The organism is Bdellovibrio sp. HCB2-146 (genome assembly GCF_047345725.1).
Lineage (GTDB): Bacteria > Bdellovibrionota > Bdellovibrionia > Bdellovibrionales > Bdellovibrionaceae > Bdellovibrio.
This window is the reverse complement of record NZ_JBLEQP010000002.1, coordinates 917,419-974,329: the sequence shown is the minus strand read 5'-3', so window position 1 is coordinate 974,329 and position 56,911 is coordinate 917,419. Positions and strand designations below refer to the sequence as shown.

Genomic DNA, 56,911 nt, shown 5'->3' with positions numbered 1-56,911 from the left:
ATTCAGTGCTTTTTCAGCGAAACCTTTTTCGTTTACGGAAATCAACCACTCTAACATCAAGCGGTTTTGTTGGGCCATGCCGCTGACTTGGAAAAGGTCTAAATTTAAAGCTTCAGTTGGGTGCGTTTGAATCGCGGGAAACGTCGTCCCCATTTCGCGAGTCGCAAGCATTCCGTAATACCCGAGAGGATCTTCTTGGATCAGGGCTTTTAGTTCTGTATCGCGAGACGTTTTATCGCCGAGTTTGTCGTAACTGCGAGCAAGCCAGAAGCGAGCGCGCGCTTTATCAGAAGGCTCTTTGTTCAGCTCACGCATTTGCTCAAAGCTTTGTTTCGCTTCAGGCCATTTTTCAAGCTTGTAGTAGTTCCAAGATTTAAGCCATGTGACTTTATCTTTCAGGCCCGCTTGGCTAATGGGTTGTGTGTAGCTTGCTTCAAAGTACTCAAGAGCCTTCGCGAAATTTCCTTTTTCTTCGTCAATACGACCGAGGATGAAATACACCTCATCCATAGGGTAAAGACCGCGAAGTAGACGGTGAGTTTCATTTAAAACTTGAACCGCGCGACTTGTTTGATCTTCTGTCCAAAGTGTACGGGCAAAAAGAATCTGTGCATCGTGATAGCGAGCAATGGCTTTGCGATCTTTTTTGTTTTTTTGGAAGTCAGCTTTTGCTTTATTTACAAGATCAGCAGTGGAGTTGATGTAATCCGTGCGACGTTGGGCAACTTTGTTGGTTTGGCGAATATTTTTGAGAGCGTTAAAGCTTTCTTCAGGCGTCACATTTTTTTCAGCCAGGATTTTTTTGTAAGTCTCCAGAGCCTTGTCAAACTCACGGTGATAGCGATAGTCCATTGCAATCGCACTCCAGTCTTTTGGAGTTGGCTCCGGATTCAAGCGAGGAGAGTTTTTGTAGAGTGCTGTTTTGACGCGAGTGATGTCTTCAGGTTTTGCAGATTTTTCTGCCAACGCCAAAGCTTGAAGATAAAGTTCTTCTTTTTCTTTTTTGTTGTCGTTCAATTGAGCTTTGTCGATCAAAGCTTCAAGTTTTGCCGCATCGTCTTTATTTTCAATGGCTTCTTTGAGCTTGATATTGACGAACAGTTCTTTGTACCACGGTGCTACAGTTGGTGGAAGGGCCGGTAGTTTTTCGCTCGCAGGGCAGACTTCATAGGCGCGTAGCAATGCTAAATCGTTGAGCGGAAATTCCGTTGCTAAGGCAAGCGGTTTAAACTGCGCACAAGCTTCTGCGGGGCTTTTTTCTTTCAGTGCTTGGCCTAAAAGATAACTTTTCCACCAGAAGATATTTTCTTCGCGTGAACCAGGAGTCAGAGTTTGCAGTTCCGCTACAGATGCATTTTTCCATTTTGCTTGAAAAGAAGCTAATGGTGGAGTCAGGCGAGAGTCAAATCGCGTGTCCTTATGTGAGGTTGTCGTGCAGCCCATGACGGTCGAGAAAAATGAGAAAGAAATCAGCAGTCGTCGCATGGGGAAGAGTTTAAAACTTATAGTGTGTATGAGCAACCCTGAAAAAGAAAGACGGGCCTTGTGGCCCGTCCGCAGCGAAATATTTCGGTAATTTGATTCTTAGCGTCCGCGCTGAAGAGCTTCGATACGCTCTGTGAGTGGCGGATGCGTTCTGAACAATGAAGCGAGTAAACCTTCTTTGTCGCGATTTGAAATCATCAAAGTCGCAGTCGCCCCTTGCTCAGCAGGGATTGGAAGGTCATACACAGCACGAAGTTTTTGCAATGCTGCCACCATGCTCTCGCGAGACGCGTATTTCGCACCACCAGCGTCAGCGCGGAACTCACGACGGCGAGAGAAGTAGTTCACGACAATTGAACCGAGCAATGTGAAAGCGATATCGCCTAGGATCGTTACAGCGAATCTGACGATTTCGCGATAACGCTCTTCGACGTTGGAAGCCACAAGGCCCGCCAAGATGCGTGAGAAGAACATCGCAAAAGCATTCACGATACCTTGGATCAAAGTCATAGTAACCATGTCGCCGTTCGCGATATGCGCAACCTCATGGGCAAGTACACCGTCGATCTCTTTTTCATTCATTCTCTGCAAAAGACCTGTCGATACCGCTACGAGTGAACGGGATTTTGAAGGTCCAGTAGCAAAGGCGTTAATGTCTTGAGATTCGTAGATACCCACTTCCGGCATTTTTGGAAGTTGAGCACGACGAGCAAAATCATGAACTTTGTTAACCAAGGCACGAAGCTCTGGATTTTGGTTATTTGGTTCGATGATCTGAACGCCATGGAACATTTTCGCCATCCATTTTGACATGAATAGAGAAATGAAAGCACCACCCATACCCCAAACAAGACAGAACGCCATCAAGAATGGGATGTAGGAATTAAGTCCACCCAATTTGAGGAAGTGGCTGACGAGAGACCACACGATACCGATTGTCACCATGACAAGAACGTTGGTCAGAACGAAAAGCCCGATGCGTTTTAAAAAGGCCATATTTTTATCTCCTAACAATGTGCAAACTCATAAGTTTGCTCCTTCGTCTATTTGTACTCCCAACTCGGGTATTTCGCAAGTTTCTCCGACTTCATTGAAAAAAGCGAAGAAGTTATTATCGCGAGAAATGCCCTCTGTAAAAGAGCCCTAAAAACACAAAAGGAGCTGGCATTTGCTGCTCAACTCCTATTGTGTGTTCGATTTAATAAATGTCAATTCTATCAGGTCGTGACGGGTTGCTTCTGATTCTTTTGCCCAGTGCCACTATTAGGAGTGGTGCTAAATTGGAACTTCAAGATGTCTTTTTCGAGTTCCACATTGACACGTCCTCCGTCTATAAGGCGGCCGAACAACAATTCATCAACCAGAGCTTTTTTCAGATGTTCATCTACGCAGCGAGCAAGAGGGCGAGCTCCGTAGACTTTGTCATAACCCTTTTTCATCAACCAACGGATCACATCTTGCGAGACATTCAATTCAACTTTTTTCGTGAGTAGAGTCATTTTCAACTCGTCCACGAATTTTTGCGTGATCTTGACGACCATGTCATCTGAAAGATCTTTGAATGACACAACTGCATCCAAACGGTTGATAAACTCTGGAGCAAACGCTTTCTTAATCGCTTCCATCGAAAGTCCGCTGCGAGTTTCCTCGATTAAACCAATTGTACCGCGCGAGGTTTCAAGGGCTCCGGCATTTGATGTAAGTACCAAGACCACGTTTTTAAAGTCAGCCACGCGCCCATTACTGTCGGTGAGGCGGCCCGCATCCATCACTTGCAACAAGATGTTGGTGATGTCTGGATGGGCTTTTTCAATCTCGTCAAGTAACAGCACACAATAAGGATGTTTTGTCACAGCTTCTGTGAGCAAACCACCTTCTTCGTAGCCGACGTATCCCGGAGGGGCCCCGACCATACGAGCAACTGCGTGTTTTTCCATGTACTCACTCATATCAAAGCGTTCAAAGTGAACACCCATGATGTTTGCGAGTTGACGACAGACTTCAGTTTTACCGACACCTGTCGGGCCGGTGAAAAGGAAGCTACCGATTGGTTTGTTCGGACGACCTAACCCTGAGCGAGCAAACTTGATGCTTGCCACGAGACGATCGATAGCATCGTCTTGACCAAAGATTAAAGCTTTTAGTTTTTTATCTAAATCGCGAAGCTGAGTTTTTTCGCTTGAAGAAATACTTGCGACAGGAAGCCCTGTCATTTTCGCAATTGTTTCTTCAACTTCTGGCAGATCAATTTTTATTGTGTCTGCTGAATCTGTTTTCAAACGGAAGTGGGCCCCAGCTTCATCAAGAACGTCGATAGCTTTATCTGGAAGCAGTTTTCCGTGAATATGTTTTTGCGACAACTCAACAGCACCACGGAGGGCTTCATCTGTGTACGACACGCGATGGAAGTCTTCGTAGTTTTTGCGAAGTCCTTTAAGGATATTAATGCAATCTTCATTTGATGGCTCATTCACATCGATTTTTTGAAAACGACGGTTGAGGGCCCGATCTTTTTCAAAGTATTGGCGGTATTCGTTGTGAGTAGTAGAGCCGATACAGCTGATATCACCATTCGCCAATGCAGGTTTAAGGAGATTTGATGCATCCATCGAACCGCCACTTGTCGCTCCCGCGCCCACAATGGTGTGAATTTCGTCGATAAATAAAATCGCATTCGGTCGTTTGCCGATTTCTTTGACGACAGCTTTTAGTCGGCCTTCAAAATCACCACGGAATTTTGTTCCGGCAAGCAAACCACCAAGATCTAGGGAATAGATCACAGCTGATTTAAGTCTTTCCGGGACTTTGCCAGAGACGATTCTTTGAGCAAGGCCCTCAGCGATCGCTGTTTTACCAACACCCGGTTCACCAATCAAAAGTGGATTGTTTTTCGTACGACGGCAAAGGACTTGAACTGTTCGTTCGATTACATCTTCGCGACCGATGAGTGGATCCAGTTTCCCTTGTTTGGCTTTTTCATTCAGATTGACGCAGAAACTTTCAAGAGGGGAGCCGCGATTTTCTTCGAAAGCCTCCGTGCCTTGAAATTCCGTACTGCGTGATCCCGCAGATGGGATGTCGTGCTCTTTCCCATCTTTGGTAATGCCGTGAGAGATATAGTTAATGATATCAAACTGCGTGAGTCCTTGCTTCGACAGAGCAAAGGCCGCGTGAGAGTCTTGTTCATAGAACAAAGACACCAGCAAGCTTCCTTCACTGATTTGATTGCGGCCGGCACTTTTCATTTGAATAGCGGCTCGTTGAATCAAACGATGGCAGGCGAGGGTGAACTCAGGAGTCCACGATTCGAATCCGCCATAGGAAGTCAGTTGTTCATCTGTGATCGCAGGAATCCCGGCTTTCAGGTGATCTTTCAAATCTTGACGAAGGCGTTGCACGTTGACCGCACACGCTTCAAGTATTTCCACCATCACGGGAGATTCTGTGAGGACAAGAAGGATATGTTCCAAAGTCACGAACTCATGACGATGGCGTTTTGCTACTTCAGTAGCTTCTGCGAGCTTACGCTCAAGTTCTCGGCTCATCATGTGTCCTCCTCCAGAGTGCTTTTTAGGGGGAATTGATTGAGTTGCGCGAATTGATTAACCTGCATCACCTTCATCTCGGCAATCTCAAGACTGAAGACCCCGGCGACACCTGCACCCTTCTTATGTACATCTAACATGATTTCAGTCGCCTGTTCTTCTGTTTTTGCGAAAAAACGACGCAATACAAGAACTACGAAGTCCATCGGGGTGTAGTCATCGTTGAGAAGAATAACTTTGTACATCTTTGGAGTATCTATTTTCGGAACCAGCTGGACCGAAGCATCGCCTTCGCCCTCTGGAGTAGAAAATGGATAATTATTATTGTTATCGTTGTTGTTACCCATGCTTTTATTCTACCTCACGATTTAATTTGATCACTCTTTCGTCGATGGCAAGTCTAGCGCGGGAAGAAAAGCTAGTTGAATGTCGCGGTCTAATTGTCCAGAGCGCGCGCTGTAAATAGATTATTATTTGTTTGTGATCTATCGCATGGGGGGCATAATTTACTTGCAGGACAGAGCATAGGGTTGTTCGAGTTTTGTTTCGCTGGGATGAGGTTGGCTCGTGACGACTTGGATGAAATGCAGGCACATCGAGATGGCGATGGGCATTAAGCAGTAAGAGCAAGCGGTCAGAATTTAAGTGGAATTGAACCGAAAGAATTACGTCTAACAAATGTGGTAATGAGGTCAAAAAAACTCGACCTCTCGCCGCTTTTTTGCGGCAATTTTTTACTTTTGATTTTTTATTACAAAATTAAAAAAAATCGGCATAAAGAGCGAGCGGTCATTCGAGACATGTCGGTCAAAATTTTTTGATCGACCTCGGTTTCAATATTTTCGCCTAGTTGAATCAGCGAATTATGTTTAGTAAAAAGGAATCGTCTCACCTTATACACATTCATTATTGGACTCAATGGTCTGCAGTTTGTAGTCTCGATCCGAGACGGGCTATTGCAAATAGAATTTACTTTTGACACACTAATGTGGAACGGCATGTTTCTATTTTTAAAAGACATATGGAGGTCTTCAAATGAATCACAAATCACGCACGTCTCAGAGTGGTTTCTCGCTCGTTGAATTGATGGTTGTTGTTGCGATCATCGGGGTATTGGCGTCTATCGCCGTACCATCTATTAACAAATATCTAGCAAAAGCTCGTCAATCTGAAGCGAAGACAAATCTATCTTCGATTTATACTTCAGAAAAAGCATTTTATGCGGAGTACACTGCTTATCACGGGATGTTTGGTGCTATCGGTTATTCGCCGGAAGGTAAACTTCGCTATAACGTAGGCTTCACTACTATTACATCAGAAGCAGGGGTTGCGAATGGTTACAATACAACTCCAGTAGCTCCTGGTAACGTTAGAACGACTGGTGCATATTGCGGTACTACTGGGGTTATTGCTCCAGCGGTAGGTTGTACAGTGCTGAACGGTGCGACAAATGCTGTTGTTCCTGCGGTGCCTGCAGCCGGAACTGTATCAATCACTGCCTTTACTGCTGCTGCGATTGCTCGTATCAGCAACTCATCTGGCGCGGACGATATCTGGACAATGGATAACAATAAAGAGCTAAGAAATACTCAGGATGGTATCAGATAGTTCGATCGTGAGAGATCAATTATATAGTTCTAGTTTTAAACAAATCCCAAGCATCTTGCTTGGGATTTGTGCTTTGATGTTGCTGACTTTTACGCAGCTTGCAAAGCCAGACCCGAGCACAGTGGTGCGAGATCTCATCGCCCCGCCACCTCAATTGAGTCGTTTCGCTTTCGGGTATCAAGAAGTTATTGCTGACTCTTTGTGGATTCGAGCAGTTCAAGATTTCGATTACTGCGATCAAGCAATTGGAAAAAATATCTGCATTAATAATTCCTGGCTCTTTAAAATGCTTGATACAATCACCGACTTATCTCCGAATTTCCGCATTCCTTACGCTGCAGGCGGGTTGGCATTGACGGTTATTATCACTGATATTGACGGTGCGACGAAGATTTTTGATAAGGGAGTTCGTGCATTTCCGAATGATTGGACAATTTCCTATAGGGCCGCCTATCACTATTTATATGAGCTTAACGATAAAAAACGAGCCGCGGAGCTTCTTATTCAGACGGGGCAGAATGGTGGGCCGCCATTTGTTTATGCCCTGGCCGGGCGCCTATATTCCGATTCTGGAAATGTCGAGTTAGCTGAAGCTCTCCTGAGAGAAATGACTGAATCTAAGCAAGACCCACTTATAATCGAGAGATTGCGTAAAAAAATCGAATCAATGAGAAAGTAATCGTCTAGAAGCATTGACGCCAGCCAAAGAGTCACCATATTGTGGGACAAATACTCAAAACTGGTTTTATATGGCGCAAAGAGATTACTACGAAATTTTAGGTGTTGCTCGTGACGCGGAACAGGATGCTATTAAAAAGGCCTACCGCAAGCTCGCAATGCAATACCATCCTGATAAAAATCCCGGAAATAAAGAAGCTGAGGAAAAATTCAAAGAAGCCGCTGGCGCTTATGAAATTTTGAGTGATCCACAAAAACGAGCGCAGTACGACCGCTTCGGTCACGATGCCTTCCGCGGTGGCGGGGGAGGCGGTGGTTATCAAGACGTCGAAGATATTTTCGCAAACTTTGGCGATATCTTCGGTGATTTCTTTGGTGGCGGAATGGGCGGTGGCGCACGTCAACGTCGCAGCCGCAATGAATCTCGTCGTGGCTCGGATCTACGCTACATCACCGAAGTGACACTCAAAGAAGTCATCTCTGGGGTTGAACGCGATATCGAATTTGATACTGAAAAATCCTGTGACGATTGCAAAGGCACGGGTGCAGAAAAAGGTTCTCAACCAGTGACTTGTACGATGTGTAATGGCTCAGGCCAAGTCGTGCGCTCGCAAGGTTTTTTTGCGATGGCTTCAACGTGCCCACAATGTCAGGGACAAGGCACGATGATTAAAAACCCATGCAAATCCTGCAAAGGAAAAGGTCGCGTGGGCGAACACCGTAAAATCCGTTTGAACATTCCTCCGGGAGTCGATACGGGAACACGTCTGCGCGTAGCAGGTGAGGGTGAAGGTGGATACAACAACGGTCCAACAGGCGACCTCTATGTTGAAATTCGCGTCAAGCAGCACCCTCATTTTGAACGTCGGGGAGAAGACCTCTTTGCCGAACTTTCAGTACCCTATGTGCAAATGCTTTTAGGTGCGGAAATTGAAGTTCCAACTGTCACTGGGAAAGCAGAACTCGAAGTCACTCGTGGAACTCACTCAGGTGACAACGTAAAACTTCCAGGTGAAGGTTTGCCGTCACTTCGTGGTAATCGTCGCGGTGATATTTACTTCCGCGTGAATGTGCAGTTCCCAGAAAAGATTAGCAAAGAAGAAGAAAAACTTCTTAAAGAAATCGCCAAGCTTCGCAATCTTAAAGTGAGCGACGAAGGCGGTGGCTTTTTCGGACGGAAAAAATAGATCATGATATTATTCGCACTGATCTCGGGACTTATTAATTTATCTTCCCAGGTCGTGTATCAAAAAGTCGTGTCGATGGTCGTTGGCGACCTCTACACGACTTTTATTTCGGTGATGCTGACGTTTATCTTAGGCTCAGCACTCGGCAGTTATTTCGGAAATCACTTTCGTCGTTATCTGTATCTCATAGAATTAGGCGCAGGCCTTTTCTCACTCGGAGTCTATGCACTTTTGCACGGACCATTTTACGAACAGGCTATTCCGCTACCGCTTGTGATCGCGGCTCTGTTCCTCCCAGCATTAGCGCTGGGTACGCATATTCCACTTTATAGTTACTATCTGCGAAAAGCGAAATTTGGCTTTGTATATTGCCTCTATCACTTCGGTGCACTTTTTGGCCTCTTGGGTTTTGAGTGGTACTTCGTCAATGCAGGTTCTGTCCAGAGTTCAGTTTTATTTATCGCCATCACTCAAATTATTTTAGGAAGTGTTATTGCCATTCTGACGAAGAAAGAAATTTTCAAAGTCGAGCGAGGCCCCTCACATCCACCAGCGCTTTCAAAGTTCGTACAAGATCGCTTTGTCACAATCGCAAGTATCTTGACAGCATCGCTGCTCAGTTTTTACTTAGTCTTGTGGGCACTAAAAACTCAGGTCCTCGTAAATGAAGCTTATCGCTTGCACGCAACCTCCGTGTCTCTGGCCGTGTTTCTCTGGATGGCGGCAGCGGGGATTGTCGGCTCAAAACTTAAATCACTTCCGACATGGATTTGCTTTGCTGGAATGAGTGCTGCCGCACTTTTTATCCAAGGGACTTTTCCGAAATTTATTATCGGAATCACGACACTTAATAATGGCCAAATAACCAGCTATTTCTTCGTCTCACTGCTTCTTTCGCTCTACCTGACGATTCCAGTTTTTTTCTCAAGCTTATTATTTGTCACCCGTACTCAAGATATCCAAAAACATTATGAAGTCGACGTCGCAAGTGGGACTTTAAATCTCTTTGCGAGCTTTGGAAATATCGCCGGTTTTGCAGTCGCAGGCCTCATGGCATCCTACTTCTGGACGCGAGAATATTTTATCGTCCTTATCGGTCTTGCCCTCATCTGTGCACTTGTTTGGGCTTGGCTTGAAAAACAATCGAAGTTCGCAACAATTACTTCGGTCGCGATTCTGGTGCTCGCAATCCCGGCATTTCAAACAAACCAAAAAGAAGGTCTTTTCCTCAATCGCATTCAGCCTGAATTCCGTAGCTGTGAAAAGATCACGGATGTGCAGGTTTTCTCGAGTCCTCTTTCATCTGTTGCGCTTTATAGTCGAAGCGTTCGAGAAGAGCTTGCAGATTGCAAAACAATGGGACTTCCCGTGCGACGAATTTATCTGATTGATGGACATCTCTCTCACGATATTTGGATGGGAGATGAATTTCTAGTCGGACTTTCCACTGCAAAATATTTCGATCGTCCTCTAGAAAAATCACTCGTTATCGGAGTGGGGAGTGGACAAGCGGCATGGGGAGTGGCGGCGATTTCTAAAGAAACTGACATGGTTGAAATCGCGCCGGTGGCGATTGATAACTTGGCAATTCTAAAAGATCTCAATGGTGATCTGCAAAACAAACCAGGTGTAAACTTCATTCTTCAGGATGGTTTTGGTTTTGCGCGTGCCTGCCCTAAAAACAGTTACGATCTAATTTTTAACACGGCCACATACCCTTCAAGCTTTAATGCCAGCAAGCTCTACAGCGATGAGTTCGTAGGTTTCGCCAAATCTTGCCTCACTGCAGACGGAGTTTATCAAACTTACTTTGATCAAAACACCGTCAAAGACATGGCGACACTTCAAGAGTTTTTAGCGCCTATTCAAAAACATTTCCGCTACGTTGATATTATGCTGGAGCCCTATCCGCAGGTGTATGCTTATGATAATCCGCGCGCTATCACGCCATTAGCAAAAGAAGATTTCGTCAATCCAGCTGACTATGATTATTTCTATAAGTTGCATGCAAAAGATTTTGATCTGAAATGCCGTCCATTCTTAAGAAATCTCCCGCGCCCACAAAAAGTCCCGCGCCTCAATACTCTTGATCGTGCGATTCTTGAGCAAAACGGCATCCGCCGCGCAGTTGAGCTTCGCTACGGCCATGAAGTTTACCCGCAGATGGTTAATGAGTTCTATCGTTCGCCAGAAGGCGCGGCCGTCGAGCCCGAGTGTCTTTGATTTTCGTGGAATAAAACAACATCGCCGTTGTAATAGCGTGGCCACTGTTCAAATGCGACAGTTCGACCACCAGCAAGAGTGCGATCGATTTGTTCAACCAATCCCGTCAGCATACGCGAATCATATCCAGAAGGTGTCGACGCTGTATAAAGCACATCGCGCTCAAAAGCTTTTCCAGATGGCATTGGAAAGCCTTTTAGTGGGAAGTAGTGCAGGGAGTAGCAGGTCATCAAGACCACTAACTGATGAGACGGAACTTGCTCCGCTGGTAAAGTACTATAGAGACTTACCACTTTGTCTTGAATACGATTTTCCGATAAGTTTTTACCAACGCCGGAGTGTCCACTAAAATAAACAATATCACTTGCAGCAATGCCATCATTTAAAGCCGCATAAAACTTTTCATAAGAAGGCATTTCCGACATCGCTGAGCCAATCGTCACAAAGACCTCATAGTCTTTCTGGCTTGCACGCAGACGACCTAAAATTTTCCACTGCACCAGCATGTTTTCAAGTGCGACTTGTTTAAGCTCGAAACGATCCGACATGCTTTTTAGAGCCCACGCAAACACCAAGCCCGAGCGCAAGGCAATGTCATAAGGCTTAAATGCATCTAAGGCGTCTCGACCTTTTTCGAATTCAGTGACCTGCAAAAATTGATCAATCTGCGGAGCTAGCGCCGATGAAATAGGCTCGGGCACAAAAGCCGAGTCATCATCGATCATTGTAAAGTTCACCGTCAAACGCAGCGGGCGAGATCCCACTTTGCGTAAAAACGAAAGATCAAAAGGCTCTTTTGTTTCTAATGAAACAGGCTTTTTGTTTTCAACTGGGAACTCCAAAAACGATCCCGCAGTTAAATTTTCGCGGCATTGTTTGTGATCTAAAGCCCAATAGTACCAATAAAAATAAGGATCATGATCGTAAATAAAGTCACTTGTCGCGCAAGGAGTGATCTGTTGATTTTCCTTAATCGCCTCATTAAATTGAGTGACGCGTTTTTCTTCAGGTACAAACCACAATCCTAAAAATGGATCGGCTGGCAAGTGGACAACGTCGGAAAAGCGACGCTCTTTATCTTCGCACAAAATCAAGTTGATCTGTGCTTCGTAGGTCACCTTTATGGCCTCATCAGAAGAAGTTGTGGTGCCAGCGGCAATGGCTTTTAAAATATAGTCCGCTTCAAAGTCCTTGGTCTTTTCCAGCTTTTGAATGAAATAACGACTGATACCATTGGCATTAATTTGAAGCGTCAGCGGGTACTTCACATCACTTTGTTGAATGCCCGAAACCGTATAAGCATCAAACGGAATAGTCGAAAATTTTGGCATCTCGGACGTCGTATAAGACGGCAAGGTCGTTTGAATAAAGCGCAGGTGTGTGTCGACATAGGCGCGCAATTCCTCATTCGAGAGGCTCTGTTTTGGAAGAAATTTTTTATTAAGATAAAACGTCGGCCGCAGAGTAAAAGAATAACTCGTTGGAGTTCCCTGGCAGGCGGCTTGTGAGTGCTTTGAAAAAGGCGGGTGGAGGTATAAATAGGCTAGAAGCCCTCCACCCATCACTATGGCAATGGCTATTATGAAAAATCGCAGCCATGTCCTAAGAAACATTTAAAGGAATTACTTTCCGCGAGCGTGAGCAACATCAAGACCCGCACCCCAGTGCAAGCCAGCTACTGAGCTGTCACCTTGAATGTACTTAACAGTTACACAGAATGCCGCCACAAATAGTGCGCAAAGAATAGTTTTCTTAAGCATTGAACCCTCCAATAGCTACAGCTTTTATTTTAACATCCATCGGTCAGCCAGGACAACTTCTTAAGGAAGCGTCTCAAAACAAGACGTCACGCGCTGGGACGTAATTTCCCTAAGGTCCAGCGTGTGCTCTTATAAATCTGACGACTCAAATAAAAATGTAAGAAAGATCGCGGGACAGCAATGAATGAAATAAGTGTCGGAATTGTCCACTGCACGTAAAGACTTTCCCTCGTGATTTCATTCCAAGCCAAGTTGTCCCACCAAGTGAAAACCACCGCATCCGAGTCGTAAGGCGTTTCGACATAGTAAACTAATAACAACGCAACCAAAACGAATCCGGTGACTTTGAGGGCTGGCATCAGGAATGGGGACTTTTTCGTGTCACCACGCTGAATAGTTCCCGTAATACCAATTTCAACCATCCAGTGTGGAATCGAGTACGCCAAAAAGTGGAACGGATAGTAAGCCCAAATTCCCGCAAGTGGTTGCAGGCCGATACTCCAAGCGTAGGCAATTTTTTGATAAGAGCGATTTTTCTTTCGCAGTTCCCACACCGTGTATGCGACAGTCATGACCAGGGAAATGATCAAAACCGTGTAGCTCATAAATTCAGCCGGAATCCATTTCGGAATCCAACGCACAAACGGGCCCCAACGGGCTTCCACACAGAGCCAAACGATAGGCTGGATCACACAACCCATGGTTAAGCAAAAGTACTTATCGATGTTGCGATCTTCCGCCTGATTTTGATCTTGAGCTGTGCGATACAGACTCAAAACTCCAAAGTTCTGTGCAGCAAAATGCCATGTGTTCCAGAGTAAATAACCGTAACCCACGAGCAACCAAAACTCCGGGCGCCCGAACATCGCACCAAAAACACTCAGACCCATGGAAATGCCGACGACCAGCAAGGACATCCAAATGACTCGGCCGCGATTTGGTTTTAATTTTTCTATAAAAGCACCCGTCGCAAAAACAGCCAGCAACGGAAGGAAAGAGTGAAGACCCCCAATCACGGGGCCTGCAAATAAAAGATAGTTCAAGAAGGGCTTAGACCAAGGGCTGTAATAAAAAATCGCACCAAGTGGCAAGAGCCAAAGACCACTCATCATCCATAAACTGTCCCATGCCGGAGATCTGAGCCAATGCGATTTGTTCATAGGCTTTATGATAACAAGCAAAGTAAAAAAGGCTCAATCCAGAAAACATGAAATCCCTCTCAGAAAATGAAAAGTCGACCTTCGGCAGAGTGAGTTTCTCATTGTGATGCGCTTTTACACTCGGTCCTTTCATTTGTACTCATCCCATTTTCTCCTCTGTAAACTCGCCATTGAACAGGAGGACTTATGAAAAGAACAGCATCTGCAATTTGGAAGGGTTCACTCAAAACAGGTAAAGGCGAACTCACAACAGCGAGTGGCGTTTTAAAAGCGACCCCTTATTCTTTTTCCACACGTTTTGAAGGCACTCCGGGAACAAATCCAGAAGAGCTCATCGCCGCCGCTCACTCGGGATGTTTTGCTATGGCTTTATCGGGGGCTCTTGGAAAATGGAAGTATGAGCCCAAAAAACTCGAGGTCACTGCTGAAGTCAGTTTAGATCAAGATGGTGAGGGGTGGTCGGTGACTCACTCGCGACTGACGTTGAAAGCGGATATTCCGGGAATTAATAAAGAGACATTTTTAGAAATTGCAGAAGACGCAAAAAACAACTGTCCTGTTTCAAAACTTTTGACGGCTGAAATTTCGTTGGATGCAGAGTTAGTCAGTGCGCCTGACTTGGATGCGACCATCTAACGCGCCTGATTATTGGGCAAAAAATAAGGCCTCGGGAATGAAGGGTTTCGCCGAGGCCTAGAGGGGCTGACTCTTTTGTTTTCAAGAGTGAGGTCCCATCATGGTCTATGTTGCGTGATAACACGAGTTAAGACTTTGTAAGATATTGATTTTATTAATTAAAATTCTGTCATCTAAAAAGTCAAAAAAAATGCGAAGCGCTCCTTGACGAAGCCCTATAACGACCCACATTTTAGCTGTGATTAATTGATTTAAATTCACGGAAGTTAAGGAGAATCTTGGTATGGGTAAAATTATTGGTATCGACTTAGGAACGACGAACTCGTGCGTTGCTATCATGGAAGGCGGCGAGCCTAAAGTTCTCGTGAACGAAGAAGGTGCTCGTACAACTCCATCCGTTGTTGCTTACACGAAAGATGGCGATCGCCTTGTTGGTCAAATCGCAAAACGTCAGGCTGTTACAAATCCTGAAAACACAATCTACTCTGCAAAACGTTTCGTTGGTCGTCGTTTTGAAGAAGTTCAAGAAGAGATCAAACTTGTTCCGTACAACGTAGTTGCTAAAGGCAACGACTGTGCGTTCAAAGTTCAAGGTGGCAAATTGGTTTCTCCAGAAGAAATCGGTGCTGCGGTTCTTGCGAAACTTAAAAAAGTCGCTGAAGACTATTTGGGCGAGCCTGTAACAGAAGCTGTTGTGACAGTTCCTGCTTACTTCAACGATGCTCAAAGACAAGCAACAAAAGATGCGGGTCGTATCGCAGGTCTTGATGTAAAACGTATCATCAATGAGCCAACTGCTGCGGCACTTGCTTACGGTCTTGATAAAAAGAAAGACGAAAAAATCGCAATCTACGACTTCGGTGGTGGTACATTCGATATCTCCATCCTTGAAGTTGGTGATGGTGTTGTTGAAGTTCGCGCGACGAACGGTGATACGCACTTAGGTGGTGACAACTTTGACGTTGTGATCCTTGAGTGGTTGATTACTGAGTTCAAAAAAGATCAAGGTATTGATCTTAAAAATGACAAAATGGCTTTGCAACGTCTGAAAGAAGCTGCAGAGAAAGCAAAAATCGAATTGTCGACAGCTCAAGAAACGGAAATCAATCTTCCGTTCATCACAGCTGACCAATCTGGTCCGAAACATTTGACGATCAAATTGTCTCGTTCGAAATTCGAGCAAATGACAGAAGAACTTGTTAAACGTTCTATGGAACCTTGCCGTAAAGCTTTGGCTGACGCGGGTTTGAAAGCTTCTGAAATTGATGAAGTTGTCCTTGTGGGTGGTTCAACTCGTATTCCTGCGATCCAAAAAGCAGTGAAGGACTTCTTCGGTAAAGAACCAAACCGCACAGTAAACCCAGACGAAGTTGTTGCTATCGGTGCAGCAGTTCAAGGTGGTGTTCTTGCGGGTGAAGTAAAAGACGTATTGTTGCTAGACGTAACTCCACTTAGCCTTGGTATCGAGACTTTGGGTGGCGTGATGACGACTCTTATCGAGAGAAACACAGCGATTCCTTCTAAGAAATCACAAGTGTTCTCGACAGCAGCTGATAACCAACCAGCGGTTGATATCCACGTTCTTCAAGGTGAACGTAAAATGGCTGGCGACAATAAAACTCTAGGACGCTTTGAACTTGTTGGTATTCCACCAGCTCCACGTGGCGTTCCACAAGTTGAAGTGACTTTCGATATCGACGCCAACGGTATCTTGCATGTATCTGCGAAAGATATGTCTTCTGGTAAAACTCAACAGATCAAAATCACGGCACAAAGTGGTTTGTCTGAAGAAGAAATCAAAAAGGCAGTTCGCGATGCTGAAGGCCATGCTGACGAAGATAAAAAGAAAGCAGAAGCTGCGACTCACAGAAACAACCTCGATAACTTGATCTACCAAACTGAAAAGTTGATCAAGGACTCTGGTTCTAAATTGCCAGAGAACGAAGTGAAATCTGCGAACGAAGCAATTGCTGAAGCTAGAAAAGTTCTTGAGAACAAATCTGCTTCTGGCGATGAATTGAAAGCAGCTTTCGAGCGCTTGCAAAACTTGACTCACAAAATGTCGTCTGAACTTTACAAAAAAGAAGGCGGCGGTGAGGCTCAACCAGGTGCTCAAGAAGCGCAAGGTGACAACGGAGCAGCTGGCGGCAACAAAGGCGGCGACGACGTGATCGATGCTGACTACAAAGATGTGAACTAAGCCGTAGTTCCAATTCAAGAATCTAAAAATAAAAGGGATCTCACTACGAGATCCCTTTTATTTTTTTGTCCCACAGTGGCCTATGTGTTCTCAATAGGGAACGATATTCATAGTGAAATTGCGAGCACCCCTTGTATATTGTGTGCTTTGCCAAAGATAATATTTCTATGGATAGCAATTCGAGCCGACGCACGTTTCTCAAAAAGGGCTTGGCGACTTCAATGCTTTTGTTGATTCCAATAAAAGCATTGGGCTTTGTCGGAAATGCTATTCGCCGTGCGCGCAGGGCGGGGTTACCAGTTGGGATTTGGACTTGGGGTACGAATGCCTGGGGACAGCTTGGTAACAATAATGTCACAACTTACTCTTCACCCATTCAAGTCATAGCGACAGAGGACTGGGCGCAAATCTCTGCGGGACCTTTTTCGACGGTCTTTGTTATCAAAAACAACGGAACACTTTGGGGTTGGGGGAGAAACAACTCTGGACTTCTTTGTAACGGGCAGGCGAATAATCCAAACTTACCCAAACAACTTGGCAGTGATACGACGTGGAACAAAGTTTTCATTGGCACGAACAATTATTTCACGATCAAGTCAGATAATACTCTCTGGGCATGGGGAGTGAATTCGTTCGGGACTCTCGGCACGAGTAACGGCAATGTCTATCGGTCACCTACGAAGATAGGTTCGATATCAATTTGGGCAGACGTTTCTTATTACAATGCTCAAACTGTCGGACTCCGTACTGATGGAAGTCTCTGGGCCTGGGGGCAAGGCTACAATGGCGGGCGTGGTGATGGCACGATAAGCAATGTGTCAGCTCCAGTGCGCATTGGAACTTTGAACACATGGCAATCAATGTCGGCGGGATCCTATTATGCGATGGCCATAAAAACGGATGGCACATTGTGGGCATGGGGTGACAACACCGAGGGAAAGTTGGGACTTGGACACGAAGTTCACTGCTCTACTCCCGTGCAAGTCGGTGCAGACACAACATGGAGTAAAGTTTTTGCGGGATATCAGTCGACTTTTGCAATTAAGGCGGATGGGAGCTTATGGGCATGGGGTTACAACGGTTCATGTCAGTTAGGATTGGGTGATTTCACGAATAGATCTTCACCGGTTCAAGTAGGCTTAGGTTCTTGGCTGACTATTCAGACAGTATACAATGTGGCTCATGGGATTAGATCGGACGGCACTTTATGGACATGGGGAGATGGACTGATTTCAACTCCTGTTCAGATTGGTTCTGACTCTAATTGGGTTGATGTGCAGGGATCGTTCGGTTCAAATATAGCTCTAAAATCAAATGGCACCATCTGGGGCTGGGGGCTTAATGAATACGGGCAACTGGGATTAGGTATTACGCAAAAAATTATTTCAACCCCGGTTCAGATCGGAACTGCTACGAACTGGGTGGCCATCTCTTCTCGTTCGAATGCAGTTACTGGTGCCAAAAAAAGTGATGGAACATTTTGGTTATGGGGTTACATGAACACCACCAATGCGATTCTTGGGCATCCCGCAGACGTAAGTTCACCTATTCAGATTGGATCAGCATCTGATTGGGCGAAAGTTTACTCCGGGTCTGATCGTGTTGCTGCAATTAAGACGAATGGAACACTTTGGGCATGGGGAGCTTATAGGTATGATTCGCAATATTTGAGTTACTCCTCTCCTGTTCAACTGGATTCAGGAACAACCTGGACTCATGTTTCCTTAAACCTTGATGTTGTTCTTGCTCGGAAATCCGATGGCACAATTTGGGTTCAAGGTTGTGATTCGAGTTCCGGTGCTTTGGGATTAGGTACAAATTATTTTGCTTCTACGCTGACTCAAGTGGGATCAGACACGGACTGGGCGAGTGTTTATGAATCTGTCGCTATTAAGACGAATGGCACAGCTTGGGGGTGGGGAAACAACAACAATGGGCTCTTGGGGCTAGGTCATTCATCGACTCCTGTTTTGACTCCAGTACAAATTGGAACAAGTTCAAATTGGGTGAAGCTTTCAAGATCTGGTATGATAACAATGGGTTTGAAGTCGGATGGCACTCTTTGGGGGGCCGGTTACAACGCACAAGGTGCGCTCGGAACAGGGGATCGGACGACTTATTCGACATTGACTCAAGCTTTAGGCAGCAATTGGTCTAATATTGCGGCAGGGTTGCGCCATTGCATTGCGATTAAGTCAGATAAAACTCTTTGGGCTTGGGGTGCAAATACGTTGCGACAACTTGGTACTAACAATTCCACGAATTATTCATCCCCTGTTCAAATCGGCAGCCATACCAATTGGGCTTTGGTTTCTGCAAGCGAAGACTTCAGTGTGGGAGTGAAGAAAAACAGCTAATTTGTCTTCTCCTTAAATTAGTTTTCGTTCTTTCGTCTTTTCATGAAGTAATATCCCGTCCACCAAAAGGAAATGAGGAGAAACCCAAGTACCGCAAATGCCAAGGCCGCGGTCCATATGGTTTCATTGATTTGCTTTTTTAATTCTCGCAGGACCGTTTTCCCTTGTTCGTCAGTAAGCCCGCTTACATCGGCCAAGAGTTTTCGCATCTCAACGATTGTGGTATTGGTGTTCTTGATATTTTCCGCAAGAGTCGAGTTTGGATTGTAGGGAAAATTGGTGCGAAACTCACGCATCAAGGGACCTGCTTGTTTCATCATTTCGTTCATCTGTGACATGACCTGAACTAAATCCCCTGTCAGGGATTTGGTGTCGTCAAAAAACTGTTCTGGTACATTCAATTGGCTGAGGGTATCAGATGTGATTTCTTGCGCGCCAATGCGTGCATGCAATCGAAGAAGAGCAGGCATTCGTTGTCCTAAAAAAATCGCGCGATTTGCCAGCATGAGAACATCGTCAGCCTTCGTGACCGCTTTTTGCATACCCGAGATAAGACCACTGACTTCCTGGGAGTCCTTGCTTTCAAGTTGGCCTCTGTGTTTTGCAAAGGCGGTGAGGCGAACACCTTCAACAAGAACCTGGTTCGGATTTTTTTTCTTCCACTCAGCTAAGACGTTTTCAAATGCTTCCATTTGCTTATTGGTCATGCGAGGTGCGGCGATCTCAAAGATCTCTTTTTCGGACTGAACAAAGACATCGAGTAAGTCATTTCCAGTTTTTCCATAGACTCGAGGAATCCAGTATTTTTCGAGAGCTTCGCGATTCAGTCGCATAAAGGTCATCATGTCGAGGAGGTTGAGTTCAGGACGCGGTCCAGTTGCAATATCGAGGGCCGAGGTCCCATAGCGCAGGCCTTGGCGCTCAGTAATTGCTTGGAATTTTTTGTCGGAATTATGAATAACGGCCAAGCTCTGACTAAGTCGATCCATAAACTGCGTGGTAAAACGTTGAATTTCATCTTGAAGCTCAACTTCAGAAACCCGGGCTTCGTCAACTTTAGAGGCTTTGGATGAGGCGCATCCCGAGACTGCGATCAGTATATGGAGTAGTAAAATGATCCATTGTTTACGCGTACCCAAGAGCTACCGCCTCTCCGGCTATACATAAAATTATTGGAGGAGTCAGAGATTTGCACCTTGGATTTTAACAGTCCTTTTTTCTTGGTTTCTTAACCGTCTGTGACTTAGCATGGGGAGGTGAAGTCATTAGTTTTATCGAAAATCTATTTTTGGACGGTAGTCGCGATTTTCGTGGGGGGGCTTCTTTGGTCGGGGTATAAGCTTGAGATTCTCTTTCCGTTTTACCCTTGGACGATGTACGCCTCGGCAATCTCGGGGGATGACTTTAGGACTTTCAAAACCTATTGCGTGGGAAAAGATGGAAAAGAGTTTGCTGTTACTGAACTAGATCTCTGGTATCAAGAAAGCAATTACTACGGTGGCATTGATAGTTTGATGTCAGCTTCGTTGCCACTAACTGAAGAAAAAATAGAATTGTGTCGCAACGGCATGAAATCTTTCGCGCGAGACTTGCAAGGATACTGCGCTGAAATTTCTGTTTATCGTCTGTACTGGAAGAAGTTCGTCGGTCCTCGAGTGAATAATCCAGACGAGAAATCTTTGCTGTGCGAGCTTGAGGTGCCAAATGCAAGCTCGCTTTAATATAGCAGTCGCAAGATTTTTTATTTGTATTTACTTGCTGATTTTTCACTCGGACTTTCCCGATATTTCCTACAACGTAGCCAACTTTGTCCCACAAGGGTTGTTTCATCTTTTGCCAGGGCCGATCGGGGAGTTCTGGTTTTTACCTTTGCGCATTCTGTGGATGGTGAGTTTGTTTCTCGCCGCCTTCGGACGCCTGATGCCCGTCAGTATGGGGGCCGCACTCTTAAGTGGCACCTATGTGATGGCCTATTGTAATAACTTTGGACTGCCGATCGTAGGAACGGCTTTAGCTTATTTATGTTTGTGGATTCTATTTCTTTCCGAATTCGGTCGCGATCAGAAAAAGAATTTCCTCAAGCTCGCGCAAGTCATTATCGTGATGTTCTATTGTGTCTCGGGTTTGCAAAAGCTTCGTTTTGGCGGACTTGAATGGGTGACGTCAGAGAATTTAGCGATTCAAATGTTTTACAATCGTATGACACCGACAGCGCAGTGGTTGTTATCTCTTGATCCAATCTGGATTCGAATGCTCGCGGGTAGTATTGTCACAATTGAGATCTTGTCGCCATTGGCTTTGATCAATAAACGAATCGCATTGGTATTTGTATTCTTGTGGGCCTCAATGCACATCGGAATTCAGGTGGTCTTTGATTACCACCGTACATTCTTGTCGTGCATCCCATGTCTGGCATTCTTTATCGACTGGGATCGAGTCGTTCCTCAAAGACTCAAAGGAATCTTCAAGTAACTAGTCCCGTTGGCTTCCGCCTTCGGCAGGCGACCTGCATTGATGTTAACCTGCAATGAAGGCAACAAAAGTTTCGGAGCTGCCAAGGTCGCATCGCGCTTCATGCGGAATTCAACGAAGTCCTTTAATGAGGTTCCATTCTTCAAATGAATATTCTTGTCTTTTTGTTCAGCCACAGTCGTCTCAAACATCAAAGCACGGCCTTGTGGTTGATAGTCGTGACCAACAAAAATACGCGTTGAATCTGGCAGAGAGAAAATTTTCTCCATCACCGAGTGATACAAAGAATCCGCACTTCCCCCTGGGAAATCACAACGGCCACTTCCAGAATCAGGCATGAACAACGAATCACCGCTAAATAATGCATCACCAATTAACAGCGACATACAAGCAGGCGTGTGGCCCGGAGTCGCAAAAGGTTTAATACGAAGACTGCCAGCAGAAAACTCCTGACCGTCTTTCATCAACACATCAAAGGATTTTCCAGCAAGATCTTGTTCCGGAAAGTTATAAAGCGGTTGGAAAACCTTTTGTACTTCGGTGATGCGCTCACTGATCGCAACTTTGATTTGCGGATAGTGCTTCTTAAACAATTGAGAGCTTGAAATATGATCGGCGTGCGCATGTGTTTCTAAAATGAAATGTGGCTTGAGTTCATTTTGTTTTAGAAAAGAAACAACGGCGTCCATAGACTGAGTGCTCATTTTCCCCGAAGCTGAATCAAAATCCCACACTGGATCAATTACCACAGCATCTTGCGTATCAGAGTCAAAAGCCACGTAGGTCAAAGTAGATGTAGCGGCATCGAAAAAATGCTGGATTTTAAGATTCATAGAGCCCTCTTTATTGGGGGAAATGAAACCATGCTGCGCACGTAAAGTGAAGCGGAAAACGTTGACCAACAGTCTCAGAGGAATAGGATATAGAGTGCTCTTTGAGAGTTAGAATGAGGTCATTATGCAGTACGACAAATATCCCGTTTCACCTGAGTTTGCAAAAAACGCCTTCATCGATGAAGCAAAATACAAATCCATGTACCAAAAATCTGTGCAAGATCCGGAAGGTTTTTGGGCAGAGCAGGCTGAGCGTCTGACATGGTTTAAAAAATGGACAAAAGTAAAAGACACAAGTTTCAAAAAACCTGTGAGCATCAAATGGTTTCAAGGCGCAAAGCTCAACGTTTCATACAACTGTATCGACCGTCATCTTGCAACCAAAGGCGATAAGGTCGCTCTGATCTGGGAAGCGGACAATCCAGCAACGCCATCGCAAAAAATCACTTACAAACAACTCCACACGCACGTCTGTCGTTTTGCGAATATTCTGAAAAAAATGGGAGTCAAAAAAGGCGACGTCGTAACAATCTACATGCCGATGATTCCAGAAGCTGTCTACGCCATGCTTGCATGTACACGTATCGGCGCTGTTCATTCGGTGATCTTTGGCGGTTTTGCACCAGAATCTATTTCTGATCGTATGATTGACGGTCAGTCTGAATTCGTGATCACAGCAGACGCAGGATTCCGTGGTTCTAAAACAATCCCACTTAAAGAAAATATCGATAAGGCTCTGGTTAAAGTTCTCAATATTAAAAAAACTCTCGTCGTGAAATACGCAGGCACAATGGTCGATATGAAACCAGGCCGCGACCTTTGGTATCACGATGAAGTTGTAGAAGCTTCTGATCAATGCGAACCAGAACACATGGATGCGGAAGATCCACTTTTCATTCTTTACACTTCCGGTTCAACAGGAAAACCAAAAGGCGTTCTTCATACCACAGGTGGATATTTGCTTTATGCAAGTATGACTCATCAGTATGTCTTTGATTATCACGATCAAGATATTTACTGGTGCACGGCTGACGTCGGTTGGGTGACAGGTCACAGTTATATCGTCTATGGACCTCTTGCGAATGCCGCGACCACACTCGTGTTCGAAGGAATTCCAACTTACCCAACACCATCAAGATTCTGGGAAGTGATCGACAAACACAAAGTCACTTTGTTCTACACCTCACCAACAGCGATTCGTTCATTGATGAGAGAAGGCGAAGCACATGTTAAAAAAGCATCGCGCAAAAGCTTGAGATTACTTGGCAGCGTCGGTGAGCCCATCAATCCAGAAGCATGGATTTGGTATCACGACGTTGTCGGCGACGGTCGTTGCCCGATCGTCGATACTTGGTGGCAAACAGAAACGGGCGGCGTTTTGATTTCTCCACTTCCAGGAGCGATCGCACAAAAACCAGGTTCAGCGACTTTGCCATTCTTTGGGGTAAAGCCAACACTTCTCACCAACGAAGGACATATTATCGAAGGAGCAGGCGAAGGAGTTCTGGCGATTTCAGATTCATGGCCAGGGCAAATGCGCACGGTGTATCGCAATCACCAGCGCTTTGAAGAAACCTATTTCTCTACATACCCAGGGTATTATTTCACCGGTGATGGATGTCGCCGCGATGAAGATGGTTACTATTGGATCACAGGCCGCGTGGATGACGTGATCAATGTTTCAGGTCACAGACTTGGAACCGCAGAAATTGAATCAGCGCTTGTTGCAAACGACAAAGTCGCCGAAGCCGCAGTCGTGGGTTACCCTCACGATATCAAAGGGCAGGGGATCTATGCCTACGTCACAGTGAAGGCTGGAATCGAGGTTTCTGAAGACCTCCGTAAGGAATTAATACAAACGGTTCGTAAGGAAATCGGCCCAATTGCGACGCCTGATTTGATTCAATGGGCGCCCGCTTTGCCGAAGACTCGCTCAGGTAAGATCATGCGACGTATCTTACGGAAAATAGCCGAGAATTTGCCGGATCAGTTGGGCGACATAACGACTCTTTCAGAGCCGGGAGTGGTCCAAGAACTGGTGGACAAGAGATTGAATCGGTGATAATTTCCGCCGCATGACTACACGCATGATAACTTTAATCGGCCTTATTTTGGTGGCGGCTTTCAGTCGCTTGATCCCACACCCATGGAACTTCACTGCAGTGGGAGCGATCGCTCTTTTCGGTGGTAGCTTCGTTCCATCAAAAAAATTGTCATTGGTTTTACCTTTGGCAGCTTTGTTCGTGAGCGACCTTGTATTAGGTCTTCACAACACAATCGGGTATGTGTACTTCGCGTTCACATTGAATGTGATCATCGGTTGGGGCTTGCGTGAAAACCGCACGGCTGTGAAAGTCACAAGCTATGCGTTGTTCTCTTCGTCTTTGTTCTTCTTGATCTCGAATTTTGGTGTTTGGATGTCAGGTCAAATGTATCCAATGACTCTTCAAGGTTTGGTGAGCTGCTATGTAGCGGCGATTCCATTCTTTGATAATCAAATCTACGGCGATCTTTTCTTCTCCGCAGTTCTTTTTGGCGGATATGAGTACATGAGAAAGGTCCTTCCACAATGGACCTTCAACACTCAAGCTTAACAGTCAAAGTGGACTTGCAGAACTCATCACGGCTCGGTCTTCACCGGGCCGTTTTACATGGTAAAGTGAACTTCCCTTTGTGTCTGGCGCCGATGGTGGGCCTGACTCACGTTGCTTTACGTGAAGTGACTCGCGCTTACTTGCCAGCAAATGCCTATACCTTGTGGCCGACAGAGATGTTGAACTCTCGTCGCATTCCGAATGAAAATCTAGAAACGACTCCTGAAACGATGCGTGCTCAACACGAGCCGGGTCTTGTCCCGCAAATTCTTGGCAATGAAGAAGACGCCATCGCTCAAAGTGTAAAACGTTTGGAAGAGTGGGGCGCTGAAGGTATCGACATCAATATGGGTTGTCCCGTACAAAAGGCTCTTAAACACAACTACGGCGTCGCCTTGATGGGTGATCCGGCATATGCCGCTGAAGTCGTGCGTATGACGACAGCGAATACGTCTTTACCTGTCAGTGTGAAATTGCGAGCTGTTGGCAGTACAAAAGAATTTGATGAGCTATTAAATTTTGTTGAAGGTTTGACCAATTCTGGAGCCAGCTGGATTTGCTTACATCCAAGAACCGCTGCGCAAAAAAGACGGGGTTGGGCTGATTGGGAACAGATCACGCAGTTGCATAAAGCTGTGAAAATTCCTGTGATCGGAAATGGTGACGTGCAAACTGTTGAAGATGCGATCACGATGCTTCAAGACACGGGTTGTGATATGGCGATGGCCGGTCGTGGATTGGCCGCTCGTCCGTGGATGATGTGGCAACTAGGTGAAGAGCTTGGATTTGCACCACCTCCAGGTCGTGAAGGGGAGAAAGCTCCGCGTACACCTTTAGAAGAGGGCGCAGAGTATGGTCGCTGTCTTTTGCAATTAATTGATTATGCTCACAACTATTTCGGTCACGATTTAGCGATGAGAAAAGTTAGATTCCATGTGCGCACAACAGGCGTGTGGCTTCCATTCGGAAATGCCCTGGTCAGTGTCTGTGCGAAAGCTAAAAATATCGAAGAGATGAAAATCGGAGTGGCGAAGTTTTTTGAAGCACCGATCGAGATGAGTCTGCGTACGGAGCTGAGGCAGTAACAGCTGTTCTCGGCATGATTTGAGAGCTTGTCCGTCCGTGAGAGGCCTTTCTGATGCGGATGTTTCGGGCTCCTGCCCTCCACCCCTTCGGGGCGGACGCGCAAAAATAGCATCCTGCTATTTTTGTCGTGCGCATCAGATCTTGGTTTCACGTTTTTTATGGACGTGGGTGCGTTGGTGGACGAGGGATATTTCTAAACGGATCGTCTTCGCCGAAGGCACTCAATTGAACTTGATACTTTTTATCTGAAGTCGTTACTTTCAACATTCCTGAAACATATCCTGGGATTGTGCTCCAGTAAGTGATTTTGATTCTGCAAGATTCGCCGACTGCCAATGCTTTCGGGCAATTGTCTTTTGCGCTAAAGCCAGGACCGCTGATGGACCATTTGATGTTTGTCAGTTCGCCAGGGCCTTGATTCGTCAAAGTCATACGACCTGAAGTTGCACCACGATAAGGAGCGCGTCCCAAATCAAGGTAAACGATGTGCCACTGATCGCCGCCATCAATAGGCTGAACAGGCTCGCCTGCGTGTGCAAGAGGAGCGACAAGAGTCAAAAGCGTGGCGAATAAGAATGCCTTCATAGAAATCTCCATCTATTTTTCGTTCAAAAGCGGCATCAATTTGCCTTCATCGTCTAAGGCCTTCAAGTCCGTGTAACCACCGACCAGCTTGCCGTTGATCAAAATGATAGGAACGGTTCTCCAACCTGTTTCTGCTTTGATACGATCAATTTCCTCAGGTTTATCCGTGAGGTCGACCATGTCAAAGGGGATTTCGCGGTTATTCAAGAATTGAATCGCCCTGTCACAGTAAGGGCAGGGGTCTTTTTTGTAGATTAATACTTTTGCCATATAGTGCACCTTCCTTTTTCTTTTTGACATAGGAGAGAGGGCGAGACAAGGTCTTCTCTAGAATGAAGTGCATACTATGTGAATCTCCAAATGCAGCGGCCTTTAAAGTGGTGAAAAACCCTCAGCGTAGCTATTTTCATTGCGCAGAGTGTGATTTGATCTTCATGGACCCAGCGCAGCGTCTTACGCCACCCGAAGAAAAATCTCGCTATGATCTTCATGAAAATCAGGATCAGTCAGGATATCGCGCCTTTTTAGAACCACTTGTGAAACACATCGAAGAACACAAACTCGTGCAAACTCATGAAGGTCCTCGCGCTTTGGATTTTGGTTGCGGACCGACGGCATTCTTCGGTCACTTGCTCACGCTTCGCGGGTTTGATGTGATGAACTATGATTTGTTTTATCAACCAAACCAAGATTGTTTCACTCGCAATTATCATTTGATCAGTTCCACCGAAGTGTGGGAGCACCTGCACGAACCACGCAAAGATATTCATCGTTTGATTTCACATTTGAAACCGGGTGGGATTTTAGCAGTGATGACTTCAAGCCATAAAGGTGAGGCGGCTTTCCATGACTGGCATTACCGTCGCGACCTGACCCATGTGACGTTCTTCTCGGAACAAACGATGAAGTGGGTTGCCAAGACCTTCAACCTAGAGCTCGTCACTCAACGCAGCCCTTATTGGGTTTTTAAGCGGTCATCTCTTTAGAATCACGATGAAGGTCGGGTCAATCTGGCATTATCTCATTCCGATAAGAATGGCATGACATGCGTGCGTTGGATTGCTCTATTTTTATTGCTGAACTTCGTGAGCTCATTCGGTTATTCCAAGGTGACCGAGGACGAGTGTTCGACTAAGGACTACTCCTCGCGATTTGTGCCTCCCAAAGATCAAGGCAATGTGGGATTTTGTTATTCATTCGCGGCTTCGGATCTTGTTGCGGAAGCAGCGGGCGTTAAACCTCCTGACACAGTGTCGGCTTTTCAGACGGCCGCACAATATGTTTCGATGTCACCCGAAGAAGTTCAAAGAGCCAATGAGGCCATCGTTTTTGAAAATCCAGTTGCGATTCCTATGGGTGGAATGGTTGCGGGACCAAGCATGAGTGGTTCGACAATCAATCCAAACTTTCGAAATCACAATCCCACCGGGCAGCCTTTGTTGAAGCGCGAAGGTGGACAAACTGATCTCATTGCCGCTCATTTGATTTCCCAAAGCCGTGCATGTCTTGAAAAAGATGTTCCTTCCGAATTGATGGAAAAAGGATACAAAGATCCGGCCCAACAAAAATTCTTCGCGCTGCAAATGGGAAAACTTGCAGGCGGCGAGCAGGTTCAAAAATTTGTAAAGACTGATATTTACAAAAAAATGCAAACAAGCTGTGTCTCTGATCCCTTTCTCGAGAACTTAGATCAAACGCGTCCGCTGAAAGAAGCCATCCAAGATTGGGCGGCAGAAAAACTCCGTCAACAAACTGACAAAATGTGCGTAAACCCGGTTTGGACAAAAGGGCTGAAGGTTCACACACGTGCGTTTGACGGTGGTTCTGGGGCCGTCAAATACATGATGTCCGTTCTGGAAAAGGATCGTCCCTTTGCTCTTCACTATAATGTTTCGAATTTAGTTCAGTGGCCCAAGAATGCTCAGAGTTGGCATGCCAGTATTGTGACAGGGCGCCGCTGGAATAAAAGCAAACAAGTCTGTGAGGTTGTTATTAAAAACTCTTGGGGTGAAAACTGCGAAAATGCCTTAGATCCCAAAAGCTGCGATAAAGGAACCTGGTATCTTGATATCGAAACCTTCGCTAAAGAAAAAAGTGAAGTGATTTGGATAGATAAATCCAATCGCTAGCCTCCAAAACTGTCGAGAAAGTTGACAGCTCAATTTTGTAAGATTGTATCAGGCATAAAAGACCGCTCGGTATGAGACCTTCTGGGAAACACCGGGAGTACGGTTTATGAAAAACATATTTGCCTATCAGTCAGTTAGAGAATTTTTAAGCGATCGTTTTCGTCACGAAAAAATCCGAGGTATGACATTGGCAACTTTCGCTGCTCAATTTGAACTGAGTGGGCCGATGTTTAAAATGATTATGAAAGGAACCCGCAACCTTTCTGTCTATAAGGCGCATGATATTGCAAGACTCTTTCAAATGACTCATGAAGAGCAAGAGTATATGGAAGCTTTATTACTTTCTGAGCAAGCTCCTGCGGCTCACCGGGGCTATTATGAAAAGCGTTTAGCGCAAATCAAAGAAACGGTGCGGGTTCAACCGCAAACCGCCAAAACAGAAACAACGGAAACCGCTTAATTGTAGCGTCCTGGTGCGATAATGCCGTTGGGATCAAGAACGGATTTGATTTTTCTGACAAGGTCCCAGTGCGGAACCGGCATTCCCGTAAAATCTTTGATTTGGTCAATATTGACTCGATAAGGATAATAGCCACGCGAACTAAAACTTTCCGTCAAAGATCTGACGCACGCGTGAGCTTGTTCAACTTCCTGCGCGTCTTCGCGATTAAAATGCACGCTGATCACCGCTTCAAGAATTTGTTCTGTGATAATATTTAAAGTCATCGCAAGTTTGACCGGATATTTCTGCGCGTGCGCATTTAAAGTATCCAAATACATTTGTGCCGAAGTCCCCGTAAGAGGAGCCAGCGGAGTGCACAGCAGAAATCCTTCTTTGCTTGTATCAACATTTCCATTTTGCATAAGAAACTGCACGCCTGCGTTTGAAGCCTGTCCATGGTGAAGGCCACGCAGTTTTTCAGCAGCTGCTAAGACAGATTTTTGTTCGGTACTGGCAAATAGAGAAATCAAGAGGGACTGCATTTTACTTTTGAAACTGTTGTTCTGAAGTGATTGAACGAAAATCCTTCCAAGTGGTTTCAATTTCTTTTTCACTTCTTGAAGTCGAACGTCAGCTAAAGCAGCAGGTCCCCCAACAGATACCGTCAAGGCCCAGTCGCCAGTGATTGCGCGACCCAAGATCTCGCGAGCTTTCTCCGCGGTCAGAGACGGATCTTTTTCTTGAAGTAGCGGAATAAATGTAGAAACAGTGCGTTCGCGATTTGCAACGTGGGGAATTCCTTGAATGGTCCCGTTGCGACGAAGTTCGGTGAGGCTATTGATCAATTCAGAGAGTCTTTCATTGTTAACAGATAAGCTAAGCGCGTAAGACTTTTCCGGCCGTAAATTGAGTTTGATCGCGCCTTGTAAAACAACACCGAAACTGGATTGGAAAAAGAGTCCGTCGAGAGAAGGACCCAGACCATACGAGTAAAGCCCCTTTAAAACCGGAGTCGGATAATCTCCAAATCCTGTGTTGAGAAGAGTGCCATTGCCGAGCAAAACCTCAAGGTGTGTGATTTGTGTCGCGCGAATGCCTTGATAAGCAATGCCTCTTTCAAGAGAGTTCCCCAAAATACTCGTGTCGGCACCGGAGCCTGTGACGTCGACATAATACTTACTTTTTCTATGCAAGAGTTCTTGGGAGAGCTGAGCTTGGGTGACGCCAGGCTCGATATGCGCAAGGCCTTGCTCCTCGTCGATTGAAATAATTTTATTTAAGGCTGATAGATCTAAAAGAACACTGTCACTTTGTGTTGGGAGCTTAGAGCCATAGCCCCAATTTTTTCCGATGGAAAAAGGGAAAAGCGCCACCTTGTGTTGATTGGCTGCTTTAACAATCACATCGACTTGTTCTTTCGTTGAAACTTTTAAAATCGCAGGTACGGTTCGCTCAAAGGATCCGACATTGTTTTTAACGTCGGCGAGCAAAGACTCATCTGCGATAATCGCGGAGAGACCTTGAGTCTTTAGTGAATTTAAAAAATCATGGGTCTTACTTTGCATACGCTGCACTTTCTTTTAAGACCGACAGGCATTCTGGATAAATCGAGTAGAGACGCTCCAAGTTTTCCTTTTGGACTTGACTGAGTTGTCCGAAAAATGCCGGCTCCCAACTCAAGATCGTTTTTAAATCTTTCGCTCGAAGTTGAGGGAGTAGAGTTTTGAGTGCGGATTTTTCAGGAATACGGAAGTGCGGTGGCGGAGGTATTCTAAAAAAATCTAAAAGGTTCAGATGTGCTGGTTTATTGCCATAAACCTTGGCGAACTCCTCAGTTGCTGTACGTAGATCAAAAGTCATCGGAATAACGGGAGCACCACGGACGAAATCGTATTCAGATTTCGAAGTTCCGGGAATGCGGTTGAATAACAAAATCGCTTCGTACAGCGGAACCATTTTGGGATTCACACCAATGACTTCAACTTCAGCCCCCAAGACATCGACATTGCAGTGATACATGAACTTCATCAGGTTATACAGAACTTCGCCCCGTTGACCTGCCGAAGCTGAATCAACCGCTAGAGCCGATACTTCGACAATTTTCTCTTTACCTGTGATAAAGCCCCCGAGTTCAAAACTTGAATCAAGCGGCACACCAAAGGATGTTCGAGGAATCACGGAAATCGTCGCAATGACGCGACCAAATTCTTTTGCCACAATCACCACTGTTTCGGGGAGGAGGTGATAGGGAGTTAAACGAACGCCACTGGCAGTTTTATCGGCATAACCTTCTTTTTCAAAATTATTTTGCAGCAAAGCCAATGCGGCGCGAAGGTCTTCAAGAGTTGAAACCACTTCGAAAGTGAGCGTTGAGTTCTTGGATGGCACATTGAGGTTTAAAGTATTTCGAATCACGCGATGAGCGAGAAAAGAAGGGAGTAAATTAAATGCTGTCGACCGCAAGTAACGTCGACTTTGTTTAAGCCAGCTTTTACCAGACATTGAAACCCCGAAAGTAAACAAAGTTTTACCATTTTTCCCGACTGGTTTTGGACAAAAGCGGGGGCGAAGAAAAAAGGAAAAAGCCCGTCTAGAACTTCTCCAGTCCGTCGAAATCCTTCAGCCGCAAGGAAGTTCATCTCAAATTGGTTCGAGTACATGGGATACATTCTAATTTGGTCGAACGAGTGTGGGATGAACCCTAAAAATTCCTGAGGCTTCCATTTGAAAATCTTCACTTTCTGCAAGAAAACCACCGAAAAGTATATAGGTATAGAGGTTTTTCTGAAGTGGTTCTTGTTTATTATCCTTCTGTATGTTCCTGTCGCTCGGGCGTATGATATCGACCGTCTTACCATTCAGCTTTATTGCAGTGATCAGCTTAAATGTTCTCCGCAACTCGCACAAAAATTTGACCTCGCTAAAATAAGCTGTGAATCTGAAGTTCAATCTTTGGGTTGTGCGGAGCTGGCAGAAAAAAATCCAGAACTCGCACCCTTGATGCGTAAGTGTGATGGCGACTCGCTCTGCCGCCAAGAACAAGATTATATGAAAATAGAGGCTGGCAGCATTACGACTAACAAAGATAAGGCTTGCCTGCGTGGATACAAAAATTCCCTCATCGACGCCGGCGTTGCTCTCAAAGACATGAGTCTGTCATTAAAAGATCTTGTTGCTGACAGTTGGGAGAAAGTAAAAACCAATAGCCAAGAACGTGCCGCGTTTTTAAAGGAATGCAATAAGTCACTTTTATGTAAGCGCGATCTAGTGAAGGATGACCATCGCTACAATAATCTTTCCGATGAAAAGCTAGAACATTACACCGCTGATTTCTTATATGTGGAAAGCCGTGATATGAAGGCTTACAAGTCATCATTGGAAAGAGTGCGGCATCCTGCTTATGTTCCGATTTCGCAAAGGCCTCAAGATGATTTGGATATGCCCGTTGAAGCTCGGTTCAAATTGTCACAGCTTGCAGCCATCGCAAAAGAAAAAATCAAAAACCAATACACCAAATACGCATGTTATCATCCGCTCGCTCGAGAAGAAATGGAGTGTTATGCCATCGGTATGGTGCTCGACCCAACCTTGGCCGTCGGGTACTTCGCAAAAGCGGGGCGAGCTGCCGTAGCAGCTCGGTCCCTGATCAGAACCGAAGAAGCAGCAGCTTATGCCAGATCTGGAGAAGCCGGTGTGCAGGCATTACGCGCGCAAAAAACGGCGCGACAAGCATTTGTGAATAGGTACATGTCCTATTCACCAACGAGTCGTCAGGAAAATATCAATTGGATCTCGGCGGCTAAAAATGGGGCTTCCCCGAAAACAGTGTTTGTTGACGTTGAAAACAGCGTGATGAAAAAATTGAACGATACTGTCCAAGACAAAAATTTGGTGACAAGTTTAACGAATTATCAAAAAGAACTCTTCTTCGATAAAATCAAAACGCTCGAACAACAGTTCCCGGGAATGAAGGTCGAACGCTATTCTGATTTCAAATCATCTCGTCTTGCTTTCTCTGGAAACCTGCCAAAAGATTTAGATAAACACCTGGAAAGAATTTTTAAAGAAACGAACGATGAGTTTGTGGCCACTCTGAAAAAAGAAAATATCATTCGCCAAGAAGACGCGGCTGGGGAATGGTTTCGCGGCGGTATAGGAAACTCAGCCGATCAATCCAATCTAGCGGCTCGTTACTCCCGCACTCAAGATAGTAACACTCTTCAATCCTTTTCAAATCCGGATCTCCAGACTCAAATGTCCGGTAAGGTGGAATCAGTTGAGCGCGATCGTATAGCTCTCCGCCATGATTTGAAAGATACATCTATTATTTCTGGCAAGACAATGCACGAAGACGCCTTTGACATCGTTCGAAAAAACTATGGCAACACAGAGAAAATGAAAAAGGAACTTAAGCAGAGATTTGGTTTACAGAGTCTACCTGATGGCACCGTCAAAAAATTGGAAAGATACGTCAAAAAAGTCGATGAGTTCTCGCCAGGGATTTGGATCGAGGCACGGGAATTTGCAACTCTTGAAGATGCTGTTCACGGAGGAATTTCGGCAGACATGATTGGTATGGGGGCTTTGAATATGAAAGCAACAGCAGAAGCTCTGTCAAAGAGTAAGCGATTGGAAAAAGTTCTTGATGAAACCAGAACGGCAGAACAGCAAGTGACCGAGGCATTTAAAGAACAGAAAAAAATGTTTGAGGACGTCGTTAATCAGAGCCTTCCACCCAGCAAAGTCCAGACCGTTTGCTCTGGAGATGATTGCGTGGTTGTCGCCCGAAGTGCTCTTACCAAGCAAGAGAAAGCAAAAATCGTGAGTAATTTGGCGAATACCCAGTACACGGGAAAATTCCGCATGGCCTTTGTTAATGAGGGCATCAAAGATGGTACGACTCGCACCATGCTCACGACTCACGGAGAAAATATCGAAAAGAATTTACGGAAATCACTATCGGGTGTGATGGAGCCAAGCAGATTAAAGGGAATCACATTTGCGGCAGATATGAACACAAAGGAACTTGGGCGCGGGCCTGTGGACTTGCTTGTTGGAACTGCCAATTCGATTCGATTAAGCAAAAACGAAAAGAAGCTTATCCAAGAGTATTTCAGAAAAGCTTTGCAAAATCTCAACGCGGATTTGGGGAGCAAAGGCCCGAAAGGCGCCTATACGCCTCTCCAAGAGGGCGGCTGGTAAGATTGATTACTGGCAGATTTTTTCTAGATTTTCGCGGAACTCAGTTGGTTTTTTAAGGATTTTGATTTGGTCGAAGACCTCTTTGGCTTCGGCATTTTTCAAAGACAAAGCTTTCAGCCACTGTTTTGTACGGGAGACTGCGAAGTAGTCGTTGATGTACATAGTGCTGGCTTCAAAGAATTTTGGCAGCAATGGCTTCGCACGCAGCCAATTCATTTCTTCGACGGTTTCTTGCTGAAGGCTCTGTTTGATCTGTTTAAAAATAAACGGATTACTCAGGACACCTCGGCCGACCATGTAGTCTTCGCATTGAGTGACTTCCACACAGCGATGAAAATCAGCAACATTCCAGATTTCGCCATTGGCGATGATTTTCATGCCGACGGTTTCTTTAATGCGAGGGATCCATTCCCAATATGCTGGTGGTTTGTAGCCATCAGTTTTTGTACGACAATGGATTGTCAGCCAAGTCGCATTGGCTGCCTGAACGGCCTCTGCGATTTCAATACAGCGGGTAGGGTCATCAAAACCCAAACGGATTTTTGCAGTGACTGGTATGTGCGCAGGGACTGCTTTACGAACCGTATCCACAATGGTGTGAACACGATCGCAAGATTTTAAAATAGCAGCGCCACCGTCGTGACGATTCACGGTTTTAGCAGGGCAGCCGAAATTTAAATCCACACCCAAGGCGCCCAGTTTCACCGCACGTTGAGCATTTAAGGCCAAAGGTTCGGCTTGGCCACCGAGTAACTGAACAAATACCGGAGTTCCAGCACGCGTGCGCGATCCAGTTTTAAGCTCTGGACAATTTTTATAGAAAACACTTTCGGGATGAAGCTTGTCTGTCACGCGTAAGAACTCGGTCACACATTGGTCAATGCCACCGATCTGTGTGAGAGTATCTCTCATCACCCAATCAACAACACCTTCCATCGGAGCCAAGAACAGTTTCATGCGACTAGAGCCCACCCAATTTTTTTACGATATCAAAATGCTTTTTATCGACAGGTTGAACTGACAAGCGAGAACCTTTTTGCAAAACAAGCATATCGCTAACACCTTTAGCCTCACGCAAATCAGCCAGGCTAATAAAGTGTTTAAAAGTATCTACGTATTCAACTTCGACACAGAACCAGATTGGTTTTTCTTTTGTGGCTTTTGGGTCAAAATATTCTGATTTTTTATCGAATTGGGCTTTGTCAGGAGCTGCTGCATGACTCACGCGAGCAAGTCCGGCAACACCAGATGGTTCGGCATTTGAGTGATAGAACAAAACAAGGTCGCCGACCTGCATGTCTTTCATCATAAAGTTACGAGCTTGGTAGTTGCGCACACCTTCCCACCAAGTTGTTTTATCTTTTTTAAGTTGGTCCAAAGAAAAAACGTCAGGCTCTGATTTCATCAACCAATATTTCATTTTTTCGCCTCTTTCACTTTGCCGGATTTAAAGAACCATTCGCCAGCCTGTTTGCGGAAGGTGCTGACTTCGTGATGAACGTATTCTTCGTCATCAACGGAATAGAAAGCTTTAAATTCAACGGTGCCCTTAGTTCCATTTTCTGACGCATTTAAAATTTCTAGGCGCAGGAATTTGGCGCGATCGGCCCATTCTTGGTTGGCCTCTTCGTCGATTTTATCGAGAGTTTGAGGGTCTGTTGTTTCGCGCAAGTACTCCATTTGATTTTTCGCAAATGCTGAGTAGCGTGAGCGCATCAAAGCTTCAGCGGTTGGCGCTGATGCCTTTCCTGAGTGATAAAGGCCGCAACAAAGTTCGTAAGATTGGTTCGATCCGCAAGGGCATTTCATAGGGAACCAGTTGTAAGGGAAAGAGGTCTAATTTGCAACGCAGAGTGTGATGGATAATGCGTCGTGCATCCCTCGGGTTTTGGCCTTAAACTGATGGGTGAGGTGAGTATGGAAAAATGGGCATTAGTAACGGGGGCGACCTCTGGAATTGGTTGGGCGACCTGTGAATCGCTGGCAAAACAAGGCTATTCGATTTTAGCGACAGGCCGTCGCCCCGAACGATTGGATCAACTTAAAAAACATCTCACAAAAACTGCTCCGACGGTGCAATTTCAAGGTGCCACGTTTGACGTTTCGGACCGTTTTGAAGTCAGTGAGTTCATCAAAGAACAAAAAAGTCGCCTCGAAAAAGTGGAAGTTCTTGTAAACAATGCAGGGCTTGCCAAGGGTATTGAAAAAATGCAAGACGCCAATCTGGATGATTGGGAGGTCATGATTGATACGAACATCAAAGGTTTGTTGTTCATGACTCGCGCTTTGTTGCCTCTCATGTTGCAAAGAAATTCAGGTCACATCGTGAATCTTGGGTCCGTAGCGGGGCGTTGGACTTATCCAGGTGGAGGAGTTTATTGCGCTAGCAAATTTGCGGTGCGTGCTTTGTCAGAAGGCCTGCGCATGGATTTGTTGGGCAGTAAGATTCGTGTGACAAATATTGAGCCGGGCATGGTCAATACGGAATTTTCACTCGTGCGTTTAGAAGACAAACAAAAGGCTGACAAAGTTTACGAAGGTATGACCCCGCTTGAAGCGAAAGATATCGCTGAAACAATTGCGTGGTGCGTGTCGCGTCCAGCTCACGTGAATATTCAAGAACTTGTTATTTATCCAACTGATCAAGCCCACGTAGGCCAAGTGGCACGAAAAGGATAAGCTTCCAATCTGAGGAGGACAGCTATGAGTTTCCGTATCGAAAAAGACACCATGGGTGAGGTGCAAGTTCCAGCCGATAAGTTCTGGGGCGCACAGACGCAAAGATCCACACAAAATTTTCGTATCGGTGGTGATCGTTTTCCACGCGAGATGATTCGCGCTTTGGGAATTCTTAAAAAGTGCGCGGCTCTGACGAACAATCAACTGGGGCTTTTAGATGCGCAAAAAACCAAAGTGATTGTGCAAGCAGCCGACGAAGTGATTGCAGGAAAACTGGATGCGCATTTTCCTCTCGTGGTGTGGCAGACGGGGTCGGGAACTCAAACGAACATGAATGCCAACGAAGTCATCGCGAACCGTGCGATGGATATTATGGGCATTAAACTTCCGAGTAAAGAAATTCATCCCAATGATGATGTGAACAAAGGACAATCGTCGAACGATACTTTTCCGACAGCGATGCATATTGCAGTGGCCGAACAAATTCATCACCGCTTGATTCCGATGATGGAAAAACTCCACGCGGCTTTGGTTCATAAGCAGCGCGAATTCAAAGACATCGTTAAAATTGGGCGCACGCATTTGATGGACGCAACGCCACTCACGCTCGGCCAAGAATTCTCTGGCTATTCCACGCAAATGAAACATGCAATTCAAAGAGTGAAAAATACCCTGGGGCATTTGCACGAATTGGCGTTGGGAGGAACGGCTGTCGGAACCGGACTCAACACGCACAAAAATTTTGCCGTGGATGCGGCGAAAGCAATAGCCCTTGAAACACGCATTCCGTTTGTCTCTGCTGAAAATAAATTTGAAGCTCTAGCCACTCATGATGCTTTGGTTGAAGTCAGTGGCGCACTCAACTCAGTTGCGGTGTCTTTGATGAAGATTGCGAACGATATCCGCTTGCTGGGTTCTGGACCTCGCAGTGGTTTTGGCGAGCTTCATTTGCCCGAAAATGAGCCTGGCAGTTCGATTATGCCTGGAAAAGTAAATCCGACTCAGAGTGAGGCTATGACTATGGTCTGTGCCCAGGTCATGGGAAATAACGTTGCGGTCAGTATCGGGGGCTCAAACGGGCACTTTGAGTTGAACGTTTTTAAACCACTTATTGTTTTTAATGTGCTCAATTCGGTTCGTTTGCTAGCCGATGCCTGCGAATCCTTCACTGATCACTGTGTGGTGGGCATTGAGGCGCGAAAAGATCAAATCAAAAAGCATCTGGATCACTCTTTGATGCTCGTAACAGCGCTGAATCCTCATATTGGCTATGATAATGCCGCTAAAATCGCCAAAACTGCCCATAAAAACGGCACAACACTGCGCGAAGAAGCTATCAATCTTGGACTCCTTTCTGGCGAAGAATTTGATAGAATCGTAAGACCGGAAACAATGGTAGGAAACTAGGAGCCCTGATGAACCCACTTTTGAGCAAAGCGACCTGGATGGAGAGCGATGATATTCGCCCTTACGTCTTCGTGCGAGAAGAAAATCAAATCGCACAACCAGGATCCGCACATCGCTTAGATTGGTTTCAAAAACATCAACCTATTTTCAAAGATCCTCTCGATATTCGTGAAATTGCCTTTGCCGATCGTATTTATTCCCTGGAAGAACGAGCTTTCGGTCCATCGAACATGGCAATGCCTCGTTGGGTTTTCTATGATTGCGCTGTGATGCCAGGGTTTGTTGCCGGTTTTGCCGCTCGTCCGTCAGCTTTAAGCAAAGAAGCTCGTGCGGCTTTGGACCCAGTGAAATTTCCAGCAACAAATTCACCAATTAAAACTTCTAGCGTTCTAAAAGAGGTCAAATCTCTTGATGAAATGGACTGGGTTCCGTTGTCGCTCTTTATTATCATTCCAACGATGCATCGTGGGGAGTGGGTGGCGCACAATTTATGCTCTATCAATTCACTTTTGCCGAAAGAACAGCAGTTTTACGGTCTGGGATTTTTGTCGAAGGCTTTTGGTCTATGGTATGCTAACGTAGAACAGTGTTCTGGTATGACCCAATGGGGGAGCCCGGCATTGAAGCTTCATTCGCATTATGGCCACTTAGAGGTCATTGGAGCTTATGCCCCGGTGCACTCTCATGCAAAGACAGTGACTTATCGCGTACAAGTGAATACACATTGTTGGGAGAAGTTTTTCAATAAGGAGCCGGATCTGGCTTTTCTAGAGAATTATGGTCCCACAGGTTCCTTCATCGATCCGAAAAGTGAAGAAAGCATGTTGAGCTTTCAACATCGAATCGAAAAACAAGAAGGTCCGTTTTTCTTGAGCGCGGGTGAAATCGCGCAAAAGAATTTAGATGAAAAGCTAATGATTTATAATTTGAAACAACAATACTAGAGAAGATAGGAAGAGAATATGTCTTTAAATGCCCTGCCACCAGTTGCGAAATCCTTTTTTGCTTTCTGCAAAAAATGTGATGCCGATCGCTATCACGTTGTTTTGGCTCACACGAGCTCAACTTCTGCAAAAATCAAATGTGAAATTTGCGGTTCGCAAAAGACTTACTCTCTTCCAAAAGCTCAAACTCGCACTGGCAAGCCTTTGACGGGTGCTGCGAAAGCAAAACGCGAGCAAACATTGAGCGCACGTAAATCCAGCCACCGCAATGAGTACGACATGTTGATGTCAAACGAAGGCGCACAAACTGTGACTTACAATATGAAAAACAAATTCGAGAAAAACCAAAAGTTGCAACATCCAAAATTTGGTTTGGGTTTCATTAAAGACGCGGCTTCCGACAAAATCGAAGTTGTGTTTGAAGACGAAGTTCGCACTCTTGTTCACAATCGCTAGTTGTTAATTGGCCACTCACCTGGGGTGGCTTGAATCCGTGCAAGGGTGATTTGATAAATGGATTGGTATAAAGGGTTAAATCCCGAACAGCAAAAGGCCGTGAAGCATAGCTTCGGGCCTTTGCTCATTTTAGCAGGTGCGGGTTCTGGCAAGACGACGGTTCTTGTTTCACGCACAGGACGTTTAATTTCAGAACGCGTTGCTCGCGCTCAGGAAATCTGCGTTCTTACTTTTACCAATAAAGCTGCGCGCGAACTCAAACACCGCGTGGGCGTAAAGCTCGGAAATGCGGGGCAGGGACTCTGGGCAGGGACCTTCCACTCTTTCGGCTTACAAATCCTCCGTCGTTTCCATAAAGCGGCTGGCTTGTCACCGTACTTTGGAATCGTCGATCAAAGTGACTGTAATGCGATTCTTAAAGACCTTATCAAAGACATTAAAAACTCCGGCAAAGACAAATTCGACCTCGATAAAATTTTGTCCATGATCAACGACAAACGTACGGGCCTGGCTCATGCGAATGAAGCTTTTGATGAATATCATGAGATGGTTGAAATTCTGACACCGAAGTTTTCAAAACGCCTGGAACATCTGGGCGTTGTGGATTTCGAAGGCTTGTTAATTAAGCCGTTAATCTTATTTAAAGAAAATCCTGAGATTCTAGAGAAAGTCCAAGGCATGTTTACGCAAGTCATGGTCGATGAGTTTCAAGATACGAACCGCATGCAGATGGATTTGATTCATCAAATCGTCAAAGGCCATAACAACCTGACGGTTGTAGGTGACGATGATCAGTCTATTTACGGCTGGCGTGGCGCGGAAGTTAAAAATATTCTGAACTTCCCGAAAGAATTTAAAAACTGCGAAGTAATCAAGCTTGAGCGTAACTATCGTTCTTCGGCTGAAATCTTGGCGGTTGCCAATGCGGCGATTTCTAAAAATAAAAACCGTCATGGTAAAATCCTGCGTGCAGAAGCCGCCCAGGCCACAGGCGAATTGCCTGAGTTGTTTATCCTGGATCGTGAGGAAGACGAGTGTGAATTCGTCGTTCAAGAGATCAATCATTTCCAACGCCAGGGGCATAAGCTTAAAGACTTTGCGATCTTGTATCGTTCGAACACTCAAGGTGGCTTGATCGAGTCTTCTTTGCGTCGCGCGAATATCGCCTACAACATTTCGGGTGGTACTTCGATCTTTGACCGCCGCGAGATCAAGGACCTGATGGCTTACTTAAAACAAGCCTTGGCTCCGAATGAGGTTTCACTTCGTCGTATCATCAATGTTCCGTCTCGCGGCATCGGTGACACAACAATTGAAAAATTATCTGAATTTGCAATTAGCAAGCGTATCAACTTCATGGACGCGTGTCGTTTGTGGAGAGATGCCGGTGTTCAAGAAAAAGCCGGGGAGTCGATTGATAATCTGATGAAGTTTATCGAAGAACTGCCAAATAAGATTCTCGATTTCAGTGTTGGCTCAACCCCGGGCGCGAAGATGGTCGAAATCTTTAGCGACATTGGCTACCGCGAATTCGTATTTGCTTCAGCTGCGGATCCAACAAGTGCTGAGAAAAAATGGCAAGTGGTTGAGATTTTGGGTCGTATCCTCGATTCATTCTTAGGTCGTCGTGCTTATGATGTTGAAAGTATCAAATCGTTCGTAGATGCCATGCTTTTGCGTGACGATATGAACGAGGACAAAGAAGACAAAGACCAAGTACAGTTGATGACCTTGCATGCTTCAAAAGGCTTAGAGTTCCCAATTGTGATTCTAGCAGGCCTTGAAGAGGACTTACTCCCTCATAAAAACCTAGGCTCCGACATCGACGAAGAACGCCGTTTATTCTATGTAGGTGTCACGCGCGCGAAGAAAAAACTCGTCATGTCCCGCTGCCAACAGCGCAAAAAAAACGGCGTCGTAAGACCCGTAACACCATCACGCTTCCTGCTAGAGATCCCAAAAGAACTCTACAAAGAATTCCCATTGGGCGCCCGCCCAGTCAGCGGCCAAGAACGCGATGACTTAGTAGCGAGTTTCTTGTCGAAGTTAGACAGCAAGATTACTAAGTAGATTTTAGAGTCTTGCTTTCGGTTTTTTTAATCCGCTTTAGTTCAGATCAAATAAACTCCTCCGTGAACAGCTTGCAAGCTCAACCGCTCTGCCAAGAAACGTGATGTCATGTTTTTTGATTAATCTCCCAGTAGAGGCACTCCGCAACAGTAAGCATTGATCCCCGATCTAATTAGTTAAAATCGAATCCAAATACATTCCTCTGATGCTCAGGAAGAGCATCAGAAAGGCCACTCAAGGACGGTTCAACTTCATTTATCAGAGAGCAGCAGGACATGTTCAGATTTCGCGCTAACAAGAAACAGCACGTCAATTCTGGCGAATCAAACCAATCAATCAATCAATCAATCTTCCTATTCAATCCTACTCGTTCTGCCTCAAGTAAGTTATGCGTACGACAAAGAACTCTTAGGTTTTCAACCTCATTCCCACCACCAAAAGCCACAGGAGTACGATGATCAATCTGAAGTTGATAAGTACTATCGCATCTGACTTGAGTCTTTGGATTCACAAACTGACAGCAATTGTCTGCCTTCTTCAAAAGAGCTCGCTTAACAGTGATGCGAATCCCTTCGCGTTTTCGCTTAGCCAAGAAACGCGGTGTCGAAGGCTTTGCTTCAAGTTTGGTAGGGGTTTTCTTTTCTGTGGTCGCAGACTCTTTTCCCATGATTCTTTGAAGTTCTTTTTTTGCAAGATAAGTGAATAGATCCGAAAGATTTCCATCGGGCATTACATGAGAAAGTAGATCTTTAACCTGATGAATAACTTGGTGTTGTTCCTCTGTAAATGACATTTCTGCGCGGATCGAATTGTCTCGCTGAGGTTTAATTACTTCGTGCATTTGAATAGGTTGATTGAATTCTACAGCCAAAACCTTTTTAGTTTCAAAGGTCGATTTGTTTTCTACTTGTTCCAGAATCTGAATTGTTTGTTCAGACGTAACATATCCTCCAGATTTGGCTTCTTCCCGAATGCATTTTTGAACTTGAGTTAGCTGGGTCAAATTCAAAGAGCCATCTTCAAGTTTTTCTGCAACTTGAGGAACTTGTTTGAGAAGGCGGGCAGCGTTCAGTCTGCGATATGCACTGTCTTCGCTATAGCCAAGATCCTTAGTTAGATATTTAAACATCGAGTTACGGCCTGCTTTTGCATAGAGTCTGCGAGATTCGACTTCATTTATATGCAGGAGAATCAGATGCGTAATTTTTCGTTCTGCACGAGCTAATTTTTGAAGACGTCCAACCAATTCAACATTTGAAAGTTTAGAAAGATCCATCTGATATCTCCTTTGTTAAAAAGGTTCTACCATAGGTTTTAGATGCTAATTTTTAGGTATTTTCTAAATGATCGACCTTCTGGAGATGAGTCGATAGCTTAAGGCTTAACCATTCTATTGCGCTCGCGGAGAGACGATAATTTTACGTATGCGAGGGGGTCCATAAACTTATTCTGCACGAGGTAGACGAAGTTCTGAAGATACAAAAATACCGTCAAGAAATTCTTGTGTTACAAATTATTGAATGACGTCGTGCTTCTTGGTAGCGCGGTTTATTCACGCGCTTTCTCCCCAGAGACTTTCTCCTTTTCCCATCCTTCCTGGCGCAGGAATTCTCTGAAGGCTTCATCGTTTAGCGACAGGGGTGGGATATAGGAATACATTCGTCTTCGGTTCCACCAGCCTTTTTCGCCGGGTTTAGTATAATTGTACATGTAGAGCTCAGCGCGTACGTAGCGGGGGCGTTTGCCGTCGAAGGGATCGTAGCGGATTAAACCTAAAAACTGCGAGTCGGCCTTAAGCATCTTTGCAATGATATTTAAAACCCAGGTGTTATAGCGATAATCTGACATCGCTGCGAACCACAATTGCCAATCTAACTTGTAGTGATAAGGTGTGACCTGCGGCGATCTCCTCATGGGATCGCCGACTTTGCCCTTGAATTCATATTCAAGCCAACGAGTCTGTGGAGTGACTTCTGCATCCATTGTGCCTTGAAAAATAATTTCAGGACGATTGCGTGTGACGGAGCCAAATGCGCCGTAAGTATTTACCAGATGAAACCGATCAAAGCTGCGATTCATGGCTTGCTGTCTTGAGAATAGATTTAAAAAGGGGTAATAGCTGCGATAAAGCAGAAACCCAAAGAACGCCGCTGAAACGACAAACCACGACAAAGAAGGCGCCTCGGGAGCAGGCAAACGATCAAAACCGATGGAACTCAAAAACGTATCATTAAAGCACGGTATGCAAAGAACCAAAGTAATCGCATTCAACCAGCTGAAATTGCCGCCAGCCATAATTAATAGTTGAAACCCAATAGTCGCAAGTCCCGCGACAACTCCTAAAGGCCCTGGCACGAAATAAAAGAACACCACAAACAATTCAACAAAGTGATTAATGAAAACAGACAAACGATGAAACCACTTCGGCAAGTGATGAAAGAAACGACTCGTGGGACCCGGCATTGGTTGTGACTCATAATGATAGTACATACATGTGTAGTCTCTCCAACAGCTGTCACCACGGATCTTAATTAAACCCGCACCAAACATCAGACGAAACAGCAGCCAACGATAGAACCAAATCAAAGGTAAAAACGCGGGACTAGAATTATCACCTAAAAAGATCGCGATAAATCCTGACTCTAATAAAAGACTCTCCCAGCCAAACCCGTAGAACTCTTGGCCAATATTGACGATGGATAAATAGAGCATCCACAAAAGTGTCCAACAAAAGATTGACACCCCCAATCCCAACCCCTGTGAGAATCCTGACAGTGCGAACAGTGAGAGAGTGATTCCGAGACAGCAAGCACCTCGCAACAACCCATCGCTGTATCGATAATGAAACAAACTGGGTGAATGCCAAAAAGGAACACGCTTTAAATATTGTGGTGCGGGTAAGAGTCCATTGTCTCCAATCAAGGCAGGTCCTTGCATCAGAGCGATCGTAAATCCAATTAAATAGATAAAGGCGAGAGCCTGTTGGAAAATGAGACGTGTGAGAGCGTATTCAGATGAGAAAAGCAGTTCCCATGTCATTGTTTTAGTATGTCGTATTAATTGTAGATTGCCGTCTTGTTTTTTCTCACATGAAAACGAATTGGCGGGTTGTCCTTCGACTAGGCAGTAGTCACTGTTTAGATCATACACTCCCTTTAGCACTTAAAATTGATTATGAGTTGGCCTTAGAAATGCATTAGGGAATATGCGGGGAGCATAAGAAAAGGGGGAATTCATGATCGGGTCTACATCTTTCAAAATGTCGTTAGGCCTACTGGTTCTTGTCTTGGGCACAGCTTGTTCTGAAGTGCAATTTAGCGACGCAAGTAAAGCAGCAGGAGTAGGTACTTCTGGTACAGACGGTAACAACCCAGGCACAGATCCACGCGATCCTGGTAATGACCCTGGTACTGATGGTTCTGATCCACGTAATCCTGGTGATGATCCAACTGGTTTGTTCAATAAATATCAACAGTCAGTTGATATTGCGAAAAACCAAGTCGACTTCCTTCTTGTGATCGACGATTCCAGCTCTATGTTGGAAGACCAAAAGAAACTCGCTGCAAGACTTGGTGGTTTCGCTGACAGACTCAGCCAACTTCAAGTTGACTGGCAAATGTGTGTGACTGTCACGCGCGACCAAAAGGTGGGTTCTACTTCTCAAGATTACTATTGGGGATATCCAATTGATTGGTCTAACAATACAGGTGCTTCTCAGCATTTATTGAAAAAGAGCCAAAATCTTTCATCAATGCAAATCGATACTATCGTGAAAGCTACAATCGACAAAATCGGTGCTGGTGCGCCAGAGTCGGGTGACGAGCGCGGTATCTTGGCTGCTTACGCCTCAATGGTTGGTGGCAAAATCGCAAATACTCCATTCAAAGGTCACGTAAAATCGAAAGATTGTTATCGTGCAGGTGCTGCGATCTCTGTGATCGTTATCTCTGACGAAGATGAATCAAGTATCGCTGGTATCAAATCTCGCTTGAAATCTCCAGAGACGGAAGCGACTTCTTTGAGACAGCTTTACTATGCTGATGAGCCAGAACAATTGGTCATGGTAGCGAAAAGCACTTTCGGTAACGGCATCCGCTTCTCTTTCAACTCGATCATCGTCAACGATGCTCAGTGTGAGGCCGCGCAAGATGCAGTAGGTACGCCAAGCCATATCGGTACTTACTATCAGAAAGCTTCAAGACTTACTAACGGTGGCTTGATCTCGATTTGTGAAAACGACTACTCATCTGGTCTTGAGTTGTTCGCAAACTTGATCATCAACTACCAAAAAGAATTCACTCTGAAGTGTGAACCAATCGCGGCTTCCTTCAAAGTGAAAGTGACAAGTCCACAAGGTGCTGACATCACATCGACTGTAAGCTACGTGCTTAACGGTGCGACGATCGCCTTCAACAAAGACTTGATCCAAGGTACAAAACTCGATTTCGAATACTACTGTAAGTAAGATACGAGACGCGAATTCGGTACGGTCGGGGAACGTTAGAATACAAAGTTAATTAACTTCCTGGGGGAAGAATGAAACTAGCAAAGTTAAGCTACTACCTCTTTGCATCTGTAATTCTGATGTTCGCCTACCAAAACTGCTCGCGCCCACACTTCAGTGTGGACTCAGCTCTGAAAGCTGAAGTTGAAAATACTCCAGTATTCGGTCGCGATCCAGGAGAAGATCCTTCTGGTGGCGGGAGAGATCCTGGTGAGGACCCAACATCCGGTGGACCTCGTGATCCTGGAGTTGATCCTAACAGCACAACAGTGACTTTCACTTATGTGTGCTCAGACCGCGGAACTGGAAATGCAAATACAAATATCCTCTCTACAGAAGCATTGAAACTTGTTGTAGAGAACGCTCAAGGTAATGTGGTTTGTGAAATGCAGGGAGATTATCGCACAGATGTGCTAAACAAAAAATCTCTCACTTTGAAACAGGTGTGCGGATCACTGCCTGCCGGACAGTACCGTGCATATCTTGTTGATACGAAACGCAGTGATTATGTGGCGGCGAATTTGATTTACGCTCAGAATAATGTAAGCGACCCGGTTCCGTTGAAGTTCAGCGTGGATTCAACTGGAAACATTGCTTTGGGCGGCAAGTCGCAAGAACAAAGCAAATATAAGAAAGCGAAGTCGTCTAAATATTCCACTCCGAAGTATGCGCTTCTTTACGATGCGAATACAAAAGGTGTGAATAAAGGATTGGCTTTTGATCCGGAAGATCCATGTGATGACCGTCAGTCTCCACTGATTGTTCACTTGGGTGCGAAGGTTGCGAAGGGTATTGAGTTGTCAGCACCTCTAGATGGCGTTCAATTCGACATCTTAGGTGAGCGCTCATTCCCAGTTGCACATACGAAGAAGCAGATTTCTTGGTTTAAAAATGAAGAGCACGATTACTACTTCATTGTTAAGCCAAATAGAAATGGTGAAGTGTTAGGTATTAATGAAATGTTCGGGAATAACACTCGTGGTCCCGATGGCAGATATGCAAAGCACGGTTATGCCGCTCTTGCAAAATATGACATCGATGAAGACGGTTATATCTCGAATCACGATCCCGTTTACAGCGAACTTCGCTTGTGGAGGGATGGAAACTTGGACGGTATTGCGCAAGCTTCGGAGCTTTACGGTTTAGATGAAAAGCAAATCGAATTGATCGACTTGCACTTCAGCAACCGCTTTAAAGAAACCGACGTTTACGGCAACAAGACTCTCATGAAATCCGTTGTGAAAACGACTGATGGTGAGCTGCACTTGATGTTCGACTTGTGGTTCCGTTACTTGAATATCAGCAATTAGTTAGTTTTTTTGGGGTTCATGTTCGATCAACAATGGGTTTAAAGGGGGAATTATGAAAGTTGTAGTACTACTGTCTTTGCTGAGTGTGTCGCTGATCTCTTGCTCAACTCTACAAAAATTCGTAGGTATGGAAGAACAAGCGAAAACCGAGTCGTCGGATTCTGCCTTCCAATCATCGCCTCGCGGTGATGGAGCTGATGTCATTGACCCATATGCAATGGAATCCTCTTCTGAAGCCATTGCGACAGCTACTGAAGAGACAGTACCTGCTGAGTCTCATTCTGTCGAAAGCGTTGATCATGAATCAATGTCGGCTCAAGCAAGTGCCCCTTTAACTTTAGACCATCAAGAAACTCAAGTAGCAGAAATGGCTCCAGCTATGGAATCAACATCGTCTGCTTCTTCAATGGATATGGCTGCAAGCTCTGAAATGTCAGATGCTGGGCAAACAGAATCTATGGTGGCAGGTCCAATCGAAACTCCACAAGTTGAAGTCTTCGATGACGTTAAAAAAGAACAACAATACGTAATGTCGACTCCGAAGCAGTCGTTCTCTGAAAAGAAAATGAAGTCTAAGAAGTCTGCAAAAATAGCGAAAAAAGAAAAGAAAGGCAAAAAGTCTCAAGCTATCGCAAAAAAGGAGAAATCAAAAAAATCCAAACTTCTAGCTAAAAAATCTTTGAAAAAGGAGAAACTAGCAAAAGGTTCGAAAGCTAAAAAAGACAAACTTGCTAAAAATAAAAGTGGTAAGAAAAATGCAAAAATTGCGAAGAAAGATAAGAAAGGTCGCAATGTTGCAAACTCAAAAAAGTCTTATAAAGTTTCAAAAAAATAGTTTTTAGATAGTGTTAGCGAATTCCTAAATGCTCTAAACCCAACGGCGACCCCCGAATCACATTCGGGGCTTCGTCGTTGAAGATAGCAGCGCGATTACCAGTCTCTGCCACTAATGCTTGTTCTTCCTGTTGGGAAATATTCGAAAGAAAAATGATTAGAAATACGCTCACACGTAACTGTGTTCACCATGACCACGTCATAGGTCATTATTTTTCTCTCGCGACCATTCACCATGCCTGCGCGTTCAGAGACTGCCAAGATAGCTTCAGAGGGAGTGCCTTTATTAGTTTCCACTTCGGCAAGTTTTTGCATGTTCTGAAGGTGTTGGATTTCAGCTTCAGTCTTGCCAAAAGAGTCATAGTTATATTGCTTAAGGTTGTGCTCAATCGTGAGGCTCAAAGTATCGAGGCTAAAAACTCGAACCTCAGTCAATGAATAGTTCTTCATGCCGTGGAGGCGAGAAGCCTCTACCAGGTCTCTGCTATAGCGGCCCTCACATTTTGCATGGGCTTGGATGGATGCGCCTGTAACTAAAACGAGTGCGATAAGTGCTGATCTCATAAACATAAAACTCTCCCTTTTAGATTATAAAGTAGTGTCGACTCAGGGATTTGCAAAATAGCTGCCCGGGGGGCAGGGGGCCCTAAACACAAAAGAAAGGACCTGGGGGGAAAAGGCGCGCTTAGCGAATAGACAGGTGACGAAACCCGCTATTTTTTAAAGATTGCTACAAACTCTTGTGGGAGCGGTGCTTCGAGGGAAATAGCCTTTCCGTCGAGGGATAAATCCAGGCGCGAAGCATGTAAAAACATTCTGTCGGTACCGTAAATTTCGGCCATTCGTTTATTGAATTTCGGATCGTTGTAACGACCGTCACCGATGATGGCGTGTTTGGCGATGGCAGCATGTTTGCGGATCTGATGCTGTCGACCCGTCATCAACTCCACTTCGATCAAGCTTAAATATTTATTGGCATTAATAACTTTAAATCGTGTTTTAGCATCGATGCGATCCTTGGAAAGACCCTGAGGATTTTGGCGACCTTCAGCCTTATCGCTGATGGCCCAAGACCATTCCTGCCAAGAATCTGAGACTGGCATTCCACCACGCAAGACAGCGTGATAGATCTTTTTGCAATCCCGTTCCTCAAAGATCCCTGCCAGTTCTTTGGCACATGCAGGAGTCAAAGCAAGCAACAGAACCCCGCTGGTTTCTTTATCCAAACGATGTGCCAAATGCAGTTGTTGGTATTTTTTGTCTTTCAGTTGGGCCGCTAATAGGTGCAAAACATCTTGAGGATCGTTATGAACACTGACGCCTGCTGGTTTATTGACGGCAATCCAGCCATCACCTTCTGCTAAAATTTCTAAATTCATTTGATTAAATCCCGTTCGCGAAGATCTTGCAGAATGCTTTGCAATTCAGTCGGTGAAACATCTCGCGCTGCAAGTTCAGACGCATACAGTGCCTTTTCCAGACGAGAAACAGCCAAAACTTGAATCGAAAGTAAAATCAACAGGTGAAAGAAAAACCCAATCCAACTAAAAAAGAAGGAAAATGTTCCCATCAGCGTAATGGAACGTCGAGAAGCCGCGCGATCTTTTTCAGCCGAATATTCTTTGTATTCCTGAATGCGGCTGTCAGTTTCGTTCCAATAAAGTCCTGCTTGGCGCAGATTTTTTTGTAAATGAGTTGTTGCCGAGGAGTTTAGTTTTTTACGGTGCAAATGAAAATGGACCCCTGTCAAAGTCAGAGAAGGAATCCATCCAATTACGTAAGAGACTGCAAGTTCTGGAGCCATGGTGTTAATTATCAATATCTTAGCTGCTGATTTTACTCAAAGACAATTTAGAATGAGTCGAGTGGGGGACGTCATGAATTCCGCTATTCAAGAATTTCTCGATTTCTTAGACAAAGAAGATGATCAGGATTACGGAGATTTTATGCGTGAAACCGACCATCATCTAATGCGCATGGTGGAGTCTCTTCGCGCTTTGACCCCGGAACAAGTCTGGCAAATTCGCAAATTGCGAGAGCAATTACTCTGGAGTTATCAAAATGATGTCAATGTTGTGAAGGCTGAATTGCGAGAGGGAGTCATGCATCTTGAGCAATGACTTTATGCATTCTGAGGGGCTTGCTTTGCACCTTCCAGCTCTGTAGGCTTTTCCTCAGAGCAGGAGGATATCATGTCGCAATTAATGACTCAGGAATTCTGCATTTCGATCAGTGATTTGGCTGCCTTTCTTCACATTTCTCCTCCGAAGGCCAAAGAGAAAGCAGAATTGGCGCTGCAAAAGAAAATCAAAACTCCATGGTTGATGCCCGATGAAGTCCGCGCGACTTTGTTAGCCGAAGGGTATAAATACCCGCAAAAAGTGGTCTCCGTACAAATGCTCAAAGGGGGAGTTGCTAAAACAACTTCAGTCTTGAATATGGGGCTACGTGCGGCGATGTATGGTGCGCGGGTTTTATTTATCGACTTGGATCAACAAGCAAACTTGAGTTTCGCCCTCGGAGTGGAAGATGAAAGTCTGCCGGTCTGGGTGGATATCGTTGAAAAGAAAAAGAACATCGAAGAATGCGTTCGTTTTATCGAGCCCCATGTGGACTTGATTCCTTCCAGTTTGAATAACTCGGTGATGGATCGAGTTTTAATGAACTCCAATCGAAATTGGGCACAAGCCATCAAAGGGCCATTGGAGAAAATCCGTCATCGTTACGATTTGATTCTGATCGATACTGCGCCAGCGCTGAGTGCGACGAACACGGCCGTCACGATTGCATCGGATGAAGTCATTTTGCCTGTGAATCCGGATAAATTCGCGATCTTAGGTCTTGAAAAGAACTTAGGAGAACTCGAGGACATTCGCGCTGATTTTGATCTTCAGTTCCAAAAGAAGATTCTTTTCACGAAGTTTGATGGGCGCGAAAATGCCAGTCATGAACTTTTGCAGAAGTGTATTGATTCCTTTGCCGATGAATTAATGAAGGGCTATATTCGTACTTCTTCGGAGGTTAAAAACTCCGTGCGATCCGGCAAAAGCCTTTTTGCAGGTAAGTCTCCTGTTAAAGCGGACTATGATTTAGTAACTAGAGAAGTCTTAGGCTTCATGTGAGGATTTATGCCAGAAATTAAAAATTACGACGGAAAAAAGAAAAAACATTCAGGCCACGCAAAACGTCGCCCTCATCATGAAATGCCGGATGAAATTAATACGGAAGCACAAAATGAAGGTGTTGAGTCTCCAGCTGACATGCGCGCGGATGCTCGTGCTGCTTTTGAGGAAATGCCAGAAACACCTCCTCAAGTAGACGAAGAAACAGCGCAGCCGTCTGAAGATGAGGGCGTGCATGAGCCTCATCACGAAGAACAGCCACAGAAAGTTCATGTTGAATTCTACGGGAGTGATATCATTCGCGAGAAGGCTCCTAAAGTCATGGAGCTTGCGGATACGGTTGCGGATGAATGGGTGAAAGATGGGCAGTTCGAAGGTTTGCCGGTAGGAAACCCCATTGCGCAAATGGCAGCGGCCAAGGCCCTTCGCACAGCCAAAGATGTTGAAAAGAAGCTAGAAGAAAAAGGCGTTTTTGCGATGGCAAAGATGGGTCTTGATTACGTTAAAGCAAAAATTGAAGAGAAGAAACGTCACTAATGGGACCACGTGAACAACGTTTGCATCAGCTTTTAGAGGGGGCATTGGCCCCTTCTTATTTAGAAATCGAGAACGAGAGTTCACAGCATTCCGTTCCGCCAGGCAGTGAAACTCATTTCAAAGTGCTTATTGTTTCCGATAAGTTTGCCGGTAAAAGTCGTATTGATCGCCAACGGCTGGTTAACGAGGCCCTGAAGCAAGAGTTGCAGTCGGGCCTCCATGCTCTGACGCAAAGGGCTTTAACTCCCGAGGAATGGGATCAGCAAAAATCCAAAATGCAGTTTGAGTCCCCTGAATGCATGGGCGGATCGAAACAGTCTAAATAATTCAGTTTAAAAATTGCTTTGGAAATTACTCTTCGAATTGGTTGAGCTTACTTTTAAGCTCACCGAGGAGTTTTTTGACTTCAAGAAGTTGTTCTTGATCTGGAGAGACTTTGTTAGCGACTTCTTCCGTGAGAGTTTCCCAGGAACTTAAAGCCTCGCGCAAGCCGGAGTTCAGGCCGCCAAGACGACTTTTCTTCGAAGTCTCTTTCGTCTCCTGCTTAGGTTGTTCTTGCTCGGGCTTACTGTCACTCATGTTGTCGTATAACTCTTTTATCGTTTTTCAGAGCATCTTGCTCTGAGGATCGATAGTTTTATTAATGGAACTCCATTTGACAAGTAGTTTTAGCCTGATAAATTGACTTTTTTCCCCTGCGGGCGCCGAAGCTTTAGCGAAGGCGACTACTTGTTTTAGGAGTGCGACATCATGTCTCAAGAGATTATCTACACAATGAAGGGCGTAAGTAAAGTATATCCTCCACAGAGATACGTTTTGAAGGATATCTACTTATCTTACTTTTACGGCGCAAAAATCGGCGTTTTGGGTCTAAACGGATCCGGTAAATCGACTTTGCTTAGAATTATGGCAGGAGTCGACAAAGACTTCTTAGGTGAAGCATTCCCTTCCAAAACAATGAAGGTCGGTTACTTCGAACAAGAACCACACCTTGATGAGAACCTCACGGTTAAAGAAAATATCTTCTCTGGCATGGGTGAACTTCCCAAGCTCATGAAAGAATACAATGAGATCAACGACAAATTCAGCGACCCGGATTTGTCTCCAGAGGCGATGGAAAAGTTGATCGAAAAACAAGGTGCCATTCAAGAGAAGCTAGAAGCTTTGGGCGGTTGGGATGTCGATCAAAAAATCGAAATCGTGATGGATGCTCTTCGCTGTCCAGATGGCGATATGTCTGTGACGAAACTATCAGGTGGTGAAAAACGCCGTGTTGCTTTGGCAAGATTGATCATGTCAGAGCCAGACATCTTGTTGTTGGATGAGCCTACGAATCACTTGGACGCAGAGTCAGTGGCATGGCTTGAACAATATCTCTCTAAATTCCCAGGCACCGTTATTGCGGTTACGCATGACCGTTATTTCTTGGATAACGTTGCTGGCTGGATCCTTGAACTTGACCGTGGTGAAGGTATTCCTTGGAAAGGGAACTACACATCTTGGTTGGAACAAAAAGACAAGCGTCAAGCGAATGAGCAAAAAGCTCAAGCTTCTCGTGCGAAGACTCTTGAAAGAGAGTTGGATTGGATTCGTCAGGGTGCAAAAGCTCGTCAGGCGAAATCAAAAGCTCGTATTTCGAACTATGAAAACTTGTTGAAAGAAGCGACTCCAGAGAAAATCCAAGAGATGTCTATTTATATCCCACCGGGACCTCGTTTGGGTGACATCGTTGTGGAAGCTAAGGGAATTACCAAAGCTTATGACCATAAAGTCCTCTTGGATGATGTGAGCTTTACGATTCCGCGCGGCGCAATCGTGGGTGTTATCGGGCCGAACGGTGTTGGTAAATCGACGTTGTTCCGTATGATCACGGGTAAAGAAACGCCGGATAAAGGGACTTTCAAAGTCGGTGAGACGGTGAAAATTGCCTACGTCGATCAAAGCCGTGAGACGTTGAACCCTGAAAAAACAGTGTTTGAAGAGCTCTCTGGCGGTCAAGACGTGATCCAATTGGGCACTCGTGAGATCAATGCTCGTCAGTACGTTTCATGGTTTAACTTCTCTGGAACTGACCAACAAAAGAAAGTTGGGCAGTTGTCAGGTGGTGAGCGCAATCGCGTGAATATGGCGAAAATCCTTAAAGAAGGCGGAAACCTTTTGCTTCTGGATGAGCCGACGAATGACCTTGACGTTAACACGATGCGTGCGCTTGAAGAAGCGTTGCTTGAGTTCGGTGGTTCTGCAGTCGTGATCTCGCATGATCGTTGGTTCTTGGACCGCGTGTGCACTCATATCATGGCGTTTGAAGGGGATTCGAAGATTGAATTCTTCCCTGGAAACTTCACTGAATACGAAGAAGACCGCAAACGTCGCCTAGGCGAAGACGCCGCTCAACCGAAGCGCATCCGCTTTAAGATGATATAAATATAGAAGGGCTCTCGAAAGAGGGCCCTTTTTCTTTTCGGGATGTCTCTTTAGGAAAAATAAATTGTCAGAATGACGAACCTTTAATTCGACACATTTTCTCTCTGAAATTATCTACACATATATAAGACTAAGGCTTGCGAGTGAGGACTGACTTCAAGATCTCGAAGTGCTCTTTAAGTTCCATGAAGAGCTCTGTCGAGCCGCCTTGATCGGGATGGAGGGCAATCGCGCAATGACGAAAGGCCTTTTTAAGTTCGGCCTCTGTAAAGCCCGCTGGGAGGTCATGGTTGTATGACTTTAGGAACTCGAAGGATTGCAGTTCTAGAGCGGAAAGCACGTGAGCCTTGCGCTGTGGGCGCGTAGCAGGACGAGGGTAAGCTTTGGATGAAACAGGAATGTCGAAGCGTCCAATTTGTCCAATTAAAAAGGCCATGTGCGCAGGATCTGACTTGTCAGATCCTTGGTAAGAAGTGGCTTCTGCTTGGGGATTTCCCATTTTCTCATTGAGGATTTGGCGGAAGCTAGCTTGAAAACTCATGTCTATCTTATCGACAGGACCACTGAGTTTTTGAGTCCAGAGTTGTCGTTTTCCGAGGGAAAAAGGCCGATTTTTCGGTGTTTCTAGAGGGGGACAGGGGGAGAAAAGGCGTTTTTCAGAGGGGAAAAAGACCCTTTTCGAGGGAAAAATGCAAAAAAATGAATTATTGATGCATTTTTTTTTGGACAAACGACTCGACTTAGATACACACTAAGCTCATTCGAGACTAACAAGACAAAAATCCTAACGGAGGAATTAAAAATGGCTAAAGCTAAAAAAGCTACAACTAAGAAAGCTGCTCCTAAAAAAGCTGCTACAAAAAAAGCTGCTCCTAAAAAAGCTGCTGCGAAAAAAGCTGCTGCTCCTAAGAAAGCCGCTGCTCCTAAAAAGAAAACTGCTCGTAAACCAAATCCTGCATTCATGAAGGCTTTGACTCCTTCTGCAGCTTTGGCAGCAGTTGTTGGTGCTTCTCCACTTCCACGCACTGAAGTTGTTAAAAAACTTTGGGCTTACATCAAAAAGAACGGTCTTCAAGACTCTAAAAACCGTAGAAACATCAATGCTGACGCAAAACTTAAAGAAGTTTTCGGCGGTAAAACTACTGTTTCTATGTTCGACATGACTAAACTTGTTTCAAAACACTTGAAATAGGTCTTAGCTTACATAGATCTTTAAAGCCCAGGTAACCCCTGGGCTTTTTTTATTATCCCTATCAAATCTGTAAGGCGTGTGCTATACCTGCCCCCATGGGAATCAAGCCTTTATCACTCGAAGAAATCAAAAAAATGACTCGCGCGTGTCGTATTGCTGCTGACACACTTACGTACCTCGATAAGTACGTAAAAGCTGGTATCACGACCAATCAAATTGATGAACTAGCCAATGATTTTATGCTGACTAAAGGCGCGAAGTCCGCGTGCTTGGGTTATCACGGTTATCCGAAATACACTTGTACGTCTGTGAACGAAGTTGTTTGTCATGGTCTTCCTGACGAAACAGTTTTGAAAGACGGCGATATCGTGAATGTGGACGTCACGGCTTGGATTGATGGTTTCTTTGGCGACACTTCCAAAATGTTCGCAATCGGAAATATCTCCGATGAAGCTCGGGACTTAATCGAAACGGCACGTATGGCCCGCGATCTAGGTATTGAAGCGATCACTCCAAAAGGCCGTACTGGCGATATTGGTTTTGAAACAAATAAGTATGTGACTCGTAAGGGGTACACGACTGTTAAAGAAATTGGGGGGCACGGCGTAGGTCGTATCTTCCACGAAGAGCCGTTCGTACCGTCTTTCGGTAAAAAGGGTAAGGGCGATATCTTGGTTCCATTCCATTGCATTACAGTGGAGCCCATGGTGAACCAAGGTACCGACGAGATCATTGAATACGATATCAAAGGGTCTAGCATTAAGTACTATCATACTGCGGATGGTCTATTATCAGCACAGTTTGAACATACAGTACTTGTGACAGATACTGGGTACGAGATTTTAACACTTCCATAATTTTTTAAGCTAAGATTGAACGTCTTTAGAAGGAACAAATATGTCACTAACAAACGCGACGAATGGAAAGAATGCTATGAAGAAAACTGGCAAAGCTCCGGTAGCTACTAAAGCAGCTGCGAAAACTCCAGCTGTTGATTACAGAGTCTCTAAAGAAGCAATGGAAAACCCAGAGGTTTTCGCAAAGCTTGCTAAATGGGGCCGTGAGGAAATCAAAATTGCTGAAACTGAAATGCCTGGCTTGATGGCTCTTCGTAAAGAGTACAAAAAAGCTCAACCTTTCAAAGGTGCTCGTATCGCGGGTTGCCTTCATATGACAATTCAAACAGCGGTTTTGATCGAGACTCTTGTTGAGCTTGGTGCGGAAATCCGTTGGTCTTCTTGCAACATCTT

Annotated in this window: 55 protein-coding genes (2 of these 55 running past the window's edge); 32 read left to right on the top strand and 23 right to left on the bottom strand. The window is 45.1% G+C overall.

What is annotated here, in order from left to right; translation table 11 throughout:
* The 4 genes from ACLWOR_RS15600 to clpS all read right to left on the bottom strand — a co-directional run.
* Nucleotides 1–1,485, bottom strand: partial view of a transglycosylase SLT domain-containing protein gene (locus tag ACLWOR_RS15600; RefSeq protein ID WP_413941706.1) — the 5' portion only. The gene continues 678 nt to the left of window position 1, outside the view; 1,485 of the gene's 2,163 nt are visible here — the first part of the coding sequence; its start codon is at nucleotides 1,483–1,485; its stop codon lies off the left edge, out of view.
* Nucleotides 1,486–1,584: 99 nt separating this feature from the next.
* Complete coding sequence (gene htpX / locus ACLWOR_RS15595; protein ID WP_413941705.1) at nucleotides 1,585–2,481, bottom strand: protease HtpX; 897 nt, start codon at nucleotides 2,479–2,481, stop codon at nucleotides 1,585–1,587.
* Nucleotides 2,482–2,702: 221 nt separating this feature from the next.
* The gene (gene clpA, locus ACLWOR_RS15590) at nucleotides 2,703–5,033 is read right to left on the bottom strand and encodes an ATP-dependent Clp protease ATP-binding subunit ClpA (protein ID WP_413941704.1); all 2,331 of its coding nucleotides are present in this window, start codon (nucleotides 5,031–5,033) and stop codon (nucleotides 2,703–2,705) included.
* Complete coding sequence (gene clpS, locus ACLWOR_RS15585) at nucleotides 5,030–5,377, bottom strand: ATP-dependent Clp protease adapter ClpS (RefSeq protein ID WP_413941703.1); 348 nt, start codon at nucleotides 5,375–5,377, stop codon at nucleotides 5,030–5,032. Before clpS ends, clpA begins: the two co-directional genes overlap by 4 nt.
* A 688-nt stretch (nucleotides 5,378–6,065) precedes the next feature.
* On the opposite strand from clpS, the gene ACLWOR_RS15580 reads away from it, so the two are divergent.
* The 4 genes from ACLWOR_RS15580 (at nucleotide 6,066) to ACLWOR_RS15565 (ending at nucleotide 10,726) form a co-directional block, all read left to right on the top strand.
* On the top strand, nucleotides 6,066–6,638 hold the full coding sequence (locus tag ACLWOR_RS15580) for a type IV pilin protein (RefSeq protein WP_413941702.1): 573 nt from the start codon (nucleotides 6,066–6,068) through the stop codon (nucleotides 6,636–6,638).
* 7 nt (nucleotides 6,639–6,645) lie between these two features.
* Nucleotides 6,646–7,317, top strand: a complete 672-nt coding sequence (locus ACLWOR_RS15575) for a tetratricopeptide repeat protein (protein ID WP_413941701.1) — start codon at nucleotides 6,646–6,648, stop codon at nucleotides 7,315–7,317.
* Nucleotides 7,318–7,387: 70 nt separating this feature from the next.
* Entirely contained in the window at nucleotides 7,388–8,503 is a 1,116-nt protein-coding gene (gene dnaJ / locus ACLWOR_RS15570; protein WP_413941700.1) for a molecular chaperone DnaJ, read from the top strand.
* A 3-nt stretch (nucleotides 8,504–8,506) separates the two neighbouring features.
* The gene (locus ACLWOR_RS15565) at nucleotides 8,507–10,726 is read left to right on the top strand and encodes a hypothetical protein (protein WP_413941699.1); all 2,220 of its coding nucleotides are present in this window, start codon (nucleotides 8,507–8,509) and stop codon (nucleotides 10,724–10,726) included.
* Here the strand turns inward: ACLWOR_RS15565 and ACLWOR_RS15560 are convergent.
* The 3 genes from ACLWOR_RS15560 to ACLWOR_RS15550 form a co-directional block, all read right to left on the bottom strand.
* Nucleotides 10,681–12,057, bottom strand: coding sequence for a hypothetical protein (locus ACLWOR_RS15560; RefSeq protein WP_413941698.1), 1,377 nt, complete (start codon nucleotides 12,055–12,057; stop codon nucleotides 10,681–10,683). The two genes, ACLWOR_RS15565 and ACLWOR_RS15560, sit on opposite strands and share 46 nt — an antisense overlap.
* A gap of 291 nt (nucleotides 12,058–12,348) precedes the next feature.
* A complete protein-coding gene (locus tag ACLWOR_RS15555) occupies nucleotides 12,349–12,486 on the bottom strand; it encodes a hypothetical protein (RefSeq protein WP_413941697.1) in 138 nt (45 codons plus the stop codon).
* Between the two features lie 86 nt (nucleotides 12,487–12,572).
* Nucleotides 12,573–13,646, bottom strand: coding sequence for a hypothetical protein (locus ACLWOR_RS15550; protein WP_413941696.1), 1,074 nt, complete (start codon nucleotides 13,644–13,646; stop codon nucleotides 12,573–12,575).
* 186 nt (nucleotides 13,647–13,832) lie between these two features.
* Between ACLWOR_RS15550 and ACLWOR_RS15545 the strand changes: the two genes are divergently transcribed.
* From ACLWOR_RS15545 to ACLWOR_RS15535, 3 genes are all read left to right on the top strand, one after another.
* Entirely contained in the window at nucleotides 13,833–14,282 is a 450-nt protein-coding gene (locus ACLWOR_RS15545; RefSeq protein ID WP_413941695.1) for an OsmC family protein, read from the top strand.
* A gap of 283 nt (nucleotides 14,283–14,565) precedes the next feature.
* Nucleotides 14,566–16,482 (top strand): molecular chaperone DnaK, encoded by a 1,917-nt coding sequence (gene dnaK / locus ACLWOR_RS15540; RefSeq protein WP_413941694.1) that lies wholly within the window; start codon nucleotides 14,566–14,568, stop codon nucleotides 16,480–16,482.
* Between the two features lie 167 nt (nucleotides 16,483–16,649).
* A complete protein-coding gene (locus ACLWOR_RS15535; RefSeq protein WP_413941693.1) occupies nucleotides 16,650–18,839 on the top strand; it encodes a chromosome condensation regulator RCC1 in 2,190 nt (729 codons plus the stop codon).
* Nucleotides 18,840–18,856: 17 nt separating this feature from the next.
* On the opposite strand, the gene ACLWOR_RS15530 is transcribed toward ACLWOR_RS15535, so the two are convergent.
* Nucleotides 18,857–19,978 (bottom strand): hypothetical protein, encoded by a 1,122-nt coding sequence (locus ACLWOR_RS15530; protein ID WP_413941692.1) that lies wholly within the window; start codon nucleotides 19,976–19,978, stop codon nucleotides 18,857–18,859.
* A gap of 117 nt (nucleotides 19,979–20,095) precedes the next feature.
* Here ACLWOR_RS15530 and ACLWOR_RS15525 point away from each other — a divergent pair, with 117 nt between their 5' ends.
* Nucleotides 20,096–20,560 (top strand): hypothetical protein, encoded by a 465-nt coding sequence (locus ACLWOR_RS15525; protein ID WP_413941691.1) that lies wholly within the window; start codon nucleotides 20,096–20,098, stop codon nucleotides 20,558–20,560.
* On the top strand, nucleotides 20,544–21,311 hold the full coding sequence (locus tag ACLWOR_RS15520; RefSeq protein WP_413941690.1) for a hypothetical protein: 768 nt from the start codon (nucleotides 20,544–20,546) through the stop codon (nucleotides 21,309–21,311). The genes ACLWOR_RS15525 and ACLWOR_RS15520 overlap by 17 nt, the downstream gene beginning before the upstream one ends.
* Here ACLWOR_RS15520 and ACLWOR_RS15515 read toward each other — a convergent pair.
* Entirely contained in the window at nucleotides 21,284–22,144 is an 861-nt protein-coding gene (locus ACLWOR_RS15515; protein ID WP_413941689.1) for an MBL fold metallo-hydrolase, read from the bottom strand. The two genes, ACLWOR_RS15520 and ACLWOR_RS15515, sit on opposite strands and share 28 nt — an antisense overlap.
* 124 nt (nucleotides 22,145–22,268) lie before the next feature.
* Between ACLWOR_RS15515 and acs the strand changes: the two genes are divergently transcribed.
* From acs to ACLWOR_RS15500, 3 genes are read left to right on the top strand one after another with little or no spacing between them, the layout of a single operon-like run.
* A complete protein-coding gene (gene acs, locus ACLWOR_RS15510) occupies nucleotides 22,269–24,206 on the top strand; it encodes an acetate--CoA ligase (RefSeq protein WP_413941688.1) in 1,938 nt (645 codons plus the stop codon).
* 13 nt (nucleotides 24,207–24,219) lie between these two features.
* Nucleotides 24,220–24,738, top strand: coding sequence for a DUF6580 family putative transport protein (locus ACLWOR_RS15505; protein ID WP_413941687.1), 519 nt, complete (start codon nucleotides 24,220–24,222; stop codon nucleotides 24,736–24,738).
* Nucleotides 24,714–25,823, top strand: a complete 1,110-nt coding sequence (locus ACLWOR_RS15500) for a tRNA-dihydrouridine synthase family protein (protein ID WP_413941686.1) — start codon at nucleotides 24,714–24,716, stop codon at nucleotides 25,821–25,823. Before ACLWOR_RS15505 ends, ACLWOR_RS15500 begins: the two co-directional genes overlap by 25 nt.
* Before the next feature lie 157 nt (nucleotides 25,824–25,980).
* Here ACLWOR_RS15500 and ACLWOR_RS15495 read toward each other — a convergent pair whose 3' ends face one another.
* A complete protein-coding gene (locus tag ACLWOR_RS15495; protein ID WP_413941685.1) occupies nucleotides 25,981–26,409 on the bottom strand; it encodes a hypothetical protein in 429 nt (142 codons plus the stop codon).
* A gap of 12 nt (nucleotides 26,410–26,421) precedes the next feature.
* Nucleotides 26,422–26,679, bottom strand: a complete 258-nt coding sequence (locus tag ACLWOR_RS15490) for a glutaredoxin domain-containing protein (protein ID WP_413941684.1) — start codon at nucleotides 26,677–26,679, stop codon at nucleotides 26,422–26,424.
* A gap of 62 nt (nucleotides 26,680–26,741) precedes the next feature.
* Here ACLWOR_RS15490 and ACLWOR_RS15485 point away from each other — a divergent pair, with 62 nt between their 5' ends.
* The 3 genes from ACLWOR_RS15485 (at nucleotide 26,742) to ACLWOR_RS15475 (ending at nucleotide 28,998) form a co-directional block, all read left to right on the top strand.
* The gene (locus tag ACLWOR_RS15485; RefSeq protein ID WP_413941683.1) at nucleotides 26,742–27,395 is read left to right on the top strand and encodes a class I SAM-dependent methyltransferase; all 654 of its coding nucleotides are present in this window, start codon (nucleotides 26,742–26,744) and stop codon (nucleotides 27,393–27,395) included.
* Nucleotides 27,396–27,449: 54 nt separating this feature from the next.
* The gene (locus tag ACLWOR_RS15480; protein WP_413941682.1) at nucleotides 27,450–28,538 is read left to right on the top strand and encodes a hypothetical protein; all 1,089 of its coding nucleotides are present in this window, start codon (nucleotides 27,450–27,452) and stop codon (nucleotides 28,536–28,538) included.
* A 106-nt stretch (nucleotides 28,539–28,644) separates the two neighbouring features.
* The gene (locus tag ACLWOR_RS15475; protein WP_413941681.1) at nucleotides 28,645–28,998 is read left to right on the top strand and encodes a hypothetical protein; all 354 of its coding nucleotides are present in this window, start codon (nucleotides 28,645–28,647) and stop codon (nucleotides 28,996–28,998) included.
* On the opposite strand, the gene ACLWOR_RS15470 is transcribed toward ACLWOR_RS15475, so the two are convergent.
* Both ACLWOR_RS15470 and ACLWOR_RS15465 read right to left on the bottom strand, forming a co-directional pair.
* Nucleotides 28,995–30,545 (bottom strand): FAD-binding oxidoreductase, encoded by a 1,551-nt coding sequence (locus tag ACLWOR_RS15470; RefSeq protein WP_413941680.1) that lies wholly within the window; start codon nucleotides 30,543–30,545, stop codon nucleotides 28,995–28,997. The genes ACLWOR_RS15475 and ACLWOR_RS15470 overlap by 4 nt on opposite strands.
* Nucleotides 30,535–31,482, bottom strand: coding sequence for an N-acyl amino acid synthase FeeM domain-containing protein (locus ACLWOR_RS15465; protein ID WP_413941679.1), 948 nt, complete (start codon nucleotides 31,480–31,482; stop codon nucleotides 30,535–30,537). The genes ACLWOR_RS15470 and ACLWOR_RS15465 overlap by 11 nt, the downstream gene beginning before the upstream one ends.
* Before the next feature lie 294 nt (nucleotides 31,483–31,776).
* Between ACLWOR_RS15465 and ACLWOR_RS15460 the strand changes: the two genes are divergently transcribed.
* Entirely contained in the window at nucleotides 31,777–34,182 is a 2,406-nt protein-coding gene (locus ACLWOR_RS15460; protein WP_413941678.1) for a hypothetical protein, read from the top strand.
* Between the two features lie 6 nt (nucleotides 34,183–34,188).
* Here the strand turns inward: ACLWOR_RS15460 and ACLWOR_RS15455 are convergent, their stop codons facing one another.
* Genes ACLWOR_RS15455 through ACLWOR_RS15445 form a run of 3 tightly spaced genes read right to left on the bottom strand, consistent with a single transcriptional unit; the run spans nucleotide 34,189 to nucleotide 35,991 of the window.
* Nucleotides 34,189–35,139, bottom strand: a complete 951-nt coding sequence (locus tag ACLWOR_RS15455; RefSeq protein WP_413941677.1) for a tRNA dihydrouridine synthase — start codon at nucleotides 35,137–35,139, stop codon at nucleotides 34,189–34,191.
* A 4-nt stretch (nucleotides 35,140–35,143) separates the two neighbouring features.
* Entirely contained in the window at nucleotides 35,144–35,602 is a 459-nt protein-coding gene (locus ACLWOR_RS15450; protein ID WP_413941676.1) for an EVE domain-containing protein, read from the bottom strand.
* Nucleotides 35,599–35,991 (bottom strand): YchJ family protein, encoded by a 393-nt coding sequence (locus tag ACLWOR_RS15445; RefSeq protein ID WP_413941675.1) that lies wholly within the window; start codon nucleotides 35,989–35,991, stop codon nucleotides 35,599–35,601. Before ACLWOR_RS15445 ends, ACLWOR_RS15450 begins: the two co-directional genes overlap by 4 nt.
* A gap of 108 nt (nucleotides 35,992–36,099) precedes the next feature.
* Between ACLWOR_RS15445 and ACLWOR_RS15440 the strand changes: the two genes are divergently transcribed.
* Genes ACLWOR_RS15440 through ACLWOR_RS15420 form a run of 5 tightly spaced genes read left to right on the top strand, consistent with a single transcriptional unit; the run spans nucleotide 36,100 to nucleotide 41,738 of the window.
* A complete protein-coding gene (locus ACLWOR_RS15440) occupies nucleotides 36,100–36,861 on the top strand; it encodes an SDR family NAD(P)-dependent oxidoreductase (protein WP_413941674.1) in 762 nt (253 codons plus the stop codon).
* Nucleotides 36,862–36,885: 24 nt separating this feature from the next.
* A complete protein-coding gene (gene fumC / locus ACLWOR_RS15435; protein WP_413941673.1) occupies nucleotides 36,886–38,268 on the top strand; it encodes a class II fumarate hydratase in 1,383 nt (460 codons plus the stop codon).
* 8 nt (nucleotides 38,269–38,276) lie between these two features.
* Nucleotides 38,277–39,212 (top strand): hypothetical protein, encoded by a 936-nt coding sequence (locus tag ACLWOR_RS15430; protein ID WP_413941672.1) that lies wholly within the window; start codon nucleotides 38,277–38,279, stop codon nucleotides 39,210–39,212.
* An 18-nt stretch (nucleotides 39,213–39,230) separates the two neighbouring features.
* Entirely contained in the window at nucleotides 39,231–39,668 is a 438-nt protein-coding gene (locus ACLWOR_RS15425; RefSeq protein WP_413941671.1) for a hypothetical protein, read from the top strand.
* A 57-nt stretch (nucleotides 39,669–39,725) separates the two neighbouring features.
* Nucleotides 39,726–41,738, top strand: a complete 2,013-nt coding sequence (locus ACLWOR_RS15420) for an ATP-dependent helicase (protein ID WP_413941670.1) — start codon at nucleotides 39,726–39,728, stop codon at nucleotides 41,736–41,738.
* A 340-nt stretch (nucleotides 41,739–42,078) separates the two neighbouring features.
* On the opposite strand, the gene ACLWOR_RS15415 is transcribed toward ACLWOR_RS15420, so the two are convergent.
* Nucleotides 42,079–43,014: an HNH endonuclease gene (locus ACLWOR_RS15415; RefSeq protein ID WP_413941669.1), complete on the bottom strand. Its 936-nt coding sequence runs from the start codon at nucleotides 43,012–43,014 to the stop codon at nucleotides 42,079–42,081.
* A 272-nt stretch (nucleotides 43,015–43,286) separates the two neighbouring features.
* Entirely contained in the window at nucleotides 43,287–44,480 is a 1,194-nt protein-coding gene (locus ACLWOR_RS15410) for a lipase maturation factor family protein (RefSeq protein WP_413941668.1), read from the bottom strand.
* A gap of 493 nt (nucleotides 44,481–44,973) precedes the next feature.
* Here ACLWOR_RS15410 and ACLWOR_RS15405 point away from each other — a divergent pair, with 493 nt between their 5' ends.
* The 3 genes from ACLWOR_RS15405 (at nucleotide 44,974) to ACLWOR_RS15395 (ending at nucleotide 48,387) form a co-directional block, all read left to right on the top strand.
* The gene (locus ACLWOR_RS15405; RefSeq protein ID WP_413941667.1) at nucleotides 44,974–46,203 is read left to right on the top strand and encodes a hypothetical protein; all 1,230 of its coding nucleotides are present in this window, start codon (nucleotides 44,974–44,976) and stop codon (nucleotides 46,201–46,203) included.
* 71 nt (nucleotides 46,204–46,274) lie between these two features.
* A complete protein-coding gene (locus ACLWOR_RS15400; RefSeq protein WP_413941666.1) occupies nucleotides 46,275–47,552 on the top strand; it encodes a hypothetical protein in 1,278 nt (425 codons plus the stop codon).
* A 52-nt stretch (nucleotides 47,553–47,604) separates the two neighbouring features.
* Complete coding sequence (locus ACLWOR_RS15395; protein WP_413941665.1) at nucleotides 47,605–48,387, top strand: hypothetical protein; 783 nt, start codon at nucleotides 47,605–47,607, stop codon at nucleotides 48,385–48,387.
* Nucleotides 48,388–48,482: 95 nt separating this feature from the next.
* Here the strand turns inward: ACLWOR_RS15395 and ACLWOR_RS15390 are convergent, their stop codons facing one another.
* The 3 genes from ACLWOR_RS15390 to ACLWOR_RS15380 form a co-directional block, all read right to left on the bottom strand.
* Nucleotides 48,483–48,956, bottom strand: a complete 474-nt coding sequence (locus ACLWOR_RS15390) for a hypothetical protein (RefSeq protein WP_413941664.1) — start codon at nucleotides 48,954–48,956, stop codon at nucleotides 48,483–48,485.
* 143 nt (nucleotides 48,957–49,099) lie between these two features.
* Nucleotides 49,100–49,765 carry an RluA family pseudouridine synthase gene (locus tag ACLWOR_RS15385; protein WP_413941662.1) on the bottom strand — a complete coding sequence of 222 codons (666 nt, stop codon included), beginning with the start codon at nucleotides 49,763–49,765 and terminating at the stop codon, nucleotides 49,100–49,102.
* Nucleotides 49,762–50,190, bottom strand: coding sequence for a hypothetical protein (locus ACLWOR_RS15380; protein ID WP_413941661.1), 429 nt, complete (start codon nucleotides 50,188–50,190; stop codon nucleotides 49,762–49,764). Before ACLWOR_RS15380 ends, ACLWOR_RS15385 begins: the two co-directional genes overlap by 4 nt.
* A gap of 73 nt (nucleotides 50,191–50,263) precedes the next feature.
* Between ACLWOR_RS15380 and ACLWOR_RS15375 the strand changes: the two genes are divergently transcribed.
* The 4 genes from ACLWOR_RS15375 to ACLWOR_RS15360 all read left to right on the top strand — a co-directional run bounded on the left by ACLWOR_RS15375 (nucleotide 50,264) and on the right by ACLWOR_RS15360 (nucleotide 52,371).
* Nucleotides 50,264–50,506, top strand: coding sequence for a hypothetical protein (locus ACLWOR_RS15375; protein ID WP_413941660.1), 243 nt, complete (start codon nucleotides 50,264–50,266; stop codon nucleotides 50,504–50,506).
* Nucleotides 50,507–50,578: 72 nt separating this feature from the next.
* Nucleotides 50,579–51,508, top strand: a complete 930-nt coding sequence (locus tag ACLWOR_RS15370; protein ID WP_413941659.1) for a ParA family protein — start codon at nucleotides 50,579–50,581, stop codon at nucleotides 51,506–51,508.
* A gap of 6 nt (nucleotides 51,509–51,514) precedes the next feature.
* Nucleotides 51,515–52,045: a hypothetical protein gene (locus ACLWOR_RS15365; RefSeq protein ID WP_413941658.1), complete on the top strand. Its 531-nt coding sequence runs from the start codon at nucleotides 51,515–51,517 to the stop codon at nucleotides 52,043–52,045.
* Nucleotides 52,045–52,371: a BolA family protein gene (locus ACLWOR_RS15360; RefSeq protein ID WP_413941657.1), complete on the top strand. Its 327-nt coding sequence runs from the start codon at nucleotides 52,045–52,047 to the stop codon at nucleotides 52,369–52,371. Before ACLWOR_RS15365 ends, ACLWOR_RS15360 begins: the two co-directional genes overlap by 1 nt.
* A gap of 25 nt (nucleotides 52,372–52,396) precedes the next feature.
* On the opposite strand, the gene ACLWOR_RS15355 is transcribed toward ACLWOR_RS15360, so the two are convergent.
* A complete protein-coding gene (locus tag ACLWOR_RS15355; RefSeq protein WP_413941656.1) occupies nucleotides 52,397–52,624 on the bottom strand; it encodes a hypothetical protein in 228 nt (75 codons plus the stop codon).
* 171 nt (nucleotides 52,625–52,795) lie between these two features.
* Between ACLWOR_RS15355 and ettA the strand changes: the two genes are divergently transcribed.
* Nucleotides 52,796–54,469 carry an energy-dependent translational throttle protein EttA gene (gene ettA / locus ACLWOR_RS15350; RefSeq protein WP_413941655.1) on the top strand — a complete coding sequence of 558 codons (1,674 nt, stop codon included), beginning with the start codon at nucleotides 52,796–52,798 and terminating at the stop codon, nucleotides 54,467–54,469.
* A 130-nt stretch (nucleotides 54,470–54,599) separates the two neighbouring features.
* Here ettA and ACLWOR_RS15345 read toward each other — a convergent pair whose 3' ends face one another.
* Nucleotides 54,600–55,010, bottom strand: a complete 411-nt coding sequence (locus ACLWOR_RS15345; protein ID WP_413941654.1) for a J domain-containing protein — start codon at nucleotides 55,008–55,010, stop codon at nucleotides 54,600–54,602.
* A 261-nt stretch (nucleotides 55,011–55,271) separates the two neighbouring features.
* Here ACLWOR_RS15345 and ACLWOR_RS15340 point away from each other — a divergent pair, with 261 nt between their 5' ends.
* From ACLWOR_RS15340 to ahcY, 3 genes are all read left to right on the top strand, one after another.
* A complete protein-coding gene (locus ACLWOR_RS15340; RefSeq protein WP_413941653.1) occupies nucleotides 55,272–55,661 on the top strand; it encodes an SWIB/MDM2 domain-containing protein in 390 nt (129 codons plus the stop codon).
* Between the two features lie 95 nt (nucleotides 55,662–55,756).
* Nucleotides 55,757–56,518 (top strand): type I methionyl aminopeptidase, encoded by a 762-nt coding sequence (gene map, locus ACLWOR_RS15335; RefSeq protein ID WP_413941652.1) that lies wholly within the window; start codon nucleotides 55,757–55,759, stop codon nucleotides 56,516–56,518.
* A gap of 40 nt (nucleotides 56,519–56,558) precedes the next feature.
* Nucleotides 56,559–56,911, top strand: the beginning of a protein-coding gene (gene ahcY, locus ACLWOR_RS15330; RefSeq protein ID WP_413941651.1) for an adenosylhomocysteinase. It continues 1,060 nt past the right edge of the window; 353 of the gene's 1,413 nt are visible here — the first part of the coding sequence; the start codon lies at nucleotides 56,559–56,561; its stop codon lies off the right edge, out of view.

Coding starts and splice junctions, on each gene's coding strand:
- ACLWOR_RS15425 (WP_413941671.1), top strand. CDS start 39,231: ATGTCTTTAAATGCCCTGCCACCAGTTGCGAAATCCTTTTTTGCTTTC.
- map (WP_413941652.1), top strand. CDS start 55,757: ATGGGAATCAAGCCTTTATCACTCGAAGAAATCAAAAAAATGACTCGC.
- fumC (WP_413941673.1), top strand. CDS start 36,886: ATGAGTTTCCGTATCGAAAAAGACACCATGGGTGAGGTGCAAGTTCCA.
- clpS (WP_413941703.1), bottom strand. CDS start 5,377: ATGGGTAACAACAACGATAACAATAATAATTATCCATTTTCTACTCCA.
- ACLWOR_RS15395 (WP_413941665.1), top strand. CDS start 47,605: ATGAAAGTTGTAGTACTACTGTCTTTGCTGAGTGTGTCGCTGATCTCT.
- ettA (WP_413941655.1), top strand. CDS start 52,796: ATGTCTCAAGAGATTATCTACACAATGAAGGGCGTAAGTAAAGTATAT.
- ACLWOR_RS15555 (WP_413941697.1), bottom strand. CDS start 12,486: ATGCTTAAGAAAACTATTCTTTGCGCACTATTTGTGGCGGCATTCTGT.
- ACLWOR_RS15550 (WP_413941696.1), bottom strand. CDS start 13,646: ATGAACAAATCGCATTGGCTCAGATCTCCGGCATGGGACAGTTTATGG.
- ACLWOR_RS15505 (WP_413941687.1), top strand. CDS start 24,220: ATGACTACACGCATGATAACTTTAATCGGCCTTATTTTGGTGGCGGCT.
- ACLWOR_RS15580 (WP_413941702.1), top strand. CDS start 6,066: ATGAATCACAAATCACGCACGTCTCAGAGTGGTTTCTCGCTCGTTGAA.
- ACLWOR_RS15465 (WP_413941679.1), bottom strand. CDS start 31,482: ATGTCTGGTAAAAGCTGGCTTAAACAAAGTCGACGTTACTTGCGGTCG.
- ACLWOR_RS15485 (WP_413941683.1), top strand. CDS start 26,742: ATGAAGTGCATACTATGTGAATCTCCAAATGCAGCGGCCTTTAAAGTG.
- ACLWOR_RS15365 (WP_413941658.1), top strand. CDS start 51,515: ATGCCAGAAATTAAAAATTACGACGGAAAAAAGAAAAAACATTCAGGC.
- ACLWOR_RS15450 (WP_413941676.1), bottom strand. CDS start 35,602: ATGAAATATTGGTTGATGAAATCAGAGCCTGACGTTTTTTCTTTGGAC.
- htpX (WP_413941705.1), bottom strand. CDS start 2,481: ATGGCCTTTTTAAAACGCATCGGGCTTTTCGTTCTGACCAACGTTCTT.
- ACLWOR_RS15560 (WP_413941698.1), bottom strand. CDS start 12,057: ATGCCAAAATTTTCGACTATTCCGTTTGATGCTTATACGGTTTCGGGC.
- ACLWOR_RS15535 (WP_413941693.1), top strand. CDS start 16,650: ATGGATAGCAATTCGAGCCGACGCACGTTTCTCAAAAAGGGCTTGGCG.
- acs (WP_413941688.1), top strand. CDS start 22,269: ATGCAGTACGACAAATATCCCGTTTCACCTGAGTTTGCAAAAAACGCC.
- ACLWOR_RS15360 (WP_413941657.1), top strand. CDS start 52,045: ATGGGACCACGTGAACAACGTTTGCATCAGCTTTTAGAGGGGGCATTG.
- ACLWOR_RS15355 (WP_413941656.1), bottom strand. CDS start 52,624: ATGAGTGACAGTAAGCCCGAGCAAGAACAACCTAAGCAGGAGACGAAA.
- ACLWOR_RS15415 (WP_413941669.1), bottom strand. CDS start 43,014: ATGGATCTTTCTAAACTTTCAAATGTTGAATTGGTTGGACGTCTTCAA.
- ACLWOR_RS15515 (WP_413941689.1), bottom strand. CDS start 22,144: ATGAATCTTAAAATCCAGCATTTTTTCGATGCCGCTACATCTACTTTG.
- ACLWOR_RS15345 (WP_413941654.1), bottom strand. CDS start 55,010: ATGAGTTTTCAAGCTAGCTTCCGCCAAATCCTCAATGAGAAAATGGGA.
- ACLWOR_RS15545 (WP_413941695.1), top strand. CDS start 13,833: ATGAAAAGAACAGCATCTGCAATTTGGAAGGGTTCACTCAAAACAGGT.
- ACLWOR_RS15495 (WP_413941685.1), bottom strand. CDS start 26,409: ATGAAGGCATTCTTATTCGCCACGCTTTTGACTCTTGTCGCTCCTCTT.
- ACLWOR_RS15400 (WP_413941666.1), top strand. CDS start 46,275: ATGAAACTAGCAAAGTTAAGCTACTACCTCTTTGCATCTGTAATTCTG.
- clpA (WP_413941704.1), bottom strand. CDS start 5,033: ATGATGAGCCGAGAACTTGAGCGTAAGCTCGCAGAAGCTACTGAAGTA.
- ACLWOR_RS15470 (WP_413941680.1), bottom strand. CDS start 30,545: ATGCAAAGTAAGACCCATGATTTTTTAAATTCACTAAAGACTCAAGGT.
- ACLWOR_RS15390 (WP_413941664.1), bottom strand. CDS start 48,956: ATGTTTATGAGATCAGCACTTATCGCACTCGTTTTAGTTACAGGCGCA.
- ACLWOR_RS15370 (WP_413941659.1), top strand. CDS start 50,579: ATGTCGCAATTAATGACTCAGGAATTCTGCATTTCGATCAGTGATTTG.
- ACLWOR_RS15440 (WP_413941674.1), top strand. CDS start 36,100: ATGGAAAAATGGGCATTAGTAACGGGGGCGACCTCTGGAATTGGTTGG.
- dnaJ (WP_413941700.1), top strand. CDS start 7,388: ATGGCGCAAAGAGATTACTACGAAATTTTAGGTGTTGCTCGTGACGCG.
- ACLWOR_RS15520 (WP_413941690.1), top strand. CDS start 20,544: ATGCAAGCTCGCTTTAATATAGCAGTCGCAAGATTTTTTATTTGTATT.
- ACLWOR_RS15430 (WP_413941672.1), top strand. CDS start 38,277: ATGAACCCACTTTTGAGCAAAGCGACCTGGATGGAGAGCGATGATATT.
- ACLWOR_RS15565 (WP_413941699.1), top strand. CDS start 8,507: ATGATATTATTCGCACTGATCTCGGGACTTATTAATTTATCTTCCCAG.
- ACLWOR_RS15375 (WP_413941660.1), top strand. CDS start 50,264: ATGAATTCCGCTATTCAAGAATTTCTCGATTTCTTAGACAAAGAAGAT.
- ACLWOR_RS15490 (WP_413941684.1), bottom strand. CDS start 26,679: ATGGCAAAAGTATTAATCTACAAAAAAGACCCCTGCCCTTACTGTGAC.
- ACLWOR_RS15420 (WP_413941670.1), top strand. CDS start 39,726: ATGGATTGGTATAAAGGGTTAAATCCCGAACAGCAAAAGGCCGTGAAG.
- ACLWOR_RS15480 (WP_413941682.1), top strand. CDS start 27,450: ATGACATGCGTGCGTTGGATTGCTCTATTTTTATTGCTGAACTTCGTG.
- ACLWOR_RS15475 (WP_413941681.1), top strand. CDS start 28,645: ATGAAAAACATATTTGCCTATCAGTCAGTTAGAGAATTTTTAAGCGAT.
- dnaK (WP_413941694.1), top strand. CDS start 14,566: ATGGGTAAAATTATTGGTATCGACTTAGGAACGACGAACTCGTGCGTT.
- ACLWOR_RS15340 (WP_413941653.1), top strand. CDS start 55,272: ATGGCTAAAGCTAAAAAAGCTACAACTAAGAAAGCTGCTCCTAAAAAA.
- ACLWOR_RS15385 (WP_413941662.1), bottom strand. CDS start 49,765: ATGAATTTAGAAATTTTAGCAGAAGGTGATGGCTGGATTGCCGTCAAT.
- ACLWOR_RS15405 (WP_413941667.1), top strand. CDS start 44,974: ATGATCGGGTCTACATCTTTCAAAATGTCGTTAGGCCTACTGGTTCTT.
- ACLWOR_RS15380 (WP_413941661.1), bottom strand. CDS start 50,190: ATGGCTCCAGAACTTGCAGTCTCTTACGTAATTGGATGGATTCCTTCT.
- ACLWOR_RS15445 (WP_413941675.1), bottom strand. CDS start 35,991: ATGAAATGCCCTTGCGGATCGAACCAATCTTACGAACTTTGTTGCGGC.
- ACLWOR_RS15500 (WP_413941686.1), top strand. CDS start 24,714: ATGGACCTTCAACACTCAAGCTTAACAGTCAAAGTGGACTTGCAGAAC.
- ACLWOR_RS15455 (WP_413941677.1), bottom strand. CDS start 35,139: ATGAAACTGTTCTTGGCTCCGATGGAAGGTGTTGTTGATTGGGTGATG.